The following is a 57,530-nucleotide window of genomic DNA, read 5'->3' as shown; positions in this document are numbered from 1 at the left end:
CACGTGGGTTGCGATCTCCGGCTCGGGTACGACAAAGGGAATTGTCGCAGATACAGAAATAGCGAAGAAATTAGGTCTGGATATTGTTGCATTGACTAGCGATAAGAATTCGCCATTAGCCAAGCTTGCAGATCAAGTGATCGTGGTTCCGGGTGCTACAAAAACGGGTGCTGGAATCAGCTCCGTCCAATTATTGTCGAGCCTATTTGATCAGACCGTGCACATTACGTTGGATGCCTTGACCTTAAAACTCGCGCAGCGGGACCAAACATCAAATGAAGATGCCCTTCATGAACATGTCAATGTCGAGTAGGTCGATCAAATGAAAAAGGTGGATGTATTAAACCGGATAGAAAAAGCAGGAATCGTTGCAGTGGTTAGAGAAGCATCGAAGGAACAGGCTCTTCAAGCGGCGGAAGCTGTCATTAAAGGCGGGATCAAAGGAATCGAGGCCACATTTTCTGTCCCTCATGCGGATCAAGTGATTGCAGAGCTGAAAAAGAATCATGAATCGGAAACTGCCGTTATTATCGGTGCTGGAACGGTTCTTGAGGCAGTCACTGCGCGCTTAGCGATCTTGGCTGGAGCGGAGTTTATTGTCAGCCCCTGTTTCGATCAAGAGACAGCGGAATTGTGTAATTTGTACCAAATCCCTTACATGCCAGGCTGCATGACAATTACGGAGATGCGACAGGCAATGAGAAGCGGAGCTGAGATCGTCAAATTGTTCCCAGCAACTAGCTTCACGCCACAAATGATTCAATCAGCGAAGGGCCCGTTACCACAAGTAACCATTATGCCGACTGGCGGAATCAATTTGGATAATTTGTCAGAGTGGAAGCAAGCAGGAGCACTCGTTGTGGGTGTGGGCGGCAATTTATTTAAAGGTGTAGCAGCCAATGATTTTAACTTGGTGACAAAAACTGCGGAAGAATATATGAAAAGATGGGACGAACAATAATCCTCGCTTGAAAATAGTTTTCTTAGTCCTTCTAGAGACCAGGAAAACTATTTTTTTGTTATATGAATAGGTGTCTTGACTATTTAATAAAAATTCGCTGTATTTTTATCTAGCAATGAAGAAATTTCTAAAAAATTCCTATCTATTTATTTTGTAAATAAAAATTAATAATTCTGTTTTTTTATTTTTTAGAAACCCTGTAGCGATGAGGTGAAATGTGCTATTATTTATTCAACAAATCATTTTATTCTTTAGGGGAGGAAAATATGAAGAATTTTGCAGAAAATTTGTTAAGGGCAATTGAATCAAAAAAGGAGCGCATGATTGAGATCCGACGTTATTTACATGCGCACCCGGAGTTATCTTTTAAGGAACAGAAGACGGCTGCATACATCACGGATTTTTATCAAGACTTGGAATGTACAGTGAAAAAGAATGTTGGCGGTTACGGGGTGGTCGTGGAGATCGACAGCGGCAAACCAGGGAAAAATCTTGCTTTGCGCGCGGATTTTGACGCATTGCCGATCCAAGAGGAAACGGGGCTCCCGTTTTCATCTGAAAATCCTGGAGTCATGCACGCTTGTGGTCACGATGCTCACACTGCTTATATGCTGATTTTGGCAGAAAGCTTGATTGAACTGAAGGATCAATTGACAGGAAAAGTAACGATTCTGCATCAACCTGCGGAAGAAACACCACCAGGGGGAGCGATTCAAATGATCAAAGATGGCTGCCTTGAAGGGGTAGATCATGTGATTGGGTGTCATGTGATGTCAGGCTTTGATCTTGGCACGGTCTATTATCATGCCGGTCCTACTCAAACGGGGCGTGCGACCTTCAAATTGAAAGTGCAAGGAAAAGGAAGTCACGGCTCTATGCCTAACGCCGGGATTGATGCGGTTTTAGTCGGCAGCCAAATTGTCGTAAACTTGCAAAGCATCGTAAGTCGTCGCGTGAACCCATTCGATATGACGACATTGACAGTGGGATCTTTTGATGGAAAGGGATCTGCCAATGTCTTAAAGGATGCCGTTTATTTGGAAGGGGACATTCGCATGATGAACGAAGCCAGTCGTCCTATTATCAAAGAGGCCTTCGAGAGTGTCGTCAAAGGGGTTTGCGAAGCTTATGGCGCGACTTTTGATTTGGATTATGCAGATGATTATCCTGTTTTAACGAATGATCAAAAACTGACTGAATTTGTTGCGAATAGTTTACAAGAGCACTCATTTTCTGAATTAAAAGCAGTTGTTGACAGCGGCCCGATCGCTCCATCAGAGGATTTTGCCTATTATTGCCAAGAACGGCCAAGCTGCTTCTTTTATATTGGTGCGACTGGAGAGGGACAAGTTTCTTATCCCCATCACCATCCGAAATTTGATATTGATGAAGACTCTATGCTGATTGCTGCGAAGTCGATGGGAACGATCGTGTCAGATTATTTTGGTCAGGAGAGCTAATATGAAAGAAAAGAAGCTGTTTTATGGATGGAAGGTCGTTTTTGGGTGTGTTTGTATTACCGCGACGATTGTTCCGATGGTTATGTCTTTAGCCAATGTCTACTTATTATCAGTGACCGACGATTTAGGGATTTCCCGTAGTGCATTTACCCTGGTCAACACGATCACGCAATCAATGGGGATCATTTTTTCACCTTTTGTAGCGAAAAAATTAGCGACGGGAAATTTGAAGAAAATACAAACGATCGCCTTGCTGTTTTTCATTGCGGCGTATTTCAGTTTTTCTTTTGCTACTGCGGCATGGCAATTGTACTTGCTGGCGATTGTATTAGGAATTGCGTATACGAGCAGTACTTTGATCCCAGTCAGTATGATCATCACCAACTGGTTTGAAGAAAAGCGCGGCTTAGCGATGAGTATCGCTATGGCGGGGATTGGTCTGGGCGGATTTATTTTCAGCCCGGTACTAAGCTATTTATTAGCAAACTTCGGCTGGCGGGCATCTTACCGGATGATCGCGTTCCTTTTGCTGATCATCACGCTTCCAATTTCATTATTTGTTTTGAAGAAGAGTCCTGCCGAGATGGGCTTAAAGGCTTATGGTGCAAGCAACCTAGCTAGTCCGACAGAAAAAACGGAACAAAAGACGTCATTGAACATCCAACAGTTAATCAAACAACCGATCTTTTTGATGTTGGTTATTGGAATTTTTTGTAACGGGCTGTTGAATTCCGGTTCATTAGGACAATTTCCTCCTGCTTTAGAAGAAATGCACGGAGTCGTGGTGAAATCTTCCATCATTTCCTTGTATTCGTTGGTAGGGATTTTTGGTAAATTGATTTTAGGCTGGATCGATGATCGCTTTGGTACGGTGAAAAGTACCATTTTCGGTTGTGGGTTCATGACGCTGGCATTTATTTTATTGTTAAATGGTCATCAACTGGTGATGATTTATTTAATGGCTTTCTGTTTTGGATTGGGGACTCCGATCGGGACAGTCTCGCCTCCATTGATCACTGCGCGTATTTATGGAAGAGAGCACTACGCAGAAGTCTATGGGATCATTAGCAGTATTACCCAAGTCGGATTGACACTCGGCTCATTGATGATCGCCACTATTTATGATCAGACTGGTTCTTATCAACTAGGATGGCAGCTCTTGATTGCGTTGACAGTCATCACTATGGTGACGTGGATTTTCTCTATGAAAATGGCGAGAGGAAAGAGCGGCGTTTTAGAAACAAAATAATTCTTATAGAATGAAGCAACCCTCGAACACAGTCCTTACGTGTTCGAGGGTTTTTTGTTAATCAATTTGAATGACCTTTACGCCCGCATTCCTAATTTCATTTACTATATTTTGCGAAGAAAATTTGTCCGTAATCAAGTAATCAAAAACTGAGATATCAGCGATTTTAAATTTTGAGGTCAATCCAATTTTTCGATGATCCGCAACTAAAATTTTACATTTGATGGTTTTATTGATCATCATTTCATTGATGGTAGATTCGTTTAGGATCTTTGTAGTTACGCCATTTTCTAAACTGACGCCGCTGCAGCCGATCACACAGACATCCGCATTCATCGAAGAAATGGTGTGCAGAGCAATATCTCCAACGAGTGCTTCTTTTGGAAAACGCATTTCCCCACCTGTCAATATGTAGTTGCAGTTGTCTTTATGGGGAGAGTAATTAACTTTTACATTATTTGTCACGACGGTTAAATGATTCGAATGGATAAAATCGAGTGTTTTTAGTGCAGTCGAGCTTGAGTTGATAAACAGAGTGTCGTAATCACTCACGTATTTACTAGCTTCTCTGGCGATCGCCTGCTTGATACGCTCTGGGCCAGACTGATCAAAGTCCGTTTTGTTCTCATAATTGTAAGAACAGTAACCATAGTTTCGAATAATCTCATTTTTTTCTTCCAATAAATTTAAATCTCTTCGAACTGTACTGATGGATACGTCTAAGGCTTTTGCCAATTCATCAGTCGTCATTTGTTCGGTCAATTGCAGTAGTTCCAAAATATTCTTTTGACGTTTATTGATATTGATGAGCGAGTTCTTCATTATTTGACCTCCTAAAGGAATGTTCCGTTGAATAAATGATTGTGTTTAGCGAAAAGTTCATTTAAAATTCTTTAACCGCTTACATTATACTAAGAAAATCATTAAAAATGGATAGAAAATCATATAAACTGTAGAAAGTCATATAAAAGGGTTTTCATAACGTCGAATACGCTTTAAGATTTAATTGTAAGTCATATCAAATTTATGTGAGGAGCAATTATAATGGGCAAAACAGTCAATGACGTAACGAAAGAAAGCTGGGTATTAGATACTTTTCCTGAGTGGGGTACCTATTTAAATGAAGAGATTGAAGCAGAAAAAGTGAAGGAAGGCACCTTCGCAATGTGGTGGTTAGGCTGTACAGGCATCTGGCTAAAGAGTCATGAAGGAACCAATATTCTATGTGATCTGTGGTGTGGTACTGGAAAAAGAAGTCACGGAAACGGCATGATGAAAAAGGGGCATCAGATGATGCGCATGAGCGGTGTTCAGAAGATGCAACCAAATTTACGGACACAGCCCTTTGTGATTGATCCATTTGAAGTGAAAAATGTGGACGCACTGGTAGTGACCCATATTCACTCGGATCACCTTGACATCAATACCGCTGCTGCGGTGCATCAAAATTGTCCAGAGGCTAAATTTGTAGGGCCTAAGGAAGTTGTCAATACGTGGCTAAAATGGGGAATTCCAAAAGAGAAAACGGTGATCGTTAAGCCAGGGGATGAAATCAAGATCAAAGATATCAACGTGGTTGCCTTAGAAGCTTTTGACCGGACCGCTTTGGTTACTTGTGAAGATCCAGAGGTCACTTTAAAAGGAAAGATGCCTCAAGACATGGATGAAATTGCGGTGAACTACTTGTTTGAAACCTCTGGAGGCAGTCTTTATCATGCAGGAGATTCTCACTATTCAAATATGTTCGCGAAGCATGGGAACGAGTATAAAATTGATGTTTGTTTGGGAGCCTACGGGGAAAATCCAAGAGGTATCACAGATAAGGTAACGTCGGTCGATATGCTGCGGATGGCGGAATCTTTAAATGCGAAGGTAGTTATTCCTGTTCACTATGACATCTGGGCGAACTTCATGGCCGATCCAAAGGAAATCACAGAAATTTGGAAATTTAAAAAGGATCGATTGAAGTACGCGTTTAAACCGTACATTTGGCAAGTAGGGGGAAAGTTTACGTATCCGACAAATAAAGATGATCTTGAATTTAATTTCTATCGCGGCTTTGAAGATGCCTTTTCCGTAGAAAATGACACCCCATTCCCATCATTATTATAAAAAGAAAGGAGACTCTCATGCTTAACTATTTTTATGACAACGGATTGATCAACTATTCCGACAAAGAGATCACGGATTGGCGAGAAGCGATTGCGGAAAGCTGCCAATTATTATTGGATAAAAAAATCATCGATCAAACGTACGTAGACGAAATCATTCGATGTGTCGAAGAACATGGGCCGTACATTGTTATTGTGCCAGAGGTCGCTATGCCGCATTCCTCAGAAGAAAGCGAAGGCGTCTTCGGAACAGCGATCTCATTTACGAAAATGAAGCATTCGGTGTCCTTTGAAAGTGCCGACGAAGAAAAATCTGCGGTCTTATTTTTCACTTTAGCAGCCAAAAATCCAGAAGAGCATATGGAAAACATTCAAAATTTGTCTGAATTATTGATGACGGAAGGGCTGATCGAACGGTTAGCAGAAACACAATCAATCGAGGAGTACAAAGCTGTGATGAAAGAGTTTAACGTATAGGAGGAAAAAGGAATGGGTGACTTTTTGTTAAGTATTTGGACATATTTTGCGACAAACATTTTGACACAGCCGGCGTACCTGATTGGATTTATTGTGTTGCTGGGGTACATTTTGTTAAAACGACCATTATATGAATGTGTCGCGGGTTTTCTGAAGGCGACCGTTGGGTACTTTATTTTGACGGTTGGTTCAGGCGGCTTAGTCAACAACTTCCGACCAATCTTAGTTGGATTAAAAGAACGGTTTAACTTGAATGCGATGGTAACCGATCCTTATTTCGGACAAAATGCGGTGGATGCCGGATTGATGGAAACCTTTGGTCGAACCTTTGGCGATGTCATGATTCTGCTCTTGATCGCCTTTGTCATGAATATTTTGCTGGTTCGTTTCCAAAAATACACGAAGCTGCGTTCTGTTTTTACGACAGGAAATGTGCAGATTCAACAGTCGGCGACAGCCTTTTGGATTCTCCTGTTTTGCTTTCCTGATTTAGGCAGAGTGCAGGTATTGATTTTCATGGGATTGATCCTAGGCTGTTATTGGGCAGTCGCTTCCAATTTAACTGTAGGAATTACGCAGGAGCTGACCGAGGGCGCTGGTTTTGCCGTGGCCCATCAGCAAATGTTTGGAATTTTCATCTTCGCAAAATTAGCGGAGTGGATGAAGAAACGCGATGAAAAGAAACACAAGTCTGAAAAAATGGACAAAAAACTTGAGGATATCGAACTGCCAGGGTTCTTATCGATATTCAATGAGAACATGGTGGCGACTTCGTTACTGATGCTGTTCTTCTTTGGAATCATTCTATTAGTATTAGGGCAGGATTACCTTGTACAGGCGAAGTTTATGGAGGAAGGACAAAGTTTCTTATTTTACATTATGACGACCTCGCTGAATTTCGCCGTGTATCTAGCGATTTTACAATTAGGCGTGCGGACCTTCGTGGACGAATTGACACAGTCTTTCCAAGGGATATCCAACACGATCTTACCTGGTGCGGTGCCAGGGATCGACGTGGCAGCGACCTTTGGGTTTGGTTCGCCAAACGCTGTAACGATCGGCTTCCTGTTTGGTGCTTTAGGACAATTCTTAATGATCGGGTTATTGATCTTATTAAAATCACCAACGATCGTCATTGCCGGATTTATTCCATTGTTCTTTGACAATGCGGTCATTGCCGTCTTTGCGAATAACCGCGGCGGATTTAAAGCGGCTTGTCTATTTCCCTTCTTATCAGGGATCATCCAAGTGGGTGGTTCGGCATTATTTGCCACATGGATCGGTATGTCAAAATACGGCGGCTACATTGGAATGTTCGACTGGGCAACTGCTTGGCCGGTGTTCGCCGTGATCATGAAGGTTCTCGGATATGTCGGAATCGCAGTGGTAGTAATTGGGCTCCTGATCATTCCGCAATTGCAATACCGCAAGAATCCGGATGGCTACTTCATGATTGTAGAGGATTACGAACAGTATGCAGAAAAATATCAAGAACAACAGTAATCAGTTAAGACAAATAAGGAGGAAATTATAATGAGAATATTAGTATCTTGCGCGAATGGCTCTGGAACAAGCTTGATGATGATGAGAAGTGTGGAAAAGGCGATGAAGGAATTAAGTGTCCCTATTACAAAAATCCACCATTGTGCGATCTCAGAAGGAAAAAGCTCTGCAACGCAATACGATGTGGTTTTTACACCTGTAAACTTTCTTAATATGTTCACTCAAGCGGAGAAAAAGGGCGTGACGGTTATCGGCATCAAAAATGTCATGTCAGCGAAGGAAATTGGTGAAAAATTTTCGGAATCAGCATTGTATCAAAAAACTAAGTAAAAGAGGAATTCAAGATGAGCAGACCGAACTTACAGATTGCATTGGATCATAACGATTTGGAACATGCGTTGGCAGACGTTTTTAATGTTGGCGCGATCGTTGATATTATTGAAGTGGGAACGATTTTGTGTTTACAGGAAGGGCAAAAAGCCATTCGCTGCATTCGCGGGATGTACCCTGAAAAGAAATTAGTCGCGGATACGAAATGTGCGGATGCTGGCGGAACCGTGGCGAAAAATGTCGCGGATGCAGGTGCAGATTTCATGACAGTGATTTGCTGCGCGACGATCCCGACAATGGAAGCCGCAAAAAAAGAAGTAGAAGAATTGCAAGTTGAATTGTATGGTGATTGGACCTATGAACAAGCAGCGGCGTGGCGTGAGATCGGCATCAAACAAGCGATCTACCATCAAAGTCGGGATGCCTTGCTCTTTGGTGAAACATGGGGAGAGAAGGATTTATCCAAAGTGAAAAAACTGATCGACATGGGATTTAACGTTTCCGTTACTGGCGGATTGGATGTGGATACCTTGAAGCTGTTTGAGGGGATCGATGTTTATACCTTTATTACAGGGCGTGGCATTACCGCAGCGAATGATCCAGTGCAGGCCGCTCAAGACTTCAAAGATGAGATCATTCGTATTTGGGGGCAATAATATGGCTCAAATCGGTATTTATGAGAAAGCTTTGCCTAAGGATCTTTCATGGAAAGAACGGTTTGCCTTGGTGAAGGACATGGGATTTGATTTTATTGAGCTGTCGATCGATGAGACTGACGAACGGCTAGCGCGTTTAAATTGGACTGAAAAGGAAATCCAAACGCTGAGAAATGAGATGTTCGAAGCGGATGTTCGAATCAACTCTATTTGTTTAAGCGCCCATCGCCGCTTTCCCTTTGGTTCCCATGATTTGGAAAAACAGCGAATGGCTCACGAGATCATGCAAAAAGCGATTCACCTGGCGCATCAGTTGAGTATCAAAGTGATCCAAGTTGCTGGTTATGATGTCTATTATGAAGAAAAGTCAATGAATTCGAGGGAAGATTTCATTGAAGGAATGAAGGAAAGTGTGAAGGAAGCTTCTAAATACGGCATTATTCTCTCCATCGAGATCATGGATGATCCTTTTATGAATTCTATTTCAAAATTTCTAGAAATCAAAAAGCAGATCCACTCGCCTTATCTGCAAGTCTATCCCGATCTGGGGAACCTGTCGGCTTGGCCGGAAAATGATCCAGCGTACGAGTTGGAAAAGGGGATCGACTGCATCACGTCGATCCATTTAAAGGATACGTACCCTGTAACGGAGGAATCCACTGGGCAATTTCGGGATGTTCCCTTTGGCAAAGGCTGTGTTGATTTTCTCGGATTGTTAAAAAATCTAAAACGATTGGATTATGACGGGACCTTTTTGATCGAAATGTGGAGTGAAAAAAGCCAAGATTTTCGAGCTGAGATCCAACAGGCAAAAACCTATCTATATTCAAAACTAAAGGAGGCAGGGTATGATGTCGCGTGAAGAAATAATCAACGCAATGAAGCAACGCGTTTTTGAAGCGAATGTGGAACTGCCTCAATACGGGCTAGTGAAGCTGACGTGGGGCAATGTCAGTGAAATCAATCGTGAGTTGGGCGTTATTGTTATCAAGCCCAGCGGTGTAAAGTACGAAAACATGCAGGCAGATCAAATGGTCGTGACAGATTTAACAGGAAAGGTGCTTGATGCCCAGAGCTTAAATCCGTCATCCGACTTGCCGACCCACGTCGTCTTGTATCAGGCTTTCGAGGAAGTGAAGGCGATCGTTCACACACATTCGACCCATTCGGTGATGTGGGCGCAAGCGGGACGTGACTTGCCTGCATATGGCACGACACATGCAGATGCTTTTTATGGAACCATCCCCTGTACACGCCAGTTAACGGAGACTGAAGTCAAAGAGGCTTATGAAATCAATACGGGACATGTGATCGTTGAAACCTTTAACGAGAGAAAGCTGAAGGCAAGCGAAGTGCCGGGTGTCTTGGTGTATGGGCATGGACCATTTACGTGGGGTGACTCGCCAATGAAAGCAGTCGAAAATAGCTTGATCTTAGATGAGATTTGCTTGATGGCAAAAGAAAATGAGAAGATCAATCCCGATATTTGTGAGATTCCTCAATATTTATTAGACAAACATTATTACCGTAAACACGGTGCCCACGCCTATTATGGACAAGGGTGATCCTTGAAAAAATGCACAAATTAGGATAATGAAAAAGAAAGTCAAAAGGTGAAATACTTTCCATTTGAAAAGTATTTCTTGATTTGACTTTCTTTTTGCATTGTTTTCTTGCTAAATACTTTCCAAATGAAACGTCATCTGTTTTTGAAAAGTTTTTTGAACAGGCGTTGCTCTCTCTTTTCGCTCAAGCGATAAAAGACATTAAAAACACTGATCGCTAAGACAAACACAACCGCGATGACCAGTCCCCATACAGAGAGATGTGGGAAAAATTGTTCTATCAGCGCATGAGTCGCTGCGATTCCTCCCAATAATCCTGCCAAGGAGACAAAAAACCAGGCGGTTGCTCGATCGAAAAAGAGCAGCATTTGCCTCATTTGCTGTTGACTGAGTGCGGCATGACGCATGATGGTCAGTGCACGTTTTTTTTCTAAGGATAGTTTCCAAAGCGGCAGCAGCCAATACCAGGGTGAGACTTTTTTATATTCTGAATTTTGTTCCGTAAGAATGTCGATAGTATTGGCTTGTTCCTTCATTTCAAGACATCCCTGAAAAAGTGGAAACGTAAAAAGCAGCCAGTTGCCAAAAAAAGAAAAGAATAGCATTAAATTGTCCATTTGAAGCACCTCCTAGCAGGGGCAACTATTATTCATAAAGAATGCTGTCCTTATAAATACCGTCACCCCAGATCTCGGCTTCCGAAAGAGTCGTTTCAATCAGCTCGATGGGTTGCTGGCTCACTAAAATCATGGCGCATCGATAATCAGCGAAGGGCTGGTACAAAGGCATTAAGATTGTTTGTCCGACCAATGCTTTATCAATATCGCTGACTTTGAATGCGACATGGGGTTCCTTTTGGATCAAGGGATCAAGAGTAGAGTTTGGTCCGAAAGCATGTAGCTCAATCGGCAAAGAGAGGTCATTCTTTTTATCCAATGAGTACATATCAAAGAGCGGACTGTATTTTACATCCGGGTGGTTCTTAAGTTGTTCTAGAGGGACAGGTTTTCCAATATGGTGAAAAGATAAGTGAGCATCGTTCATTGTCATTCCTCATTTCTTGAAAAATAGTGTACCAGAAGACGGAGAAATAGAAAAAGGATAACCAATCGCATCTCAGGAATCACCATTGACAAGCAGCCGCTTCTTTGCTATTTTTATAACAATCGATGAAACGCAGTGAGAAAGAAAGTAGAGTAATTACATTTGCCAAAGAGAGTTCCCGTCTGGTGAAAGGGAATGCAGATTGATTAGTTGAAAATGGCTTTTGAGCGGATTTCCCGAACGTTTAAGGGAATACGGATGCCCCCGTTAGCAAGGCACAGTCTCCAAAATATCCATTTTGGGTACTGATTGAGGTAAAGTCTGCGAGGATTTTACGTATAAAGGTGGTAACGCATGTTAAATGCCCTTAGCAATTTTTTGCTGAGGGTATTTTTTTGTGTCTGCACTCAAGCGATTGCGTGGATTCGAGGAACAATGTTTAAAAAATCAAGTTGGAAGGTGGAAAAGTTATGGCAGGTTTTTTAGTAGTTCAAACGGATTTTGGTTTGCAGGATGGTGCGGTGAACGCAATGTACGGGGTGGCGTATCAAGTGGAGGCCTCATTGACGATCAACAATTTAACCCATGAGATCGAGCCCTACAATATCCACGATGCAAGCTATCGGTTGTTACAGGCAGTGACCTACTGGCCGGCGGGAACGGTTTTTGTGTCAGTGGTTGATCCTGGTGTGGGCTCAACGCGACGCAGTGTGGTTGCAGAATTGCAGGGTGGACAATATGTGATTACCCCTGACAATGGCACATTGACCTATCTGGCACAATATGTGGGAATCAAAGAAGTCCGTCAAATTGATGAGGAAACGCAGCGTTTGCCGGGGTCATCAGAAAGCCACACGTTCCATGGGCGTGATGTCTATGTTTACAATGGCGCACGACTTGCCAGCGGAAAAGTACGCTTCACAGAATTGGGTTCGGTTATTCCAACGAATGAGCTCTTAACGTTCCCATTGATCGCACCGATGCAGAATGAAAATAAGATCGCTGGGACGATCGATATCACAGATATTCGTTTTGGTTCGCTATGGACGAACATTCCCGTGGACTTTTTCAAAAAATGGCATGTTGAATATGGACAAAGCCTGCTAGTAAAAATATACTATCAAGGTGTGGTACGTTATCAAGATGACGTCGTCTTCGGACGGTCCTTCGCACAAGTGGCGCCAAAAGAAGCGGTATTGTATATCAATTCATTATTAAATGTAGGGTTAGGGATCAATTTGGATTCATTTTCTACAGTGTACAAGATCGGAACGGGAAATGATTGGACGATCGAGTTCACGAAGATTTAGCAATCATAAATGCAGTATGTTTTAGTTTAATAGAAGAAAAAAATGAGAGTAACAAAAAGGAGTAGGACAAATGAATAATAAATTTACAGTAAAACACATTGTCGCGATTGGTATTGGTGCAGCAGTCTTCTTTATTTTGAAGCGTTTCGTGACGATTCCAACAGGTATTCCAAATACAGACATTGCAACAGCATACCCATTTTTGGCTTTGTTGGGTGTCGTATATGGTCCGGTCGTAGCTGGTCTGGCTGGCTTTATCGGACACGCATTGGGTGATTTGACCACTTACGGTGCTTGGTGGTCTTGGATCGTAGCCTCAGGAGTCCTTGGCGTTTTCTTCGGTCTGCTTGCGAAGCGTATCCCGATCGAACAAGGAATATTTGGCAAGAAGCAAGTCACGACATTTTTAATCGGAGAAACGATCGCTAATTTGATCACCTGGATCATCATTGCACCGATCGGAGATATTCTGATCTACGCGGAAGCACCGAGCAAGGTCTTTACTCAAGGCGTCGTAGCGGGAATCACGAACTCCGTAGTTACAGGGATCATCGGATTTATTTTATTGAAGGCTTACGCACAGACGAAAACGAAAAAAGGCAGTCTGAATAAAGAAGCCTAGAACGTGAGGGCATAGAATGATCGAGTTTCGTGAGTTTACATTTCAATATGATAGCCAAGCAGAGCCGACATTGAAAACTATCAATCTGACCATCGAACAAGGGGAAAAAGTGTTGATCATGGGGCCAAGCGGTTCTGGGAAATCAACGTTAGGAAAATGCTTGAATGGGATCATTCCGCAGAATGAGAAGGGGAGCTTCACTGGAAGTTTGACGATCAACGGTAAGACCTTCAGTGAGGCGTCGATCTATGACCTTTCGTTAGATGTGGGAACAGTATTGCAAGATACCGATAGTCAGTTTGTCGGTCTGACCGTCGCAGAAGACATCGCGTTTTCTTTGGAGAATGAGATGGTAGAACAAGTAGATATGCGAAAGGCCGTTAATTATTGGGCTGAAAAAACCGATCTGGCGACACAGTTGGAAAAACGACCGCAGGATCTTTCTGGTGGACAGAAGCAGCGCGTAACGATGGCGGGGGTTCTGATTGATGAAACGCCGATCCTGCTGTTTGATGAACCTTTAGCCAATCTCGATCCTCAGACTGGGTATGAGGCGATCCAAATGATCGATCAATTGTACCAATCGCAAAAGTTTACTACGATCATTATTGAGCATCGGCTAGAAGAAGTATTGGCCGCGCCCATTGATCGAGTGATTTTGATGGATGAGGGGACGATCATTGCGGATATGACACCGACCGATTTGTTGAAGAGCGATCTTCTGGCAGCCTATGGCATCCGCGAACCTTTGTATATCACAGCGTTAAAACGAGCGGGGATCTCGCTTGCGGATATTCCAGATTTAACACAAGTGGATCAATTGGTCTCACCGGAAATCTCCGCGGCTTTAGCACGATCACGGGGAACATTCAAGGAAGCTTCGCAAAAAGAGCAGCCGCTGCTGTCATTAAAGCAGGTTTCTTTTGGTTTCGGGCAGGAGCCGGTCATCAAAATGATCGATGTTACACTTTACGAGGGAGAGATGGTCAGCTTAGTCGGACACAACGGGGCTGGAAAATCCACATTGTCTAATTTGATCACAGGATTCTACCCATTGCAGACGGGGGAATTGCTTTGGAAGGGCGAGTCGATCGCGAAGGAGAGTATCAAAGAGCGGGCGGATAAAATCGGCTACGTTCTGCAAAACAGCAATCAAATGCTGTCTAAGAACATGATTTTTGAAGAAGTCGCTTTGGGGCTGGAAAATCGTGGGGTTGACCCCGAGCGTATCCAAGAAAAAGTCTTTGATACATTAAAGGTCTGCGGACTTTATGAATTTCGCAATTGGCCGGTCTCAGCCTTGAGCCACGGACAAAAACGACGTGTGGCAATCGCCGCAATTTTAGTGCTGGAGCCTGAATTGCTGATTCTCGATGAACCTACAGCGGGGCAAGATTATTACCATTACAATGAAATGATGCTGTTTTTGCGCAAATTAAATCAACGAGGGATCACTATTCTGATGATCACTCACGATATGCATTTGATGCTGGAGCACACTGAAAGAACCCTTGTTTTGAAAGAAGGGCAGATTCTCGCAGACGAAACACCTGCAAAGGTATTGTCTTCGGCGGATTTAGTGGCTTCTGCCAGTTTGCGCGAGACGAGCCTGTATCGTTTGGCTGAAAATAATCAGTTGCCGGATGCCACAGGGTTCGTGTCGGCATTTATCCAACATGAGGAGGGACCTTATGGCGGACAGTAATCTAATCGGCTATTTGCCGAAACATACACCGATCCACCAACTGAGCGGCTTTACGAAATTGCTGTGCTTCTTGATGATCTCAGTGGTAGGAATGATTTCCTATGACACGCGATTTTTAATTGTATTGGCGGTCTTTTCCGTCATTCTATTCAGAACAGCAAAAATCAGTTATCGAGAGATCTCATTCGTCGTGAAATTCATCGCGTTCTTCTCCATCTTGAATTTGTTGACCGTTTATCTGTTCGCGCCGGAATATGGGGTAACGATCTACGGAACGCGCCACGTGATTTTTGATGGCATTGGCAGGTACACGCTCACGCAAGAACAATTGTTTTATGAATTCAATTTGCTGATAAAATATTTTGTAACGATTCCGCCGGGTCTGATATTCATTTTGACCACAAACCCTAGTGAGTTGGCTTCCAGCATTCATCGGGTGGGCGGTTCTTACAAGATCGCATATGCTTTTTCCTTGGCGTTACGCTACATTCCAGACATCCAAGAAGATTTCCGAACGATCTCAAAAGCGCAACAGGCTCGAGGAAACGAACTTTCCAAGAAAGCGTCATTGATGAAACGTGTCCGAGGGAATTTGACGATCGCGATTCCATTGATTTTTTCAAGTCTGGAACGAATCGAGACGATTTCTTCTGCGATGGAGCTTCGACGCTTCGGAAAGAAAAAGGGACGAACCTGGCTATTGGCTAAGCCATTGAAGCGCAAGGACTACATCGCCTTGTTCCTCGTGCTTCTGCTCTGTTCAGCGGGTATTTTATTATTAGTAGTCAATGGAGGACGGTTTTATAATCCGTTTCGCTAAAAGAAGAAGTACTCGAAGCTTTATTGAAAGGCTACAAAAAGTACAAGCAGATAGTTTCCTATAAGCTGATTTCACTGATTATTGAGTAATTTTTTAGCACACAAAAAAAGCTCTTGGCCTGCAAGCCGAGAGCTTCTTTTGTTATCTATTGTTCATGATCTTAGTTGTTCAACAAAAGACCAACGGATTTATTCAGTGCGATTCGCAATTCCAGGGATAAATTTTAAACAGTAAAGCGCACATAGTCCGACCACGATGTAAATAATTTTAGCAAGGATCGCTGTGCTTCCACCAGATATTGCTGCAACTAAATCATATTCAAAAAGACCTACTAATAACCAATTAATGCCACCGACAATCAACAATATAAGCGCGATAATATCTAGATATTTCATCTGTAAACCCTCCCTTCTGATTGGTTCAACAGTACCACAGTTACTAGAAGCGCCATATTCATATGCTCATAATAGAAATTTTTTTATTTTATAAGACAAAAAACCGCAGAAAAGTTATGAGAGACTGCTGTTGTCCCTTAGCATAAAAGGTTTTTTTCTCATTCATAGCAAAAAAAGGGTGGAGGCGCTGCTGTTTTTTATGAGGTCACGAGAAAGAAAAAATCTTTTATTTAATAAAACGTACTTTTTTTAAGAAATGAAATGTTCGGCTGTCTTCGCGGGTATAATGGGGGTAAGAAAAGATACGAATGAAAGGGAGCGACGAAAATGCTGAATCCATTTATCAATGCTGGTTTGGAGGTTGCTTTAAAGGAGCTATTTCGCGGGAACCCTGAAACGGAGCAAGTCTATCCAGCAACCGCAACAGATGTCTCCAAAGAACGATTGATTGTGTATGTTTCTCCCCATCAGCTGCAATTTTTCTTCGTAGAACTAGAACAAGAGGTGCTGCAGGAAGTTGAAGAATAACGTATTAGAAAGAGCAACGAAGGCGTGTTTAAAGTAAAGAGACCTCATACAAGAGCCGAACGACCTAGCCGTTGTTTGGCTCTTGTTTCGTAAATAATCCAAAATAAAAAACGATCTGATCCCGAGTAGCAAAGGATCTGAATCGTTTTGAAATGGATCGAACTCTTTAATGGAGACGGCGGGAGTCGAACCCGCGTCCAAACACATCGACACCTAAAAATCTACGCTCATAGTCATACTATTTAAATTTCACTTTGCCCTCTGCCGCATGACAGGCCGCGGACATTGCTAGTCTGATAGGCTCTTTATCAACTTACAGACGGAAAGTTGATACGTATCCCACTTAGAATAGGACCCTTACTCGAGCACATGGGCGATACCGAGAGGATCTACGCTAACTGTTTTTAGGCAGCTAAAGCGTAAGAGTTATTGTTGTTTTTAGCAGTTATATTTAACTGTAACGTTTTTACGTAGACGTAACCTACGAAGCGCAATTCAGGCTCAAACTATGCCTGTCGAATCCGTAACGTCCCCTTTATGAATAATTTTACTGCAAGAGAAAGTATACCATCCCGTTATAAAAAATGCAAAGATGTAAATGATTCAAAAGGAATTTTTCAGATTCCTGTGAAAAAATTGAAGAAAAAACAAATTGTTAATGAAGATACGGGTAAGGTAATGGTTGAAAAAAATGAAATAGAGTATACTTATAATGAGAATCAGACGATATCAGGGGGTTAATGTATGAATATTTTAATGATCGAAGACAACGAGTCCGTTTCTGAGATGATGCAGATGTTTTTTTTGAACGAAGGTTGGGAAGCAGAATTTAAATACGACGGAAAAGAAGGGCTAGATACCTTTAAAGCGGACCCTGAAAAATGGGATATGATCACGCTTGATCTGAATTTACCAGGGATGGACGGCATGGAAGTCGGTCGTGAGATCCGTAAAGTTTCTAAAACAGTGCCGATCATCATGCTGACAGCAAGAGATTCTGAAAGTGATCAAGTCATTGGATTGGAAATGGGCGCGGACGACTATGTCACGAAGCCGTTCTCACCGCTGACATTGATTGCACGAATCAAGGCGTTGCACCGTCGCAGTGAATTGACGTCAGAGCCGCAAAAAGAGTCCGCGACATCAAGCGACAGCTTTGATATCCAGACGGATCATTTCAAAATGAATTTAAAAACTCGGGAAGCGTATTTAGATGATCAGCCGATTGAAGGGCTGACACCGAAAGAATTCGACTTACTGTATACGATGGCGAAAAAGCCGCGGCAAGTATTTACCCGTGAACAATTGCTTGAGCTGGTTTGGGATTATCAGTACTTTGGTGACGAGCGTACAGTGGATGCGCATATCAAGAAATTGCGTCAAAAAATTGAGAAGGTCGGTGCACAAGTCATCCAAACTGTTTGGGGCGTAGGCTACAAATTTGATGACACCGAGGTTGGTCGATGAAATACCTTTACCAACAATTGCTGGCTTTTGGCGGGTTGATCCTATTGATTTTGCTGACGCTGGGGCTGTCGTTTACGCAGTTCACTCGCAAGACGCTGGAGGACAATAACTACAAGGAATTGCTGGGCTATGCGGAATCGATGGAGAAGAATAACAATTCTTTGAGTCGAGACATTCGTTTTGAAGGCATGTCCAGCAATGAAATCTTCCAATTTGCGATCGGCGTGACTGAATCAAGTCTTAATCAACAGGATGTTTCCTTTGTTTTTATCGATAAGGATCGGAACGTGCAATACCCTGAGAAATCGGGGAAAGTCAATCAGCATCTGGTAAGTGACGAACAATGGAAGGCATTGAAGGTCGGGCAGCAGCAGAAAGAGACGAGTTCAAAAAATGTCATGGGGCAGAATCAAACAACGTCCTATGCCATGGTGCCGTTTTTTACAAACGGTGAATTTTTCGGTGTTCTACTGGTGAGTCAGCCGGCGATGAATGTCGAGTCGAGTGTCAACTCGATCGTGACCGATTTGTTCAAGGCGTTTATCATCGCCTCGATCATTGCCATCATAGTTAGTTATTTCTTTGCCACGCAGCAGGTGAAGCGGATCAATCGGATGCGCTCGGCAACAAAAGAAGTGGCATCAGGAAACTTTGACGTGATCGTTCCGAACCGAAATCGCGATGAGTTTGATGACTTGGCGGATGATTTCAATCAAATGACGGTCTCTTTAAAGGCGTCACAGGAGGAAATCGAACGTCAGGAAGAACGTCGGAAGCAATTCATGGCGGATGCGTCTCATGAGATGCGCACCCCGTTGACGACGATCAATGGGTTATTGGAAGGATTGCAATACAATGCGATTCCTGAGAACCAGAAAGAGAAGGCCATCAAACTGATGCAAAACGAAACGTCTCGACTGATCCGATTGGTCAATGAAAATCTGGACTATGAAAAAATACGCACCAACCAGATCAGTGTTGTGTTGCAGAAATTCAACGCGACGGAGGCCGTCTCTACACTGGTTTCTCAATTGCATGGGAAAGCGGAGGCTTCGGGAGATGAATTGATCTTACAGGCGGATACGCCGATCGATGTGTATGCAGATTATGATCGGTTTGTTCAGGTGCTGGTAAATCTGATCCAAAATGCGATCCAGTTTACCACGAATGGAACGATCACTGTGGCCATCAAGAAGCTGGAAAAGGCGACAGAGATCAGTATTGCAGATACCGGGATCGGAATGACGGAGGACCAGGTGAAAAATATTTGGGATCGTTATTACAAAGCCGATCCGTCACGGAAAAATACAAAATACGGGGAATCGGGGTTAGGATTATCCATCGTACAAGAGCTTGTTCGCCTCCACAATGGAACGATCGAAGTGGTGAGTGCTTTGGACAAGGGGACGACGTTTACGGTGGTCTTTCCAGATAAACCTGAGGACACGGATCAAAATGAAGAGAAAAAAGAATCGTCACCCGCTTAATGGGAGACGATTCTTTTTTTGTTTGTAGGGATGTTTCTCTACAGAATAGCTAAGATGATAAAGTTCATGATGAATAAAATATCTACGACCCAAAGAATAGGCGAAATTTCTTTTGTTTTTCCTTTGATCACTTTAACGATGGTGTAGAAAATGAAGCCGGCAGCGATCCCGTAAGAGATGCTGTAGCATAAACCCATAAAGACACTGGCAAAGAAAGCAGGAACCGCTTCTTCTAAGTCTAACCAGTTGATATCAGCGAAAGAAGCCAGCATCATGACACCGACCAAGATCAATGCAGGAGCAGTTGCTTGCGCCGGAACTACGGCGATCAGTGGTGAGAACAAGCTGCTTAGGGCAAAGAGAAGTGCAACGACGATCGACGTCAGACCCGTCCGTCCGCCAGCACCGATCCCGGCAGCCGATTCAACATACGTTGTCGTGTTTGATGTTCCAAAAATCGCACCGATAGATGTTGCGATCGCATCTGCGAATAAGGCTTTGTCCATTTTTGTTTTAAAGCCGCGAGAGTCATTTTCAAGTGCGTTTTCGTCTTCTTTTGAGAAGATTCCTGTCCGACGGCCCGTACCGATGAAGGTCCCGATCGTATCGAAAGTATCAGAAAGACTGAAGGCCAAGATCGTCATTAACACTTGCGGTAATTTTGCAGAATTTGAAAACAGAGAACCCATACCTTCAGAACCAAAAGCGGCACCAAAGGTCGTCCCTAATTCTTGGATCGAGCTGCCTAATGAATTGGCGTGCCAATCAATTGCGCCTAATTGAACCACACCCATAGGAATTCCTAATAAGGTCGTGACCACGATCCCAATCAAGATCGCGCCACGAACGTTTTTTACGACTAAAATAGTTGTCAGCACCAAGCCGATCACGGCTAACAAGATCGGTGCATTGTTGAAGTTTGCTAACGCAGGAACGATTCCGCTGTTGATAGCAACATTGGTCGCTTTGCCGCCTTCAACAACACTGCTGGTAATAGCAGAAGAATCAGCACTAAAGGAAAGAAGTCCCGCATTTTTAATCCCCACATAAGCGACAAAGATCCCGATCCCACCGCCGATTGCGTGCTGCATACTTTCTGGAATCGCATGGATGATCAGTTTACGAATCTTTGTAACAGTGATCAAAATATTAATGATCCCGCAGATAAACACCATTGCTAACGCTTGTTGCCACGAATAACCTAGTCCGAAAACGACGGTATAGGTGAAGAACGCATTCAATCCCATACCGGGTGCTTGTGCGTAAGGAACATTGGCAAATAGTCCCATGACTAACGTGCCGATGACCGAAGCGATGATCGTTGCCAAAAATACTGCTTGGAAAGGCATCCCTGAAGCAGACAAGATGGTCGGATTCACGAATAAAATATAACTCATGGCAAAGAATGTAGTGATTCCTGCCATTACTTCAGTGGAAATGTTGGTACCGTGCTCTTTCAATTTAAAGAATTTCTCCATTATAATTAAACGCTCCTTAAGAATAAGTTCATTATATCGGCAAAAACCGAATACTTTTTTAGTATAATGAAGGAACGATCGACTTTCAATCATAACTTTTAGTAAAGAACAAATTTAAAGGCGAATGTTCGTGTTTAACGGACATTCGCCTTTTTGAAGGAAGTATTTATCAGATAGAAGGAGAGGATCAATACGCAAAGAGAGAGAAAGATATAAGAAACAGCTTTGAAAAGCGAGACGAAGAATAAATCCAGCAATGTCGTAGAAGACAATTCAAACGAAAGAGAGGAACGGATCGAATAGGCAATGCCGCTCGTCCCATTGCTTAACACAAAGTTGGGCAATTCTTTCATCTGGTTTAACGCCTGATGGTAGAACGATTGCAGAATCATTTGGTAAAGTGGTTCAAAAAGAGTAAACAGCAAAACGAGACAAATCGTAGCGATCATCAAACCGATGAAGAATTCCAAGCCAATCGCATAGAATATCTTCTTTTTCGGAAGGGGCTCTTTTTTTTGTTGGTGTACTCTGTAGCCAAAGAAGGCCAGCAAGAGTACAAAAAGAATAAGCCCACTGATCAGCAGGCGGTCAGAAAAATACCGCTGCAATTGATCAATTTCTTTTGTTGTAAATAATTGAATTTGATTGGAGGAATCTAATTGATACAAGACCAATTTCAACATACTGAAGCTCGTCAGCACAAAGAGAGCGACCAGACAGATCACCCAAGAAAGTGAAAATTGCAGACGATGCCGTTTAATTGTTGAAAGTGTCGTTGAAATAAGTTCCATAGAATGCCACCTCTTAAGAATAAGTATAAAATCCTAATTTGAAAGAAGTATGAATTCTATCGGAAGAAATACGTGCAGATAAAAGAACCCCCTTCACATCTAGGTGAAGGGGGTCCGAATTCAACTTATTGTTGTGGAGTTTGTTCTTGGTATTGCTTGTATGTCTCGGTTTTGTAAAGATCCTGTGTGGATTTCTTTCCGTGCTGATCAAAGATGCTGGTTGATTTGTCACCTAGTTTATTTTCGATTTTTTCCATCTTATTCAATCCGTCTTTGTAATCAAATTGAGAGGCATCGATTGGTTTCAAACCACTAGCTGAATAGAAGCGGAGCAGGTCGCCATTGTTGATATTGTCTGACGTATGCAATTGCTTGGAGACAGCTTCTTTCCAACCGTCAGCTTGTCTTTGAAGGATCTCGCTAGGTTCAGAGATCGGCATGCCGTTTTTATTGTCATACAAGTTTCCGCTGTAGTACGTGTAGTTCGGTGTCACATAATCCCCATCACGGAAGGCAACGATTTGGCTGTTGTCTTTAGACAACAAATCTTGTCCTAGCTGGATGTATTTGCTCGTGTCTGTTCCTAACAGATGAAGCAACGTTGGCAAGGCATCGACTTCACCACCATAGGTATGGTTGATGCCGCCTTTTTCTTGACCAGGAATGTGAACCATATAAGGCACACGCTGCATTTGTGCGTTGTCAAAGTTTGACCACGTTTCTTTAGACTTGCCTAGTAACGGTGCCAGATCAGGATTTCTTGAATTCGAGATCCCGTAGTGGTCGCCGTACATAACAATGATCGAATTATCATACAAACCAGAAGCTTTTAGATAATTGAAGAATTCTTCGACAGCTTTATCTAAATAGTTCGCTGTGGCAAAGTAGCCGTTGATTGTTTCATCGCTCGTGTTTGCCATAGGGAATCCAGCTTCGTCATTCTTGAATTCACTGTATGGATAGTGGTTCGATACGGCGATAAATTTTGAGTAAAATGGCTGTTGCAGACGTTCCAAGTACTTCACAGATTGTTGGAAGAAGGGTTTGTCATGCAAGCCATATTGGAATGAATTTTCGTCATTCACATCATAGTAAGAAGAATCAAAGAAATAGTCGTAGCCGAGATTTTTATACGTTTCTGAACGGTTCCAGAAGCTTCCTGAGTTCCCATGGAATGCCGCACTCGTATAGCCTTCTGTCTGCTTCAAGATATCTGGAGCTGCTTGGAAGGTGTTTTTACCGCCTAATTGCGAGAACAGCGAGCCTTGGTTCAGCCCAAACAATGAATTTTCCATCAAGGTCTCAGCATCGGAGGTTTTTCCGGCTTTTACTTGGTGGAAGAAATTGTCAAAGGCAAACGTGCTGTTGCTATGGAAAATACTGTTCAAGAACGGTGTGACTTCATGTTCTTGTCCGTTTTCATCCTTCAATTTGTAGTCGATCACAAATTGCTGCAGGCTTTCTAAGTGGATCGTGATCACGTTGCGTCCTTTAGCAAGTCCAAAATACTCGCTATTCGGTGCCGCATGATGTTCTTTCACATAATTCTCAACTTCTTTTAAGTCATTCGGACTTGCTTCGGCGCGGACTTGGTTGGTCTTATACGTTTGGATACCGTCATAAACAGTGAAGGCATTAACACCAAGATATTTGATCAAATAGTCGCGAGAGAAGGTACGAGTCAGTAATTCTGGACGATCTGCTTCGGCTAAGAAAAGATTTCCTGAGAAGATCATGATCGAAAGAGCCGTCATTGCGAAGGCCATTCGTGCACGAACAGGACGTTCTTCTTCTTTGATCTTTTTACGCCACAATAGAATCGGTAAAATCACGATATCGATCAGGTATAAAAGATCAAACGGACGAAAGAGTCGAACCGCGCTTTCACCTAGACCGCTGGCAACTTTCCCAGCGCCTAAAAAGGTGTTGACGGTGATGAAGTCGGTAAATTCACGATAATATACGACGTTAGCAAACAACAAAATACTTGCCAGTGCGTAAATGATCATCATCGTTAAATAGGATGCTTTCGAACGTCGAACATATAAAGCGATCGACAGTAGAAACATTGTCGATGCGATCGGATTAATAAAAAGGATGAAATACTGTGTCAGACTTTCGATCCCTAAATTGAATTCAAATAAGTATGCAAAAATACTTTTCGCCCATAATAAGAATGTCAGTAACGCATAAAAGCCGAGACGTTTATTCAAAAATGCAGGAGCTTTTAGTTTTTTCAATAGTAACTTCCTTTCTGCCGCAAAAAAAGCGGAATGTTCACTTGTTAACAGTTTACTCGCTTCCATCAACCCAGTCAATTCATATTAAAAAGAGAGCAATGATGCTTAAAGAAAACTTTATAAGCGAAAAATACAAATTTTTTTTGCTATACTAGATAAGAAAGCAGGGATGAGAGTGAAAATTGAAGTAACAAACTATGGAATCAAACGAATTCGACAAGGCAATCCATTAATCAAAGAGGAAGATTTAGCAAAGAAACCAAAGGAGCTTCCTTTAGAGTGGGTCGAGTTTGTTGATCATAAGCAAGCCTACGTTGCTACCGGATACTTGGGAAAACAAAACAAAGGGATTGGCTGGGTCCTTGACCAAACGAGACGGCCCATCGATCGCTCTTTTATAAAGGAAGTCTTTCTTCAAGCCATTCAAATGCGGCAAGCTTTTTTTTCAGATGAAGGAACGAACGCATTTCGTTTATTTAATGGCGAAGGGGACGGCTTTGGCGGTGTCACCGTGGATTACTATGCGGACTATTTGGTGATCTCTTGGTACAACGAAACCATCTATCATTTTCAAAAGCTGATCGTTGACAGCTTGCTGGAGGCGTATCCTCATGCAAAGGGCGTCGTTGAAAAAATCCGCTTCAAGAGCGAATTGAAGGAGAGTCGCTGGCTGGCGGGAGAAAAACCGGAGGAACCGTTATTAGTAGTGGAAAATGGCGTTTCATATGCCGTATACTTAGATGAAGGCTATATGACTGGAATCTTCTTGGATCAAAAAGACGTGCGCGGGCGTTTGACGGAGGGTCTAGCAGCAGGACAAAGGGTCTTGAATATGTTCAGCTATACGGGGGCCTTTTCTGTAGCGGCAGCGTATGGCGGCGCGCTTGAAACGACCAGTGTTGACTTGGCGCAGCGGAGTTTGCCAAAAACGCAGGAACAATTCGAAGTAAACGGACTGCCGTTAGAACAACAGAAAATTAGAGTAATGGACACTTTTGATTATTTCCGCTATGCATTAAGAAACAACTTACGTTATAATTTGATTATCTTGGATCCGCCAAGCTTTGCTCGGAATAAGAAAAAAACATTTTCTGTTGCGAAGGATTACGGACGGTTGATCGAAGACAGCGTGGACATTCTCTCAGATGAAGGAATGATCATCGCTTCCACCAATGCGGCGAATTTACCGATCAAAAAGTTTAAGCAGTCGATCGAAACGGCTCTGAAGAACAAAAAGGTCGCGTATCAATTAGTAGAAACGCACCGGCTGCCGGCTGATTTTCCTAGCGGCAACTTCGAAGAGAGCGATTATTTAAAGGTATTGTTTTATCAAATAAGCAAGGCGTAGCGAACGCGCCCGATGGTTGTTCGTGAAGCTGAGATCAGAAAAAAATGTCATAAAGAAGAAACTGACAAAGGGACTTTACGAATAAAAAAATTGGAAAGCGGGATGGGATGCTTATGATGGATATTCAAGTAAGAGAGGTGCGCTTTGATGCAGGAAAACCTAAAATCTGCGTGCCGATTGTTGGAAAGACTTTCGAGGAAATCATCGAACAAGCGAATGAAGCGAAGAAGATCGCTGAAGTGATCGAATGGCGCGCTGATTATTATGAAGACGTGTTGGACGACGACAAGCTGAACTCTACGCTGTTGGCTTTACGGGACGAGATCAGGAACATTCCCTTGATCTTCAATTTGAGAATGGCAGAATCTGGCGGAGAGATCGACATTACTCTCAATCAGTATCGCCATGTCAACGAGTTCGCGGTATCTTCACGCGCGATCGATTTAACGGATGTAGAAGTATCGATCATCGACCAATTGTCTACGACCTTCATTAAATGGATGCAGGCATTGGATGTGCGGGTCATCTTAAGTTATTACAATTTTGAAGAAACGCCAGAAGACGCAGTGATCCTGTTCCGTTTGAATTTGATGGAGCATTGGGGTGCGGACATCGCAAAAGTAGTGGTCCAACCGCAAAATGAAGCGGATGTTCTACGTCAGATGGAGATCGTCATGAAGGCCCAGACCTTCGTTTCACTGCCAGTGGTATCGGTCTCGTTGGGACGATTGGGCAAGTTTTCGCAGGTCAGCGGATCATTAGACGGGTCTTGCATGACTTACGGCTGTTTAGAAAACCATCCTTCTCCTGATGCACAGATCGAGGTAGAGAAATTGGCTTTGATGATCGACGTACTGAGATAATGTTTACTCATTGAACAAAATCAAAAAGAAAGCGGATCGCTGCGAAACTATCGATTTGGATAGTCAACGAGCGATTCGCTTTCTTTTTGTAAAGAATTTCCTGAAAAAACTTTACACTTGCTACTTCGTGGTTACTTCATGACATCAATGTCAAAAACCTCAATTTTGTCTAGACCACCGTAAATTTCATACCAAGGCTTAGCATATTTGCTTAAGATATCATTTAATTCATTGATATTTTCACGGCCTTGCGTATCCAGCCAATCGATCAAAGCATCTTTGCCGCCATCAGCATATACTTGAACACCGTCGCGCCAAGTTGCACGACCTCCGAGGATGCCGCAGTAATTTGCGCCATGCTCGCCAGCGAAAGTCAGTTCTTCACGGAAAACGTCCGCAGGCACACCCGCGCTTAAATAGATAAAAGGTCGTGTCGCTGCTTCTCCCGCTTCTTTGAAGTAGGCGGCCGCCTCTTCTTGTGTGTAAACGACAGGATCATTGTCTTTATTAAAGCCTTCGACATACTTGAAGAGAACGGGAACTTCTACTTTTAAGACATCGATATGGTATTTATCCTTCGTGAATTCTTTAATGGTGTCGATCACCTTTTGTGGTTTGATCTCTGCGAATTCAGGGGAGTGATCGTCAGTGATTTTCGTATCGTAGACGATCGGTTCAACGAATACAGGAATGTCTGCCGCAAGGGCTTCTGTCCCTAAACGTTCTAAGAAAGCGTGCTTGATGTCCAAAATTTCTTTTGGTTCGTCTGGATCATAATAGACGAGAACCTTCGCTGCATCCGCGCCTTTTTCTAATAAGCGATCCAACGATTCGTTTGGCAACAATTCTGGGAGACGACCGGGGGTATTGGCATCGTAGCCGGTTTTTTCATAAGACAGAATCAATCCGCAGCTTGGGTCTTTTGCTTGGATGCCCTTGAAGCCATATTGTTCGTCTAGCAGGATCGCGCTAACGTGTTTCGTCAATTCTTGCGAGACGAGCTCTTTGAATTCGTAAACTTGATCCATTGAGAACTTGTCTTCACCGACAGCCGTTTGCATCATCTTTTTCATAGAGCCTCGTTGATCGATCGCTAAGGCCGCAATGACACCTTGATCATTTGACAATTGTTGCATCTTCTCAAACTTTCCTCTTGAAATTCTTTTCATGATGACTACATCCTTTCTCGTACAAATTCAGTGTAGAACTTTTAAGAAAAAAGACCAAACAAAACGACCGATTTGTCTCATTTTCGCTTTTTTGCTAGACTTTAGAAAACAAATGAAGTGAGGGATTGATTTGGCTAAGAAGAAAATTCAAAAGACCAATGCGATTCGTTTAGTGGAGCAAAAGAAAATTGCTTATAAGGAACATGAATACGCATGGAGCGAGGATGACTTAGGGGCAGGGCATGTCTCTGAACAGGTCGCGATCGCTCCTGCGCGCATCTTTAAAACACTGGTGGCTGTTGGAAACAAAACAGGTCCTGTCGTGGCGGTCATTCCCAGCGATCATGAATTGGACTTGAAAAAAATTGCGAAGGCCAGCGGCAACAAAAAAGTAGAGATGCTTCATCTGAGGGATCTGGAGGCAACGACAGGGTACATTCGCGGCGGCTGTTCACCGATCGGGATGAAGAAGCTGTTTCCAACTTTTGTGGACGCTTCAGCGGAAAATTTTGAGGCGATCGCCATCTCTGCGGGGCGCAGAGGGCTGCAAATGGAAATTGCCCCCGACGCCATCGTGGAGCTGACGCGAGGACAATTTACTGAACTGACACATTAACCAAATGCGTGATAGGCAGCATTTGTACCTGCCACATAGCCGGTACAAAAAGCCGTCGTAATGTTATACCCGCCTGTATACCCATTGACATCTAGCACTTCCCCGGCAAAATACAGACCGGGGATTTTTTTGCTGGCTAATTCCTTTGGATTGACCTCTTTTAGCTCAACGCCACCGCCGGTCACGAAGGATTTTTCCAAGCCGAACGTCTTGTTGGCGGTCATCGTCCAGTTCTTACAATAAGAAACAAAGGTCTCTATATCCTCTTTTGATGTTTGCGCATACGTTTGTTCGCTGATCCCGACCTGTTCTAAGAAGAAGAGCAGCAAGCGCTCTGGTAAAAAGCCGGATAAGGCATTTTTTAAGTGTTTCGTAGAGGATACGGCGCGTTCGCGAATGTCCGCCATTAAGTCAGAGGCAGAGGTTTCAGGGAAACAATCAAGTGTTAAGGCTGCTGTTTCTTGTGTGCGCAATAATTGGTTCACAAAGCTGGAGCAGCGTAGAGCGGCGGGGCCTGAGACACCGAAATGCGTAAAGAGCAGATCCATCTCATGGCTGGTCACGCGCTTGTTTTTAGCGTCGAGCACAGAGAGCCGAACGTCTTGCAGTGAAAGACCTTGCAGCGTTTTTTCTTCGACGAAAGTATCCGTCAGAAAGATCGGAGACTCAGTCGGGTATAGCGGCGTGACATGATGCCCGACACTCTTAGCAAAGCGATAGCCGTCGCCTTGTGAGCCGGTGGAAGGATATGTGATGCCTCCCGTCGTAATGATCACGCTTTTAGCGGAGTAATCGCCTTCTGAAGTACGGACACCCTGAATGGCAGCACCGTCACTGATGATTTTTTCAACGGGTTCTTTAAAGTGCAGGGAGACGTTTAATGTTTCCAGCTCTTCTTTTAATGTATTGACGATGGTGGCAGATTTGTCCGAGACAGGGAAGATACGCCCGTGATCCTCTTCTTTCAAAGCGACCCCGCGTTCACTGAAGAAACGCATGACGTCTTGGTTGTCGAATTGCGAAAACGTACTATATAAAAAGCGCCCGTTACCGGGAATATGGACGATCAAATCATCCACGGATCGATTATTGGTCACGTTGCAGCGTCCGCCGCCCGTCATCAATAATTTTTTTCCAAGTCGTTTATTCTTCTCAAAAAGAGCCACCTGAGCCCCATTCATTGCGGCAGTGATTGCGGCCATCATCCCAGAAGGGCCGCCGCCGATCACGATGACATCGAATTTTTTACTCATTTAGTTATCCTCATTTATCTGTAAATTTATAGTTTCTATCTTACTTTAAATCCGAACGATTGACATTCAACTTGCAGTGTATCATGAATTTCTTTCCACTTTTATTAAAAAATGATGTAAACTATGAGTATTAACTGTGAGGAGGAATTTGATGGAAGTAAAAGAATATGTTGAACAGGTTCAGAAAAACTTAGAGGCAAAAGATCCGAATCAGGAAGAATTTTTACAAGCGGTGGAAGAATTTTTACCAACGGTGATCCCGTTTCTTGAAGAGCATCCAGAATATGTAGAGAAAAATATTTTAGGCATGATACTGGAGCCGGAACGTATGGTCCAATTTCGTGTGCCTTGGCAAGACGATGAAGGAAATTGGCAAGTCAATCGCGGCTACCGTGTCCAATTTAACTCAGCGATCGGCCCATATAAGGGTGGTCTGCGTTTCCACCCAAGCGTAAACTTAAGTATTTTAAAATTCTTAGGTTTTGAACAAATCTTTAAAAATAGTTTGACTGGCTTGCCGATCGGCGGCGGTAAAGGCGGATCGGATTTTGATCCAAAAGGAAAATCTGATTCAGAAGTGATGCGCTATTGTCAAAGCTTCATGACGGAATTGTCGAAGCATATCGGACCAAATCTGGACGTACCAGCAGGGGACATCGGTGTCGGCGGACGCGAGATCGGTTATTTGTTCGGTCAATACAAGCGTCTGCGTGAATACGACATGGGCGTGCTGACGGGTAAACCTTTAGGCTTTAATGGCAGCCTTGGACGGACGGAAGCGACAGGCTACGGGGCCGTTTACTTTGTGAAGCATCTATTGGAAGACCGCAACGATTCTTTCGAGGGCAAAAAGGTCCTTGTTTCAGGAAGCGGGAACGTGGCGATCTATGCGATTGAAAAGGCACAGGAATTAGGTGCAACGGCGATCACGTGTTCAGACTCGAATGGCTATATCTATGATAAAGACGGCATTGACGTGGCCTTATTGAAAGACATCAAGGAAGTGCGTCGTGAGCGTTTGACTGAATATGCAAAAGAGCGTCCAAATGCGGAATACCATGAAGGTTCTGTTTGGGCATTTGAAACAGAAGCAGACATCGCGCTGCCATGTGCGACACAAAATGAGATCGATGATGAAAAAGCGGAGATCTTAGTGAAAAATGGTGTGAAAGTGGTCGCTGAAGGCGCGAATATGCCTAGTACGAACGGTGCAGTGAAATTGTATCATGAAAATGGCGTGCTTTACGGACCAGGAAAAGCAGCGAATGCTGGGGGCGTAGCAGTATCTGCTCTAGAAATGAGCCAAAACTCGCAACGTTTGGCTTGGACCAAAGATGAGGTCGACGGAAAATTAGACGACATCATGAAAAATATTTATGAAACGTGCCGCGATACCGCAGCAAAATATGCTGATAAAGATAATTTTGCAGCGGGGGCAAATATAGCTGGTTTTGAGAAAGTCGCTGCTGCGATGTTGGCGCAAGGAACTGTCTAATATTTAATGGTTTACGCTTGAAAAATAGTCAAAAGAAACGTAAAGTATAGATTGTTATGAACTGACTTTCAAGGAGGAAAAACAATGGCACACATACATTTCGATTATTCGAAAGTAGCACCATTCGTGAGCGAACATGAAATGGACTACATCAAATCTGAAGTAGCTCTAGCTCACAAAGAATTACGCGAAGGAACTGGCGCAGGAAATGATTTCCTAGGCTGGATCGACCTTCCAGTAAACTATGACAAAGATGAATTTGCTCGTATCAAAAAAGCAGCTGAAAAAATTCAATCTGATTCTGAAGTATTAGTCGTAATCGGAATCGGTGGTTCATACCTTGGAGCTCGTGCAGCAATCGAATTCTTACACCAAACGTTCTTCAACGTGTTAGACAAAGAAGATCGCAAAGCACCACAAGTATTCTTTGCAGGAAACTCAATCAGCTCAACATATATCGCTGACTTGATCGAAGTGATCGGCGACCGTGATTTCTCAGTTAATGTGATTTCTAAATCAGGAACGACGACTGAGCCAGCAATCGCATTCCGTGTCTTCAAAGAATTATTGATCAAAAAATACGGTGAAGAAGAAGCAAACAAACGTATTTATGCGACAACAGATAAAGCCCGCGGCGCAGTTAAAGTTGAAGCAGACGCAGCAGGTTGGGAAAGCTTTGTCATTCCTGATGATGTTGGCGGACGTTTCTCTGTATTAACAGCAGTGGGTCTATTACCAATCGCAGCCAGCGGCGCAGACATCGACGCCTTGATGAAGGGTGCAGCGGATGCTCGCGAAGCTTACTCAAGCGAAAACTTAGATGAAAACGAAGCGTATCAATATGCCGCTCTTCGTAATATTCTATACCGTAAAGGGAAAGTGACTGAAATCTTGGTCAACTACGAACCAGGTATGCAATATTTCAACGAATGGTGGAAACAATTATACGGCGAATCAGAAGGAAAAGACTTGAAGGGGATCTACCCATCAAGTGCCAACTTCTCAACAGACTTGCATTCATTTGGACAATACATCCAAGAAGGCCGCCGCAACATCTTTGAAACGATCGTGAAAGTGGAAAACCCTCGTAAATCAGTGGCGATCCCTTCACAAGAATCTGACTTAGATGGCTTAGGCTACTTAGAAGGCAAAGACGTTGACTTCGTAAACTCTAAAGCGTACCAAGGAACGTTATTAGCACATACAGATGGCGGTGTTCCGAACTTCGTATTGAACATCCCTACAATGGATGCTTACACTCTAGGCTACGCAATGTACTTCTTCGAAATCGCAGTGGGTATCTCTGGCTACTTGCTAGGTGTGAACCCATTCAACCAACCAGGCGTGGAAGCATACAAGAAAAACATGTTTGCTTTGCTTGGCAAACCAGGATTTGAAGAGTTAGCAAAAGAATTGAACGATCGTCTGTAATCCATTAAGGAAGAGACGCACGTTAAATGAAACTAAAAAGCACCGCCGCTATCGGGATACGTCCGGACAGCGGCGGTGTTTTTGCGCAGCTCAATAATAATTAGAACAGTTCCTCACAAAGAAAGGACTGCTTTTTTTCCAGAAATTAAAATTTTAGCAAAAGAAATGGTTTTATATTTGTCGCAAATCAAGAGGGATCTGGGTGGGAAAAGAGGCGCTTTTGATTGGTATACTAAAAATAATGTGCGACTAATCAAAAATAATGATTAAAAGCATAAGTATCGCACAATGAAATCGTTTTTAAACAAATAAAGATAAATAGAAAATGAACGTAAGATTAAAAATAACCACAGTTGTTTAAGTTGATGTTTTACGAATTTTCTAACTATTGTGACATCTCCCTTGATACAAAAGCAAAAAAAGTAATAAAAAACGTTTTCAATTTTTTCTCATTGTGTTATTATAAAAACGTAGAATTAAAGGGGGATTTATTATGGAAACTATTGAAATTGGTCTTACTTATCAATGCCGAGCGATCGGAATAGAGAAAGAAGTTATAGGCGCGGTCGAACAACTCTACAATAATACCGTTTTGATCAATGTCGTGACATGTGATGCAGCAGATCGCGCGACAGTCATCGAACTACAAAATCGCTTATTAGTGAAATACGAAGATATCTTAAGCTGTATCGAGATCGAATGTACAGCATAATCGTTTGCAAATATGTGAAAGAATTATTTTGACAGGAAGGAGACCCGAATCATTTTTTGATTGGGGTCTTTTTTTGAAACAAAAAAACTGTGAAGAGACTTTCAGGAAGGCTCTTCACAGTCGATTTGCTTAATTGAATTGTAGAATACTGGCAGTTTTTCCTTTTATATCGTCTCCGTAGTGGGACAAAAGGCGAAGGTCATCTGTCAGAAGCCCATTGACGTGCAGGTATGGGTAAACAGATGCTTGTTGCTTGGAATGGATCGACCAGACATATACTTGTTTCTTTTGGTGCTGCAAATTCCGAATGAGCTCACCATTCGCAGTCCGTGCTTCGATGTTCACGAAATCCAAGTTGTTCTTTGGTGCGCCTAAGAGATCAAAGGGTAAGATGTAGCCGACCTTCCAAGTAGGGAATCGTTCCTTTAGCTGGTTGGCGATGTCTAGATCCATACTTTGCAATTGATGATCCGCGAGCTGCTCTTTTAAAGGCAGCAGTTGTTGAAGGATCGTCGCCTTCGTTTTATCGGTGACCTTCAACTCGATCAGAAGTTTCTGGTTGATCTCGTTTGCCGCCGCCAGATAGTCGGAAAATAGCGGGATGTCGCTTGTATACCCGTTCTCTTCTAAAGTGAGCTCCTTTAGTTCTGCCCAAGTCGCCTCGTCGACACGAAGCTTCTTATGGGCGAGAGCCTGCAGGTCCTCATCGTGCATCACGACCAATTGGTGATCTGCGGTTTCCTGTACGTCCATTTCAACAAGATCAGGATGGTACTGGCTGCTCGTCTTTTGCAGCGCGGCGATGGAATTTTGGACACCGTTTCGTCCTGAGACGCCCCGATGAGAAATCGACATGGGCGTATTCGGGCGTTGCGTCGTGAAGGATTGCATGTATTGCAGCGTATAAAGACCGAGACAAGCAAAGACTGTCAAACTCAACCAGACGATGGAGGCCTTGTTCGGGGCTTCCTTTTCCACGACATTCTTGTCGGAGGCCGCTAAATAAAGGAAAAAGAGCGCCCAAAGGGAATTTTGGACCACGCGATAAAGCAGCAGCAGGCACATCGCACCGCTTTGACTGACTAATAGACGCGTCAGACCAATAAAACCGAGCTTAACGAGCAGGCTCGTTGCTAAGAATGCGAACGGGATCAGGAAAAAAATGAGCAACTGTTTGACTGGTCGCTTTTTCGTTTTTTCCCGACTGAGCTGAATACTTTCCTTGAGCGTCAGTCCCCGTTTCAAATATCGTGGCACCAAGATCACCCGATAAAGACCATAGAGCAGCAGCACGTATAAAAGCAGCAGCACAGGTAAAATTTTCCAGCGATACAGGAACAGAAAAGAAAGGACATCTGCTGGAAGCGGCCGCCACACTAGCAGCAACTGATAAAAACGAAAGAAAAAGAGGGGTGACAGCACGAGCCAAAACAGAAAGCTGACAAATGCCCCCTTCAGAGAAAAATTCTGAAATAGTTTTTCATTGGATTGCAGTTGACTGAAAAAGTTTCCATAAAGGAAAACCAAGGCTAAAAAAAGCACGAAATAAAATGGGTGATAAAGCGAATTCAATAGGCTTTGCCTAAAAAATAAAAAGAGACTCTCCGATAAAAAAGGGAGACCAAAGGCAAGCAGTAAAAAATTATAAATAGAGAACGTACTAAAAAAATGCGTGATCCGTCGACGTAAATAAGTCATAGTTCCTCCTGTGGTTCGATAAGCAAATATGCGATATAAAATAAAATCCTGTAAAAGTGATTGTTTGCGAATTTTTTATGGTTGGGTTTTCCCAACAGCTAAAGAAAGTATCCCTTATTATTATCGAACTTTCAAATGAAAAATGTGTGAATTTTTCTGCTGGAAAAGTCAGAATTTCCAACTATGCCTAAAGAAGGAGGGATTTTCGCAAAAAAAAAAGCCCACTAAAATTAGTGGACGAGTAGGTGAGAGAGTAACGTGCCGCCTTGCAGCAAAGCCAAGCTGTATAAAAAGATGGAGGCAGGTTTTGCTAAAAAGATGATCGCACTGTATTTTTTAAAGGACATATTCGTTAAACTAGCCATCAAACAGAGGGCATCGTCTGGTGCGACTGGCAAGAAAATCGCGAGTGCGAACCATTTGTCGAAGCGCGGATCATCCAGCCAATGCTGGTATTTCTGGTAGATCTTGTCGCTGACAAGATGCATGATCAGAGGCTTGCCGTAATGTCTGCCCATTAAGAATAAAATCAAGGAACCGATCACGATTCCGATGTAGTTGTAAGCAAATCCCCAATAAGGGCCGAAGATCAAGACGCCAGCCGCAAGACTGATGCCCCCCGGAATGATCGGGATCACCACTTGGATGATTTGGATCAATACGAAGATGAGCGGTCCGGCAATTGGTGACAGCCCGACAAGTTGTCGCAGTGAATTCATATCGTTGAATACGCCTAAGCGATAAAAATAGACAGATAAACTGATCGTTATAGCAATTCCCATTATCGAAATAAGGTTTAATAGTCTCCTGGATTGAACGACACTCATTTAATTCATCCCCTTTGTCTTTCTAAAATGAAGTATAAAGGATAAATTCACAAAATGCATACGTCTGAGGTTGTAATTTGTAAATTTCCTGTGAAACTTAAAATTTACTTAGAAATTAGCTGAGAACGCTTGCATTCTTTTATGAATAAAAAGCAGGAAATAGACTCCTGCTCCTTCGAGTTACTTTGTTCTAAAGTTCGAGCGTGTCCGTTTTAGCGCCCGTTCGATCAGGTTCGTGAACATGAAGCCGATGGCGATCGCTCCCGAAGTAACCAAAACAGTCACGACTTTCTCCATGGATTCAGTGAACTCCTGATTCATCATATGACGAACGGCCATATAGGCGGGGCCCCCCGGAACCAACGGAACCAAACTCGGAACGTTAAAAACGATCACCGGCATGTGCATCATACGAGAGAAAAAAATACTAATAAGACCGATCATCAAGGCGCCTAAAAAATTCGAGATCCCAATATTTTGATGAAAATACGTTTGCAAGATCCAAAAAGTCATCCAACCAGCTGCACCAGTCAGGCCGCAAGCTAAAAAAGCACGGCGCGGAATATTTGTGATAACGCTGAAGGCGATCGTACTGAACATGCTAAAAAGAAAATTGATAAGAAAATTCATGAGAGACCTCCAAGTATAGTTCGTTCTATTAAAAAAAATTAAACGCGACGATGATACCGCCGCCGATCGCACCAGCAATGAACAAAGCTTCTGTCCCACGGGCAACGCCGCTGATCAAATGGCCCGCCATGATATCGCGAAAGGCGTTTGTGATAGCCAGTCCGGGCACGAGGGGCATGATGGACCCAATGATCAAACTGTTGACCTCAAGTGCAGCGGAAGAAGAGACCGCCAATAGGGATAAGCTGCCGATGACCAATGCGGCAACGAAATCATTTAAAAATTTCATATGCAGCTGATTGCCGAAAAACGTATGGACGGCAAAGCCAATCATTCCGATGACAAAGGTCGGAAGAAAATCAAACCAAGTCCCATTCAAAATGATCATAAGTGTGCTGCTGACGACACCAGCCGCAATGATTTTCCACAGGTATGGAAAATCCGGTGTAACTGAATCGACTTCCTCTAAATAAAGATAGAAGTCTGGCAAAGAAAGTTCCCCATCAGCGAATTGGCGCGAGCCCTGGTTGACCGCGGTCACTTTTTCTAGATTGATGGATTGCGGTGTGATTTGAACCACTTGGCTGTTTTGCTCCGAAGGGAATCCGACGATCAAGCCCGTCGCGGTCACATACGTTTGTATATCATCAAGACCTGCATTGAGAGCGATTCGTTTCATCGTGTCTTCCACTCGATAAACTTCTGAGCCGGATTCCATCATGATCTTCCCAGCTTTCAAGCAAGTATTTAAAACAAGTTGTGCGTAGTTTTGCTGTTCCATTCAGTTCCTCCCCTTTACTATTTCTATACTATAGTAGATAAAATAAATAAATTAGACAAGAAAAAGAATAATCACTGTCTCTTATACACATCTAGATGTGTATAAAAACGAAGGATAACACTTCATATTTGAAGAAATATCCACTAAATTTAGATAACATCTTGCATAAGGGTTGCAAAACTAATCAGTTTTTGATTAAAATAAAATGACGATAAAAATAATAACATTCTGGGAGGAATCAAAATGAGAAGAAAAGTTTACACAAAAGACCAGATTCTAAAGGCTGCCTATGAAGTTGTCGAAAATGAAGGTTTTTCTGGATTTACTGCACGTAACATCGCCAAAAAAATGGGAATCAGTACGCAACCGATCTATTTAGAATTTAAAAATATGAGTGATCTTAAGAACACATTGTTAGATGAGATCTGCAATCACCTATATTATGATATTTTCCCAGAAGTTCGTACAGGTGATACCATCATCGACTTAGGCTTGAATTATGTTTATTTTGCAAAAGAGCAAGGCAATTTGTACAATGCGCTGTACGTTCAAGAATACGGCGGAGGGAAGAAAATGCACGACTTTTCTTACAACTACTTCCATCAATTGATGCTTGAGCATCCTAAGTACAGCCAATTATCTGAAAAACGCATCAACGCATTGCATGTAGGAACGTGGATCTGTGTGACGGGGATCGCGACACTGATGTCTTCTGGCATCATTGAACCGACGCAAGATGAAATCGTTCATTTGATCAATCGTACGATCAACAATATCTTAGAAGAAGAAGACACTTCTGTATTAGATTCATTATAAAATCTTGACATTTAAACGAAAAAAGGTAAGATAAATGATGCGGAAGGTTGGCAGAGTGGTAATGCACCGGACTCGAAATCCGGCGAGCCGCAGTAATGTGGTGCACGGGTTCAAATCCCGTACCTTCCTTTTATCTTACCTGTAAGCGCGGCTTTTACCGCGCTTTTTTTGTGCGCTGTTTTCAATTTTTTGTATCAGCAAGTCTCGTCTTGCTGGAGAGACTCTGTGTATTCCTGCAGCAGAGGGGCAAAATATTTTTCTTCGGCGGCTTTGCGCGCTTCAGCGGCTTCTTCGAGTGTTTTGAAGGTTCCTAGATAATATCTTTTGCCTTGGCAATCGATCCTCGCTTCATAATGATTGGATTTTTTATTGATCGTGACACCGCGAACGCCTGTTTTACTGGATCTTGAGGGCTTGTTCGTGAGTCGGGAACGATTGTCTCGCTGAGGATTGTTCTTTTTTGCTTTGCTAGTGTCTTTTTTAGTCTTTTTCTTCGGAGCGGCTTCTGAAGGCGGCAACGTGTGCCCATGGGCTCTAAGAAACGCTCCATAGGTGTCGTAGGTAGTTCTGATAGCTTTATAGTGTTTGAATTCGTTGGGCTGCGGGATGCGCTTATGTTCCGCAATGAAGGCGTCCAGTCTCTTCGCTAATTTCTCCTCTAAGGGTTGCGTTTTCCGTCCGGGAGTATTGGGCGGGAATCCTTGGCTGTGAAGAAAGGCGTTATAGGAACCGAATTTTCGGACGATGGTCGTGTTCTGACCGAATTCTGTTGACGTTGGCGTACGTCCGTGTCTAGTAACGAAGACATTCAATTTGTCGATCAACGCCTCTTTAGAAGCGGGATGGTTTCTTGAATCGAGGTAAAGAGAGGCGTAGCCACAGCCTTTGATAAAGTTGATGTACGATCCATAGTATTTATACACGTGACTGGCGAAGCCGAATTCGACGGATTTAGGCGTGCGCTTATTTTTATTTACAAATTCGTGAAGTCGTTTCTCTAGTTCACTTTTTGTCGGATGTGCAATGATTCTCGTTTTGCCAAAGCCTTGGCTTTCGAGGAACGCTGTATACGAGCCAAAAAATTTATGTATGATGCCATAATGACCGAACTCCTTTACTTTTGGGACCCGACCATTTTCTGTTACAAAGCTAGTTAGTTTCTGTATCAAATACTCTCTTGTGATTGCCACGGATGTGTCCTTCTTTCTTTTTTATTTTAAAAACGTTATTTTATCGAATGCTGATCGACTGGCTTTTTGCTATAAGAAGACGATAGCACAAATAACCAGAGAAGACGTTGCCAACTTTTTTCTGATTTTTAATAGAAAAAAATAGTTCTTTTATTAGGTCGGCTAGTTGAAAGGAGCGCTGAATTCGCGAATCGGTACTTTTACGCGTCTTCTGCTATACTGAATAAAAGGTTTCTAAAAGGAGTGAAGGAAAATGGAAGAAACAGTATTCTTTAATTTGGGGAATGCTCTTGCTGCTAAACGGGACCCTAAAGAGCTGATGAAAGAGGCTCAGATCGTCAAAGACAACCGTGATCCCCTTGGGAAATTGGTGATCGTCGAAGGCGAGGGAAAGGAAGCCCTTATTTTGTTCGACTTAGCCGATCAAGAGGCGCCTTCTGAAAAGACCGAACCATTCAAAGTGAAAAAAATTATTGATTGATTTGACCTGTCCTCGTTGAAAAACGGGGGCTTTTTTTGTCGGAAATCACCCCTTTTTACAATTTTTTTCACCTAATTATTGTTATTGATTAAGACGATTAGGGTTGATGGGACAACAAATAGGGGAAAACTATTTTTATCTATTTTTTTTATTAAAAAAGTTGATAATGAAATATTTTAGGTTTTGATTTATCGTTGGGAGGTAGATATCTCGGACAGATAAGGAAGGAGGAAAAAGAATGGGTACACAAGAGTTGACGCGGCAAAAATTGTTTGCGCTTTCTCGAAAAACATTGGAGAAACGAATCCGCAGCTATTACTTTCAAACAAACGATGGCAAGGCCACCATCGAGATGCTGATCACGCTGCAGGTTCGCGAAGAATTGACGAAGACAGATTTTCATATGGTACTGCGGTCACTGGTTCAGCGTATTTTTCTCAAGACACGTTCAACCGCCGCCATGCGCCGCTATTATCTTTATTTTTCTGATTATTTTACTAAGCAAGATTGGCACTTATTAACGGTGAAATTATTTCCCGTATTATCCTATAGCGAAGAAGACGAAGGACTTTCAGGACAAACGGTTTATGCCGCTTTAGCAGGAGCAGCCGAATCATGACAAGAAAAAAGGGAAGGAGTGTGACACTTAAAGAGAGAGGAGAAAACAGATGCACGTAACAACAACATTAGATGCGACATTCGCGCGAGGCGATGGCAAAAACCATCATTTTCGCTTAAAGGATTTTGATACAAGCAAAACCGCGGAAGACGTGAAAGCGTCTTTGACGAAATTAACGAAATTGGACTTATTTGAAAAAGACGGTGTTCGTCTGTTCAAGGAAGTTTTAGGCGCGAAGGTGATTCTCAAAAAGGTGACACCGATTTTTGATTCAGGCGCAAAAACAAAAAGAAAACCAAAGGCAAAAGATCCGTTGACACAGTTGATGGAAGCAGCCGGTGTGACGTCACAGGAAATCGCACCAGAAACAAGACCGGCTTCTGTACCGGAGAAACGTGAGAGACAAGGAAAAGCATCGGCATCCGCTCCAACAGCGATCGCCAACAGTCGAATCCCAGAAGATCTGTCCATTGTCGAAGAGCGGCCAAAACCGGGCTGGCTGATCCAGAAGATATCACTTCCAGCAGGTGCCGATCCGCGGGAGCTCACGGAACAGCAGGCGTTTATGCTGATCCTGGCGTGCTTGCCGCCGCATGCCTCCTTAGAGGACGTAGATGTGGATGATACTACGAATCCCGTCAGACTCCTCGTAACCGCCAGAGTGGAGGAGCCGCAGGAAATCAGTATTTCTGCAAATAAGGACTCGCCAATAAAGAAGCCTAAGAAAAAACGAAAGCGGTTACTCGATCGCGTACGTCGACGAGAATACGCATAAAGATGGCCCACGCTCATGAAAAGTCCAACGTTGGCAGGAGCGGGGGAGCCGCAGAAAGTATTCTTGAGAGTAAAGCTTATTTAGGCTGGTTAGAAAGGCTTGATACAGGCAAATCATTCGACGCAGACCGCTTTTTTCTCTATGCTTAAAGAAAAAAGATTTGAGGGATCGTCGATGATTCAGCTAAATGTAGAAATAGAGCAACACGTGACTACTGTTCGCTTTGGTGAACGAGGGGTAATGAACATTTATCGTGACTTGAAAGAACTGCCGAAACCTGAAGAAACCGAACTGCTGCTGTATTTTAAAGGACGTGAACCGCAGGCGATCGACTACAGTCCAACGATCGATCCTGCGTCTCTAAAAAAAGCGGATAGTCTGGTGAAGATCTCGGTGCCGTGGGAAGTAGAAGGTCGTGACTTAGCCCAGCAGATGTTGGATGTGTGGCAGGAGAACGCGCTGAAAACGGCCGGGTTATTTGAGACGCAGAAAATTGCTTCTAATCATTTTCCAACAGTGTTAGAACAGCAAAAAGAGCTCTTTGCTATTCTGGCAGCCTTTGGCTATGAAAACCAAAAAATCAAAGCCAAACCTGCGAAGGCGCAGCATCGTTGGAATAAAAAGGTCAGTGAAATTTCTTTTTATGTGGATCACAAGGATTCAAAGGCTGAGGTGATTTGGCAAAAGCGCAATGAAATGCTGGTGAAGGCTGGTGCGAAGCTGACGCGGGAGATCCCTCTAAAAAAGGATGGCTCGATCGGATTTGACGGGCGTTTTGGGGAAAAGCTGAGGGCCGATCACGCAAAGCAATTCTCAGAGTTTACGACGACGGAAGATATCATTTTTAAAAGTGTGAATGAGACAGGACTCTTTCTTTACTTTGGCGGAACCAATGGGTGGCTGGTTCTGAAGGACAAAGATGGAAAGACGATCGACGAATACACAGTAGTGAATTAGTTCGAAAGGGGCGGCTTCTTTAAGAGGCTGCTCTTTTTTTGTAGTTGAAAAGGCCGCGCATTAAGGCGTACTATCGAAGAAAAGGGTAAAGGAGCGGTTCTTATGAAACTGGCAGTAATTTACTACAGCAAGACTGGGCAGACAAAGGAGATGGCGGAGACTATCGTAGCAGGAATGGAAAAGGCAGGCTGTGAAGGACGGCTCTTTTCAGTGGAGGAGCCTGTGGATGCCGCTTATTTGAAGGAATCCGCAGGCATTGTTTTTGGGTCCCCCACCTATATGGCGACGAGCCACTGGCGCATGACGCGTTGGCTGCTGGAGGAAAGCAAGGGGATTTCCTTTGCTGGCAAGCTTGGCGGAGGATTCGCGACTGCTCATTATGCGCAAGGGGGAAGCGACACTGCGATTCTTTCAATGCTTGGGATCTTGCTGGTAAAGGGGATGCTGGTGTATTCCAGCGGTTCAGCCTTCGGACAGCCCTTTATCCATCATGGACCGGTGGCGTTGGATGCCGTGGGGGATCATTATGAGGAATCGAAGGCGGTCTTTGAGGTCTTTGGGCAGCGCTTTGCTGAAAAGGCCATCGAATTATTCGAAAAATAAAAAACTATGGAAGAGAATCAAAGGATTCTTCCCATAGTTTTTATAAATCTAGGTATTTCGTCAAATAGTCTGCCATACCGTCTTCGGTATTCGGCTTTTCGGTAATGTCATTCGCAACAGATTTCAATTGATCAGTTCCGTTTGCCATCGATACGCCCCAGCCGGCAAATTTCAACATATCGACGTCATTGTGTTCATCGCCGAAAGCAATGATGTCTTTTTGATTCATGCCGAGAGTGTCGATCACACGCTTCAATCCGTGTGCTTTGTGAATGCCCTTAGCTACGACTTCCAAAATAGGATTTGGCCCGCCCCAAGTATTCACTTCTACCTCGTGTCCATACTGCTGCTTCAATTCTTCAGAAACGCTGCCGACATTTTCAGGCTGGCTTCGTAACAAAACAGAGGTTGGATTGGTCTGCAAGGTATTGACGGTCAACAAATTCTCGTTCGTAGCAAAGTCGCTGGCGAAGAAATGCTGATCAAAGAAGTTCAAGTCGTCAATAAAGAACGTGTCGCGATTTTCCGCGGCGATAAAGTCCAATTTTAAGTTTTTCTTTTCCGACATCAGATCAAACACGATGCTCCGATTGAAGGATGTTTCTTGCTCGCCGATCCATGATTTTTCTGGCAGGTGAACGAGAGCGCCGTTAAAGTTGATCATCGGCGTAGTAAGCTGCAATTCTTGATAAAAGTTTTTACTCATGCGATAAGGGCGTCCTGTGGCGATCACAACGGAGTGACCATCCTCAATCGCGCGGCGCAGAGTTTTGGCGGTTTTATCAGTAATTTTTGAATCTTGATTCAGTGTCGTTCCATCTAAATCAATCGCGATCAATTTTTTCATAAAATCCCCTACTTCGTATTAGTGTATTTATTCTTTCGCTGAAGAATAAGAATCGTTCTAAGCGTATATTTCATTCTGTAAAATGAAACAGAAAGCTTGTTTTCAATTTGTTTCAGTCTAGCACATCCATTAGAAAACGCAACCGGGGCGCTTAAAATTGATGAAAGTATTAACATTTTGTCCCGTTTGATGAGGGAAGAGAAAAGTTTTTTCTGTCTGATTCTGCTATAGTATAGAAATGAAAGAGGTAAGAAAGGGGATACAGAAGATGAAAATCAATTGGCGAAGAAATCTCTTGATTTCATGGATCGGTTGTTTTTTTACTGGTGCGAGCTTCAGTTTAGTTATGCCTTTTTTGCCAGTCTACATTGAAGAATTAGGAACACCCAAGTCGCAAGTAGATTTGTTTGCTGGACTAGCGATTTCAGTGACCGCGTTCTCTGCTGCGATCGTGGCACCTTTGTGGGGAAATTTGGCAGACCGCAAAGGCAGGCGGTTGATGATGGTCCGTGCCGCTGCTGGAATGACGATCACCATGGGCTCGTTAGCCTTCGTCTCAAATGTTTACTGGCTGTTGATCATGCGCTTCATGACTGGCGTATTGTCGGGGTATATGCCGAACGCGACGGCCTTGATCGCTTCACAGGCACCTAAGCAAAAGAGCGGCTGGGCGCTGGGGACATTGGCTACTGGCGGGGTCGCCGGGAATCTGATCGGTCCGTTGATCGGCGGTCTACTGGCACAATGGTTTGGATTGCGAAATGTCTTTATCATTACGGGGATCATTTTGCTGATTTGTACGATTTTGACAGTCACGATGGTCAAGGAAGACTTTCAACCAATCGAAAAAGCAGATGTTATCAGCATGAACGAATTGCGCAAACGAATCAACTACATGCCGATTTTGATCGGATTATTCATTAGTTCATTGATCTTGCAGGTGGGTGTCACCAGCATCAGCCCTATCTTGACGTTGTACATTTGTGACCTGAGCGGCAGCAGCAGTAATGCCCTTGTAATCAGCGGGATGATCGTTTCAGTAGCTGGCGTATCGGCGATCGCGTCCTCACCAACATTAGGAAAAATCGGCGACCGCATCGGAAATCACAAGGTATTATTGGCGGGTCTCGTCTTGTCGCTGGTCTGCTTCATTCCGATGGCCTTTGTTAAAACACCCTTCCAGCTCGGCGTATTGCGCTTTTTCTTAGGCTTCTCAACCGGTGCGCTGATGCCGTCGATCAATACGTTGATCAGCAAAATCAGTCCGCCAGAAGGCGTGAGTCGTATCTTCAGCTATAATCAAATGTTCAATAATTTCGGACAAGTCATCGGGCCGATGCTAGGTTCGACGGTGGCGCATTCTCTCGGCTATCCCGCCGTCTTCTTAGTAACGAGCGCCTGTGTATTGGGCAACATTATCTTAAGTACCTTCAACTTCCGAAAATTGCTGTTAACAAATACTAAAATTTAGCTTTTGACTAGTAATTTTACTGAGACTGTCCAATTTAGGGCAGTCTTTTTTTTGTAAAATATGGACAAAACCTGCTAATTTTTAGAGATGCATCCTAAGAGGGTGTGCGGGTGCTATACTTTAACTTGAGGACTATAAAAATTCTGGATGTATCAAAATGGGAGTGGGAAGCGATGAATAAAAAAAAGTGGTACCATCTTTTTTAGAAATCCGGCTACCAATGGATAGGCGGTGTAATTTTTCTGCTTTTTACGGATTTTCACTATAACCAATTGGTTTCGGCTGTTTGGTTCATAGTCGCAGGGATCAATTTGTATAGAGGTTTTCAGTGGTATCGAGTAGATCGTTAGGTTCTTTGTTCACATCGTTATAGGAATGATATCAGCGTCGCTTCATTCTAAACTGAAAAGCAAGCTGATTAATGGAGCGGATAAGAGATGAAACACCGCTTATAACTTTCACTAACTCTAAATTTGAAATAAACAAAAAACCAGTTACAATAAAGTAACTGGTTTTGTTTAGGCATTGCTTTTTTTAGGAGACACAAAACGCGCAGCGATAAGCGCGATCACGCCGACAATAAGTGAAATAATCGTAGATAATTCGAAGTTATAAGAACCGCTTTGCAAGGCGCCGCCTAAATAACAAACGGCTTGTCCAATTGCGAAAGCCCAAAATAATGTCACTAAATATTTCATCCAGAGCACCTCTTTTCGCAGGGAATTCTAGGTTCAGTTTAGCATTTTTTTTGAAAATGTAAAGAAAAGACTGATGAAAGAAACTAGAAAAAAAGCGAACGATTATTTTTAAGTATAGAAAGCCATTCTAGCAGTTATTGTTCTATTGTATAGTATGATAGACTGACAGAAGAAAGAGAATACCAGTTCTCCTTTCCTTAGCACTATGGGAAAGCAATGACACAAATACGAAGTAGGAGGAACTCATGCAAATCCCACAACTTTATACGAAAACTTCCTATTCTTTATTGAAAAGTACGTTAACGATCAGCGACTATGTGGCGTCAGCGAAAGCGCGCGGGTATACTGCTGTCGCGATCACTGATGAAAATGTGTTATACGGTGCGGTGGAGTTTTTCCAAGCGTGCAAAAAAAATCAAATGATAGGGATCATCGGGCTGGAATTGGATTTTTATTATGGGGAATCCACGGAGCGCGTGGTGCTTTATGCCAAGAATGTGGCTGGGTATCAGGAATTGATGCGTTTATCCAGTACGCGTATGATGGCAGAAAAACCGTTACCTTTGCAGGAATATAACTTAAACGGGGAAAATCTAATCACCGTTCTTCCAGTAGACGCACTATCTAATCCAATGGACGCTATTTTTTCAGCCTTCGGGGAAATAGGCGAGGGTCAAAGGTATTTAGGCATTTCGCCTGCCACAAACCTGTCGTCGCTGCCGAAAAGCTTGCCGAAAATCGCGATCCATGAAGTCGCCTATTTGGACACGACGCAAGCTTTTGCGATCAAGGTCATGAATCATATTCAAAACGGGAATCAAATTCCGCGGGAAGAACTGACCAATCAGCTCGGAGACAATTATCTGCTGGAGATGCAGACACTGGCGGACAGCTTCGAGGAGGAAGAAGCGGTGAGGCATGCGCAGCAATTAGTCGAGCAGTGTCAATTTGAGTTGCCGCTGCATCAAAAATTATTGCCTCATTATCCGGTTCCTACACAGCAGACGGCAGACGCCTATCTGCAAGAGCTTTGCTGGCAAAAGCTGCCGGAACGAATCGCCGATGTTACCGATGACTATCGCCAACGTCTGACCCGTGAATTGGGCATCATCCATAATATGGGGTTCGATGACTATTTCTTGATCGTTTGGGACGTGATGGACTATGTCCATCGCAGCAAAATCGTGTCGGGTGCCGGTCGTGGATCAGCAGCAGGCTCCTTGGTCGCATACGTCTTGAGCATCACGGATGTTGATCCGATCAAGTATGACCTATTGTTTGAACGTTTTTTGAATCCCGAACGAAACAGCATGCCGGATATCGATTTGGATATTCCTGATAACCGCCGGAGTCAGGTGCTGCATTACGTCCACGAAAAATATGGGCATTTCCATGTCTCGCAAATCGCGACATTTGGAACGATGGCAGCGAAAATGGTGCTGCGGGATGTAGGTCGTGTGTTCGGCTTATCCCAAAGTGAAGCCAATCGCTGGTCCAAAGCCATTCCGAGTCAGTTGAAAATTACCTTGCGAGAGGCCTATGACAAATCCGAACCGCTAAAACGATTGGTCGCCAGCGATGAACGCAGTGACCTGCTTTTCCAAACGGCTCTGACGCTGGAGGGCTTGCCTCGACACGTATCGACGCACGCAGGGGGAGTCGTGATCAGTGATGTGAATTTGATGTCCGTCGTGCCATTGCAAAACGGGTCTGAAGATATCCTGCTGACACAATTCACCATGACAGACGTTGAAGCGATTGGGCTTTTGAAAATGGATTTCTTAGGCCTGCGAAACCTCTCGATCATTGACAATGCGCAGCAAAATATTCGACGAGTCTACCGTGAGGAATTGAATTTAAAAAATGTCCCATTAGACGACCCGGAGACCTTGGCCTTGTTCCAACGAGGAGAAACTAGCGGTGTGTTCCAATTTGAATCGGCTGGTATCCGCAAAGTGCTGCGCAATCTCCATCCGACCTCATTTGAGGATATCGTGGCGGTCAACGCATTGTATCGACCAGGACCGATGCAAATCATCGACCAATTCATTGCACGAAAAAATGGACGAGAACAAGTAACCTATCCAGATGTTTCTGTTGAAAAGATTTTGGCGCCGACCTACGGGTTTATCGTCTATCAAGAGCAGATCATGCAAGTCGCGGCTCAGATGGCGGGCTTTACTCTAGGGGAAGCCGACATCTTGCGTCGTGCCGTCAGTAAGAAGAAAAAAGACCTGTTAGATGAAGAAAGACGTCATTTTGTCAGTGGTGCCGTTTCCCGCGGACACAGTCAAAAAAGTGCGGAAGAAGTCTATGATTATATCGAGCGCTTTGCTAATTACGGCTTCAACCGTTCCCATTCTGTCGCGTATTCCTTTATCGGTTATCAAATGGCCTACATGAAGGTCCATTATCCGGGGGCTTTTTACACGGCGCTCATGCAGTCGGTGCGAAACGACCCTAAGAAGCTGCGGGAGTATATCGCAGAAGCGAATCGAGCAGGGGTCAAATTATTGCCGCCAGACATCAACCGCAGCAGCTACAGCTTTACTCTAGTAGAGAAGGACGTGATCCGATTCGGGCTGGATGCCATCAAGGGCATGCGACGGGATTTTGTCAGCGACGTCATCACCACTCGGAAAGAGGAGGGGACCTTCAAGTCACTGGACGATTTCCTGCTGCGAATCGAAACCCGCTGGCTGAAGAATGAATACGTAGCCCCGTTGATCTATGTAGGCGCCTTTGACGCACTCCATGCCAATCGAAAAGAGTTAGCAGATGGGCTGGAAGGCAAGATCCAAAACGTGCAATACAGCGGCGGGAGTATGTCCTTGCTGGATGTCATGAGTTTGAAGGAGCGTCCTTCCGACGATTTCTCATTGGCAGAACGTCTGGATTACGAGGAACAATACCTCGGGTTGTATGTTTCCGGCCACCCGACTGAAAACTACCCGAAACTATTGAAGCAAAAGGATCTGCTGCCGATCACGGAGCTCACGGTGGGAAATCACGGAAAGATTCTCTTCTATTTAAAAGATATCCGTGAGATCCGCACCAAAAAAGGGGAGCAAATGGCATTTCTAACAGGGAATGACCAAAGCGGCGAAATCTCCTTGACCATTTTTCCGCAACCTTATCGACGCCTCCGCAACGAACTAGAGCTGGAAAAGGTCTATTATGTGCAAGGCAAAGTCGAACGCAGCCGGTATGACCAGGCACTTCAACTGTTAGTAGAAGAGTTGGTATTGGCCCAGACAGCAGAAGATGCGATCAGCGACCGGACCCTCTATTTGAGAGTGCAGGCGGAGCAAGATTCGCCTGAAATCCAACAAGGAATTGCCGAAAGATTGCAATTGGTCCCCGGAAAAGTGCCCGTAGTGATCTATTATGAAAAAAGCAAACGGAAGATTGTGCTGGATAAAAAGTTTTGGGTGGGGGTTAATGACACCCTCTTAAATGCTTTAAGTGACATATTAGGGGAACAAAACGTCGTAATAAGATGATTTCTTGTAACTTTCAAAAACTTTTTTCAAAATACGCGCTTTTCCCATAGACATCCCAAGACTTTTGGGATGTTTTTTGGTAGAATGTACCATGAATTACACGATGTATGTTTTTTGAGAATACTTATGAGGTGAGAAAATGAAACGCATTGGAATTTTAACAAGTGGAGGAGACGCTCCCGGAATGAACGCTGCTGTTCGTGCAGTGGTTCGTAAAGCGATTTTTGAAGGCATGGAAGTTTATGGCATCAATTATGGTTTTGCCGGTTTAGTCGCTGGTGATATCCGTCGTTTAGACGTTGCAGATGTCGGCGATAAGATCCAACGAGGCGGAACTTTCTTATATTCAGCTCGTTACCCAGAATTTGCTACAGAAGAAGGGCAATTAAAAGGGATCGAACAATTAAAAAAATTCGGTATCGAAGGCCTAGTTGTTGTCGGTGGTGACGGTTCTTATCACGGAGCGATGGCGTTAACAAAACACGGCTATCCAGCGGTTGGTATCCCAGGAACGATCGATAATGACATTCCAGGAACAGACTTTACTGTCGGGTTCGATACAGCGATCAACACCGTGCTAGAATCTGTCGACCGTATTCGTGATACAGCGACTTCACACGTTCGTACGTTCGTTATCGAGGTTATGGGACGTAATGCAGGCGATATCGCTTTATGGTCAGGTGTTGCTGGTGGTGCTGACGAAATCGTCATTCCAGAACACGAATTCGACATGGCGAAAATCGCGAAGAAAATCCAAGCAGGCCGCGACCGCGGGAAGAAACATTGCTTGATCATCCTTGCTGAAGGTGTGATGGGCGGAAATGAATTCGCGGATAAATTAGCGGAATACGGCGACTTCCATACACGTGTCAGTGTATTAGGTCACGTTGTTCGTGGCGGCGCTCCAAGTGCACGCGACCGTGTATTGGCAAGCAAATTTGGTTCATACGCTGTTGACTTGCTCTTAGAAGGCAAAGGCGGATTGTGTATTGGTATCAAGGACAATGAAGTGGTTGCTGCTGATATCGTCGACGCATTAGAAAACAAAAAACACAAACCAGATCTTTCTTTATATGATCTAAACAACGAAATCTCATTTTAATCTCGTTAATAATAGTGAAAGCTATATATTATAAACAATCAAGAATGGAGCGTATTACGTAATGAAAAAGACGAAGATCGTTAGTACATTAGGACCAGCAAGCAACACGGTTGAAACAATCTCAGAATTAATTGAAGCTGGTGCTAACGTGTTCCGTTTCAACTTCTCACACGGAGATCACGAAGAACAATTATCACGTATGCACATGGTTCATGAAGCAATTGAAAAAACTGGTAAAGACGTTGGTATTCTTTTAGATACAAAAGGTGCTGAAATCCGTACAACTGTTCAAGATACAACAGAAGCAGACTATGGTCGTGCTGGATATATCGAATTTAACGTAGGCGACAAAACACGTATCTCAATGGATTCTGAATTGAAAGGTACAAAAGAAAAAATCGCTGTTACTTACCCTGGCCTATTCGACGATGCACATATCGGCGGACACATCTTATTCGATGATGGCTTGATCGACATGGAAATCGTTGACAAAGACGATGCAAACCGTGAATTGATCATGGTCGTTAAAAATGCAGGTATGCTAGGTTCTCGTAAAGGGGTAAACGCTCCTGGAATCTCAATCAACTTACCTGGTATCACTGAAAAAGATGCAGACGATATCCGTTTTGGTTTAGATAACGACATCAACTTCATCGCTGCAAGTTTTGTACGTAAAGCACAAGACGTTCTTGATATTCGCGAAATTTTAGAAGAAAAAAATATGACACACGTGCATATCTTCCCTAAAATCGAATCACAAGAAGGAATCGACAACATCGATGAAATCATCAAAGTTTCTGATGGTATCATGATCGCTCGTGGAGACATGGGTGTTGAAATCGCTCCTGAATTAGTACCAATGGTTCAAAAACGAATCATCAAAAAATGTAACTATGCAGGCAAACCGGTTATTACAGCCACTCAAATGTTAGAATCAATGCAAGAAAACCCACGTCCAACACGTGCGGAAGCATCTGACGTTGCCAACGCTGTATTTGACGGAACAGACGCTACAATGCTTTCTGGTGAATCTGCAAATGGTAAATACCCAGTTGAAGCTGTTGGCACAATGGCTCGTATCGACATGGAAGCAGAAGCTGCTTTGTCAGAACTAGGTTCATTCCAAATCAACGAATTCGACAAATCAAATGTGACTGAAACAATTGGTTTATCTGTTGCACGCGCTGCGAAAAACTTAGGCGTTAAAACAATCGTTGCTGCTACTGAATCAGGCCATACAGCTCGTATGATCTCTAAATACCGTCCAGATGCTGACATCTTGGCTGTCACATTCGACGAACATACAAAACGCAGCTTGATGGTTAACTGGGGTGTCTTCCCAACAGTTGCTGAAAAACCAACAACAACTGACGAAATGTTCGACTTAGCTGCTCAAAAAGCTGTTGACTTAGGTTTCGCATCAGAAGGCGACTTGATCCTGATCACTGCTGGTGTACCAGTTGGTGAACGTGGAACAACCAACGTTATGAAAGTTCAAATGATCGGTTCTAAATTATTACAAGCACAAGGAATCGGCGAATCAACAGTCGTTGCCCATGCAGTCGTAGCAAAATCTGCTGACGAAGCAATCAAAAATGCAAAAGACGGTATGGTCTTAGTTGTACCAACAACTGACAAAGACTACATGCCAGCGATTGAAAAAGCTGCTGCATTGATCGTTGAAGATGGCGGCTTGACTTCACACGCTGCAGTTGTCGGTATCGCTCAAGATATCCCTGTGATCGTGGGTGCGAAAGACGCAACTTCAACAGTTGTTGACGGCGAATTAGTCACTGTTGACCCTCGTCGCGGTATCGTTTACCGTGGACAAACTACAGCCATCTAAACCATTAGATCGTTGTTTTTAAAAGAACTGTGGGGACTGCGACATATTTATGTCACAGTCCTTTTCTATGAAGAATACAGAGGATGGCGCATTGTCGATATTTCTATGATACCTATAAGCTCAGCTAGCTCAGTAATAAGGTGAGAATTTTTCTGACGTAAAATTCTTTTTGTTTTCGTACGCATACCATTTTTCTAATCACGCTAAAGCGTGAAGAAAAACTGGCAAAGCTGACCAAGCTCATGAAGCTTTTCGAGGTGTCCAGCTTTCTGAGCTAGCTTTATCGACATTAAGCGAAAATTTATATAAATCTGAGAAACGATTTTTATAAATTTTAGTCTTAATGCTCAAAAGCTGACCAAGCTCATAAAGCTTTTAAGGGTGTCAAGAAAATTTCATTGACAAAGGTTTTTTCCACCTGTATAATATCGATTGTTGCTTAGAGGTGATGAATGATGAAATGGTCGATTGGCGAATTGCGCCGCTATAAAGAAGAAGCACTAAATTTTTCAGAAACGATCAATGTGAATGAGGCTTTGACAGCCCGGGATAACGAGGTCTTAGCAGTAGCTCCGGTTGCTGTAGAAGGAATCTTATCTGTCGGAAAAAATGAATATATTTTACATTATCGTTTGAAAACTGTTGTAACTGTTCCTTCAGCCCGCTCCTTGGAACCAGTTGATCTGCCACTTGATCTTTCAGTGGACGAAGTATTCATGACACGGGAGCAATGGTCTTCTATGGAAGAAGAACGGGATGAAGAGATCCTTGTCCTAGACACGGATACGATCGACTTGACCGATTCTATCGAAGACAACATTTTATTAGCGATTCCGATGCAAGTTTTTTCTGAAGAAGAATTACGCACGACTGATTTGCCGAAAGGAAACGATTGGGAAGTCGTCAGTGAAGAAGACTACTTACAGAAAAAAGAAGAGGTCGCTGAAACAATTGATCCTCGTCTTGCGAAATTATCTGAGCTGTTCAACGAATCAGAAGATGACAAGTAAGATTGGAATAAAACGTATCACTAATGATACTTCATTTTATAAGGAGGTGTAACACCCAATGGCAGTACCAGCTAGAAAAACATCAAAAGCTAAAAAGAACAAACGTCGTACTCACTACAAATTGACCATTAAAGGATTAAACGAATGTCCTAACTGTGGCGAAATGAAGAAGAGCCATCACGTATGTGCCAACTGCGGCTACTATGATGGAAAAGATGTTATGTCTAAAGAAGCATAAGCACTTTTTAATAGAGAAAGTCAAAACCTCAAGACTAACCATGGAGTCTTGAGGTTTTTTTCTTAGATTTTCAAGCGTCAAGCGCAGGCGATGCGAAAAGAACAGTCCACTCATTGGGCATTCTGATCAGCACCGTCTTTACTGGGTGAAAAGCCCGGACTTGTCAAATTTCGTTAAAGCCTTGGAAAAACATGGTGAAAAAAGACAAATAAAGCTTGCTTTTCTCAAAAAAACACTATTCATTTTCCATTCTCACTTTCTTAGGATATAATGAGAAACGTATTGAATAAATAAGTTGACTATACACAGTTCCAATAAAGAGATCATTGTTTATAAGAATTGTTCGAATAGTCGCGCATTTGACCTGTGGAATCATTCAGTGAGTTTTCGTGGAGAAGCCATAGGGAGGATCACTCTTATTTTTTCCAATGGGAATTACAGCATGAACTAGGAGGATAACTATGTCAAAACAACAATTCGGCGTCGTAGGTATGGCCGTGATGGGAAAAAATCTAGCCTTGAATATTGAAAGCCGCGGATATTCTGTCGCTTTGTTCAACCGGACTGGGTCTAAAACTGAAGCGGTAGTCGCAGAGCACCCTGACCGTAACTTAAAAGCAACATTCTCGATCGAGGAGTTTGTAGAAGCGATCGAGAAACCACGTCGTATCCTTTTGATGGTGCAAGCAGGTCCAGCAACCGACGCAACTATCCAATCGTTGTTGCCGCATTTAGATAAAGGCGATATTTTGATCGACGGAGGGAACACCTTCTTCCAAGACACCATTCGTCGGAATGAAGAATTGTCGACTTCAGGAATCAATTTCATCGGTACAGGCGTTTCCGGTGGGGAAAAAGGCGCACTCGAAGGCCCTTCAATGATGCCGGGCGGACAAAGAGAAGCCTACGATTTGGTTGCGCCGATCTTTGAACAAATCGCTGCGAAAGCAGAAGATGGCGAACCATGCGTTACGTATATCGGTGAAAACGGTGCGGGACATTATGTAAAAATGGTGCACAACGGTATCGAATACGGGGATATGCAATTGATCGCTGAATCCTATGATTTGATGAAACATTTGCTAGGTCTTTCTGTTGACGAGATGGCAGAAGTTTTCTCAGAATGGAACAAAGGCGAACTAGACAGCTATCTGATCGAGATCACTGCGGACATTTTGACGCGCAAAGACGATGAAGGATCAGACGAGCCGATCGTTGATATGATCAAAGATGCTGCAGGAAATAAAGGTACCGGTAAATGGACATCACAAAGCGCCTTAGATTTAGGTGTGCCGCTGCCATTGATCACAGAATCTGTTTTTGCTCGTTTCATTTCTGCCTATAAAGAAGAACGTGTCGAAGCCAGCAAAGTTCTTTCTGGACCAGCTCCTTATAAATACGAAGGCGATAAGAAAGAATTAATCGAAAAAATCCGTGAAGCCTTGTATTTCAGTAAAATCATGAGCTATGCGCAAGGGTTCTCTCAATTACGTGTTGCATCAAAAGAATACGACTGGGATTTGCCATTCGGCGATATCGCGAAAATCTGGCGTGCCGGCTGTATCATTCGTGCGCGTTTCTTGCAAAAGATTACAGATGCTTACGACAAAGATGCCGATCTTGCGAACTTGATGCTAGATGACTACTTTAAAGAAATCACTGAAAAATACCAACAAGCCGTTCGTGAAGTTGTGGCGATCGCTGTTCAAGCAGGGGTCCCTGTACCAACATTCTCATCTGCTATTACGTATTATGATTCTTACCGTGCGGAACGTTTGCCAGCAAACTTAATCCAAGCACAACGGGATTACTTCGGTGCCCACACCTATGAACGGATGGATAAAGAAGGAATTTATCACTATAGTTGGTACCACGAAGAATAGCAAAAGTTATTTATAACATTTAGTGATAACTAGCTATAGCTTTTTGACAGGTTTAGCCCTATAATAATAGAGGTTTAATGAAATTCAACTTGGAAAGGAACTAAAAAAATGAGTAATATTCTGATCATTGAAGATGAGAAAAATCTAGCTCGTTTTGTCGAACTAGAATTGAAACACGAAGGCTATGATACAGAAGTTCATTATAATGGTAGAACAGGACTCGAAGCCGCTTTAGAAAGTGACTGGGATGCAATCTTACTTGACTTGATGCTTCCTGAATTGAATGGTCTGGAAGTTTGCCGCCGTGTTCGTCAGGTGAAAAACACACCGATCATCATGATGACAGCCCGTGACTCTGTGATCGACCGCGTTTCTGGATTAGATCACGGTGCCGACGACTATATCGTCAAACCTTTTGCGATCGAAGAATTATTGGCGCGTTTACGTGCGTTGCTTCGTCGAATTGATATCGAAGGCGATAAGAATGTTGCTAAACAAACGACGATCACTTATCGTGACTTAACGATCGAAAAAGAAAATCGTGTCGTACGTCGCGGAAATGAAATCATTGAATTGACCAAACGTGAATACGAATTGCTATTGACGCTTATGGAAAATGTCAACGTTGTTCTTGCCCGGGATGTTTTACTTAACAAAGTTTGGGGTTACGAAACAGAAGTAGAAACCAATGTAGTGGATGTATACATTCGTTACTTGCGGAATAAAATTGACGTACCAGGCGAAGACAGCTATATTCAAACCGTCCGTGGTACTGGTTACGTTATGCGCTCATGAGAAAATTTATCAAGAAACAAAGAGAACTGAAGGGGCCCTCACTCACCATCAAGTGGGCCTTTACAAGTTCTTTCTTTATATTCGTCGTTTTTACGATCTTCGCTGTGATCACGTATAAATCCTCCGTGAATTTGATCGTCACTAAAGAAAGAACAAACGTCGAGCGAACGATCTCTGAAGTGACTTCTCGTCTGGCAAATGCGGATGAAGAGCTGACACTTGTCAATACGTATCGGACATTGACGGAAACAGACGCGCAAGACAATGCGATGTACGATCAAAACATGACATTAGAAGGCAACATGATGCGCATTGATGATTTTATTTCTGAACTCGGTCAGCGTCAATTGTCTCTGGATATCTACAATCTAGATAAGAAACTGATCTTTAAAACTCAAAAGGATTACCAGCCCTTAGTTCAAACAAAGCACAAGGCGCCTACGATCGTCACCGTGGATGAAAAGAACGGCTTTTTATCCGTAGAGCCGATTTATTCTAAAAAGACTCGGGAAAAGATTGGTTATGCTCAAGTCTTTTATGAGCTGTCTGATTTTTACGAGATGCGCAGCAAACTGCTGCTGACGCTGATCGTCCTGGAGATCGTTTCGCTATTGTTGAGCAGCTTTTTAGGGTTCCTGTTATCTTCCTATTTCTTAAAACCTGTGAAGATTTTACGAGACACCATGGAAATCATTCGACAAGACCCTCAAGCCGAGGTGCATGTGCCTGAAATTACAACCAATGATGAGTTATCTGATCTGGCGGTGATTTTCAACGATGTGATTGATCGCATCCGCATGTACATCGAGCAGCAGGAACAATTTGTTGAGGACGTCTCTCATGAATTGAGGACACCTGTGGCAGTCATCGAAGGCCATTTGAATATGCTGAATCGCTGGGGCAAAGACGATCCGGAAATTTTGGATGAATCGATCCAAGCCAGCTTACAAGAACTGGTTCGTATGAAGAGTCTTGTGCAGGAGATGCTTGACCTGTCTCGGGCAGAACAAGTCGATGTCTATTATGGGAACGAAACGTCGAAAGCAAAAGAAGTGACGAACCAAGTATTCAATAACTTCAAATTACTGTATCCTGAATTTACATTTACCTTGGACGACGATCTAGATGGTGAGAAGATCCTCAAGATTTACCGCAATCATTTGGAGCAAATCATGATTATCATTCTAGACAACGCTGTAAAATACTCCACAGATCGAAAAGAAGTTCATCTTTCTGTTTCATCTACTCTAAACAAGTTTGAAATCGCGATACAAGATTTCGGTGAAGGAATTCCTGACGAGGACATTGACAAAGTCTTTAACCGTTTTTATCGCGTCGATAAAGCACGCGCGCGGACCAAAGGTGGGAATGGGCTGGGACTGTCGATCGCCCATAAACTTTTAGAGAGCTACAAAGGAAGTATCAGTGTCGAAAGTTCAGTTGGTAAGGGAACTATTTTTAGAATTTTTATCCCAATGATGGAAGAAAAAACAGCCGAGTAATACTTGGCTGTTTTTTTATGCGAAAGTTGTAAAGAAATTCAAGATAAGATAGCGTTATTTTTGTTTTAAAATCGAACGTTATTTTGGAGTTTCAAATGAACGTTCGAAAAATAAAAAAGATTGAAAAAAATCACAAAAAATAGTTGCATTAATGGTTGAAGATTGCTATATC

The 57,530-nt window shown here is 43.2% G+C and carries 56 protein-coding genes, 1 tRNA gene, 1 other RNA gene and 1 other annotated feature (1 of these 59 running past the window's edge); of the genes, 41 read left to right on the top strand and 17 right to left on the bottom strand.

From position 1 onward, the window contains the following. The 4 genes from hxlB to A5868_RS09560 form a co-directional block, all read left to right on the top strand. Positions 1-313 carry the 3' portion of a 6-phospho-3-hexuloisomerase gene (hxlB, locus tag A5868_RS09575; protein WP_010780508.1) on the top strand. Its footprint begins 230 nt before the window's first position, so only the last 313 of its 543 coding nucleotides appear in the window; its start codon lies beyond the left edge, outside the window; the stop codon is at positions 311-313. Positions 314-322: 9 nt separating this feature from the next. Then, complete coding sequence (locus tag A5868_RS09570) at positions 323-961, top strand: bifunctional 2-keto-4-hydroxyglutarate aldolase/2-keto-3-deoxy-6-phosphogluconate aldolase (protein ID WP_086303645.1); 639 nt, start codon at positions 323-325, stop codon at positions 959-961. 266 nt (positions 962-1,227) lie between these two features. Next, a complete protein-coding gene (locus A5868_RS09565; protein WP_086304417.1) occupies positions 1,228-2,421 on the top strand; it encodes an amidohydrolase in 1,194 nt (397 codons plus the stop codon). A gap of 1 nt (position 2,422) precedes the next feature. Further along, positions 2,423-3,670 carry an MFS transporter gene (locus A5868_RS09560; RefSeq protein WP_010780511.1) on the top strand — a complete coding sequence of 416 codons (1,248 nt, stop codon included), beginning with the start codon at positions 2,423-2,425 and terminating at the stop codon, positions 3,668-3,670. Positions 3,671-3,727: 57 nt separating this feature from the next. Here A5868_RS09560 and A5868_RS09555 read toward each other — a convergent pair whose 3' ends face one another. Next, positions 3,728-4,492 carry a DeoR/GlpR family DNA-binding transcription regulator gene (locus tag A5868_RS09555; protein WP_010780512.1) on the bottom strand — a complete coding sequence of 255 codons (765 nt, stop codon included), beginning with the start codon at positions 4,490-4,492 and terminating at the stop codon, positions 3,728-3,730. Between the two features lie 222 nt (positions 4,493-4,714). On the opposite strand from A5868_RS09555, the gene ulaG reads away from it, so the two are divergent. From ulaG to araD, 7 genes are read left to right on the top strand one after another with little or no spacing between them, the layout of a single operon-like run. Continuing rightward, the gene (gene ulaG / locus A5868_RS09550; protein WP_086303646.1) at positions 4,715-5,782 is read left to right on the top strand and encodes an L-ascorbate 6-phosphate lactonase; all 1,068 of its coding nucleotides are present in this window, start codon (positions 4,715-4,717) and stop codon (positions 5,780-5,782) included. Positions 5,783-5,799: 17 nt separating this feature from the next. Further along, on the top strand, positions 5,800-6,258 hold the full coding sequence (locus tag A5868_RS09545) for a PTS sugar transporter subunit IIA (protein WP_010780514.1): 459 nt from the start codon (positions 5,800-5,802) through the stop codon (positions 6,256-6,258). A 12-nt stretch (positions 6,259-6,270) separates the two neighbouring features. Then, on the top strand, positions 6,271-7,761 hold the full coding sequence (locus A5868_RS09540; protein WP_010780515.1) for a PTS ascorbate transporter subunit IIC: 1,491 nt from the start codon (positions 6,271-6,273) through the stop codon (positions 7,759-7,761). Between the two features lie 30 nt (positions 7,762-7,791). Then, positions 7,792-8,091, top strand: coding sequence for a PTS sugar transporter subunit IIB (locus A5868_RS09535; RefSeq protein WP_010780516.1), 300 nt, complete (start codon positions 7,792-7,794; stop codon positions 8,089-8,091). Positions 8,092-8,105: 14 nt separating this feature from the next. Further along, positions 8,106-8,747, top strand: coding sequence for a 3-keto-L-gulonate-6-phosphate decarboxylase UlaD (locus tag A5868_RS09530; RefSeq protein ID WP_086303647.1), 642 nt, complete (start codon positions 8,106-8,108; stop codon positions 8,745-8,747). Position 8,748: 1 nt separating this feature from the next. Then, positions 8,749-9,609 (top strand): L-ribulose-5-phosphate 3-epimerase, encoded by an 861-nt coding sequence (locus tag A5868_RS09525; RefSeq protein ID WP_086303648.1) that lies wholly within the window; start codon positions 8,749-8,751, stop codon positions 9,607-9,609. Then, complete coding sequence (gene araD / locus A5868_RS09520; RefSeq protein ID WP_086304419.1) at positions 9,599-10,312, top strand: L-ribulose-5-phosphate 4-epimerase AraD; 714 nt, start codon at positions 9,599-9,601, stop codon at positions 10,310-10,312. Before A5868_RS09525 ends, araD begins: the two co-directional genes overlap by 11 nt. 134 nt (positions 10,313-10,446) lie before the next feature. Here araD and A5868_RS09515 read toward each other — a convergent pair whose 3' ends face one another. After that, positions 10,447-10,929: a hypothetical protein gene (locus A5868_RS09515; RefSeq protein ID WP_086303649.1), complete on the bottom strand. Its 483-nt coding sequence runs from the start codon at positions 10,927-10,929 to the stop codon at positions 10,447-10,449. 28 nt (positions 10,930-10,957) lie between these two features. After that, positions 10,958-11,356, bottom strand: coding sequence for a hypothetical protein (locus A5868_RS09510; protein WP_086303650.1), 399 nt, complete (start codon positions 11,354-11,356; stop codon positions 10,958-10,960). A gap of 126 nt (positions 11,357-11,482) precedes the next feature. Continuing rightward, positions 11,483-11,728 (top strand) — a binding site (T-box leader). A 98-nt stretch (positions 11,729-11,826) separates the two neighbouring features. On the opposite strand from A5868_RS09510, the gene A5868_RS09505 reads away from it, so the two are divergent. From A5868_RS09505 to A5868_RS09490, 4 genes are all read left to right on the top strand, one after another. Then, a complete protein-coding gene (locus tag A5868_RS09505; protein WP_086303651.1) occupies positions 11,827-12,666 on the top strand; it encodes an SAM hydrolase/SAM-dependent halogenase family protein in 840 nt (279 codons plus the stop codon). A gap of 70 nt (positions 12,667-12,736) precedes the next feature. Continuing rightward, positions 12,737-13,288 (top strand): ECF-type riboflavin transporter substrate-binding protein, encoded by a 552-nt coding sequence (locus tag A5868_RS09500; protein WP_010780523.1) that lies wholly within the window; start codon positions 12,737-12,739, stop codon positions 13,286-13,288. A gap of 16 nt (positions 13,289-13,304) precedes the next feature. Beyond that, a complete protein-coding gene (locus A5868_RS09495) occupies positions 13,305-14,993 on the top strand; it encodes an ABC transporter ATP-binding protein (protein WP_086303652.1) in 1,689 nt (562 codons plus the stop codon). Continuing rightward, complete coding sequence (locus A5868_RS09490) at positions 14,980-15,813, top strand: energy-coupling factor transporter transmembrane component T family protein (protein WP_086303653.1); 834 nt, start codon at positions 14,980-14,982, stop codon at positions 15,811-15,813. Before A5868_RS09495 ends, A5868_RS09490 begins: the two co-directional genes overlap by 14 nt. Before the next feature lie 188 nt (positions 15,814-16,001). On the opposite strand, the gene A5868_RS09485 is transcribed toward A5868_RS09490, so the two are convergent. Then, positions 16,002-16,208, bottom strand: coding sequence for a DUF378 domain-containing protein (locus tag A5868_RS09485; protein ID WP_010780526.1), 207 nt, complete (start codon positions 16,206-16,208; stop codon positions 16,002-16,004). A 327-nt stretch (positions 16,209-16,535) separates the two neighbouring features. Between A5868_RS09485 and A5868_RS09480 the strand changes: the two genes are divergently transcribed. Beyond that, positions 16,536-16,736: a hypothetical protein gene (locus A5868_RS09480; RefSeq protein WP_086303654.1), complete on the top strand. Its 201-nt coding sequence runs from the start codon at positions 16,536-16,538 to the stop codon at positions 16,734-16,736. A gap of 167 nt (positions 16,737-16,903) precedes the next feature. On the opposite strand, the gene ssrA is transcribed toward A5868_RS09480, so the two are convergent. Continuing rightward, positions 16,904-17,270: a transfer-messenger RNA gene (gene ssrA, locus A5868_RS09475) on the bottom strand. A 3-nt stretch (positions 17,271-17,273) separates the two neighbouring features. Between ssrA and A5868_RS19010 the strand changes: the two genes are divergently transcribed. The 3 genes from A5868_RS19010 to A5868_RS09460 are packed head-to-tail and all read left to right on the top strand — an operon-like array spanning position 17,274 to position 19,690. Next, entirely contained in the window at positions 17,274-17,477 is a 204-nt protein-coding gene (locus tag A5868_RS19010; RefSeq protein ID WP_086303655.1) for a hypothetical protein, read from the top strand. Positions 17,478-17,480: 3 nt separating this feature from the next. Next, the gene (locus A5868_RS09465; protein WP_010780528.1) at positions 17,481-18,203 is read left to right on the top strand and encodes a response regulator transcription factor; all 723 of its coding nucleotides are present in this window, start codon (positions 17,481-17,483) and stop codon (positions 18,201-18,203) included. Next, positions 18,200-19,690, top strand: a complete 1,491-nt coding sequence (locus tag A5868_RS09460) for a sensor histidine kinase (protein ID WP_086303656.1) — start codon at positions 18,200-18,202, stop codon at positions 19,688-19,690. The genes A5868_RS09465 and A5868_RS09460 overlap by 4 nt, the downstream gene beginning before the upstream one ends. Positions 19,691-19,728: 38 nt before the next feature. Here A5868_RS09460 and A5868_RS09455 read toward each other — a convergent pair whose 3' ends face one another. The 3 genes from A5868_RS09455 to A5868_RS09445 form a co-directional block, all read right to left on the bottom strand. Further along, positions 19,729-21,168: an NCS2 family permease gene (locus A5868_RS09455; protein WP_086303657.1), complete on the bottom strand. Its 1,440-nt coding sequence runs from the start codon at positions 21,166-21,168 to the stop codon at positions 19,729-19,731. A gap of 134 nt (positions 21,169-21,302) precedes the next feature. Then, positions 21,303-21,959 carry a hypothetical protein gene (locus A5868_RS09450; protein ID WP_086303658.1) on the bottom strand — a complete coding sequence of 219 codons (657 nt, stop codon included), beginning with the start codon at positions 21,957-21,959 and terminating at the stop codon, positions 21,303-21,305. 125 nt (positions 21,960-22,084) lie between these two features. Next, on the bottom strand, positions 22,085-24,199 hold the full coding sequence (locus A5868_RS09445) for an LTA synthase family protein (RefSeq protein WP_086303659.1): 2,115 nt from the start codon (positions 24,197-24,199) through the stop codon (positions 22,085-22,087). Between the two features lie 175 nt (positions 24,200-24,374). On the opposite strand from A5868_RS09445, the gene A5868_RS09440 reads away from it, so the two are divergent. After that, a complete protein-coding gene (locus tag A5868_RS09440; RefSeq protein WP_390888196.1) occupies positions 24,375-25,547 on the top strand; it encodes a class I SAM-dependent rRNA methyltransferase in 1,173 nt (390 codons plus the stop codon). Positions 25,548-25,660: 113 nt separating this feature from the next. Beyond that, complete coding sequence (aroD, locus tag A5868_RS09435) at positions 25,661-26,410, top strand: type I 3-dehydroquinate dehydratase (protein ID WP_086303661.1); 750 nt, start codon at positions 25,661-25,663, stop codon at positions 26,408-26,410. Positions 26,411-26,541: 131 nt separating this feature from the next. On the opposite strand, the gene A5868_RS09430 is transcribed toward aroD, so the two are convergent. Further along, positions 26,542-27,579, bottom strand: a complete 1,038-nt coding sequence (locus A5868_RS09430; RefSeq protein ID WP_086303662.1) for a tagatose 1,6-diphosphate aldolase — start codon at positions 27,577-27,579, stop codon at positions 26,542-26,544. A 130-nt stretch (positions 27,580-27,709) separates the two neighbouring features. Between A5868_RS09430 and ybaK the strand changes: the two genes are divergently transcribed. Beyond that, entirely contained in the window at positions 27,710-28,195 is a 486-nt protein-coding gene (ybaK, locus tag A5868_RS09425) for a Cys-tRNA(Pro) deacylase (protein ID WP_086303663.1), read from the top strand. Here ybaK and A5868_RS09420 read toward each other — a convergent pair. After that, entirely contained in the window at positions 28,192-29,448 is a 1,257-nt protein-coding gene (locus A5868_RS09420) for an NAD(P)/FAD-dependent oxidoreductase (RefSeq protein WP_086303664.1), read from the bottom strand. The genes ybaK and A5868_RS09420 overlap by 4 nt on opposite strands. Positions 29,449-29,599: 151 nt before the next feature. Between A5868_RS09420 and gdhA the strand changes: the two genes are divergently transcribed. The 3 genes from gdhA (at position 29,600) to A5868_RS09405 (ending at position 33,086) form a co-directional block, all read left to right on the top strand. Further along, entirely contained in the window at positions 29,600-30,943 is a 1,344-nt protein-coding gene (gene gdhA, locus A5868_RS09415; protein WP_086303665.1) for an NADP-specific glutamate dehydrogenase, read from the top strand. Positions 30,944-31,027: 84 nt separating this feature from the next. Then, entirely contained in the window at positions 31,028-32,374 is a 1,347-nt protein-coding gene (locus tag A5868_RS09410; protein ID WP_010780539.1) for a glucose-6-phosphate isomerase, read from the top strand. Between the two features lie 493 nt (positions 32,375-32,867). Next, positions 32,868-33,086 (top strand): hypothetical protein, encoded by a 219-nt coding sequence (locus A5868_RS09405; RefSeq protein ID WP_086303666.1) that lies wholly within the window; start codon positions 32,868-32,870, stop codon positions 33,084-33,086. 129 nt (positions 33,087-33,215) lie between these two features. Here the strand turns inward: A5868_RS09405 and A5868_RS09400 are convergent, their stop codons facing one another. The 4 genes from A5868_RS09400 to A5868_RS09385 all read right to left on the bottom strand — a co-directional run bounded on the left by A5868_RS09400 (position 33,216) and on the right by A5868_RS09385 (position 37,022). After that, positions 33,216-34,784, bottom strand: a complete 1,569-nt coding sequence (locus A5868_RS09400; protein WP_086303667.1) for a glycerophosphodiester phosphodiesterase family protein — start codon at positions 34,782-34,784, stop codon at positions 33,216-33,218. A 230-nt stretch (positions 34,785-35,014) separates the two neighbouring features. Then, a complete protein-coding gene (locus tag A5868_RS09395) occupies positions 35,015-35,611 on the bottom strand; it encodes a TVP38/TMEM64 family protein (protein WP_010780542.1) in 597 nt (198 codons plus the stop codon). 180 nt (positions 35,612-35,791) lie between these two features. Continuing rightward, positions 35,792-36,241 carry a threonine/serine exporter family protein gene (locus A5868_RS09390; protein ID WP_010780543.1) on the bottom strand — a complete coding sequence of 150 codons (450 nt, stop codon included), beginning with the start codon at positions 36,239-36,241 and terminating at the stop codon, positions 35,792-35,794. Between the two features lie 28 nt (positions 36,242-36,269). Continuing rightward, positions 36,270-37,022, bottom strand: coding sequence for a threonine/serine exporter family protein (locus A5868_RS09385; protein ID WP_010780544.1), 753 nt, complete (start codon positions 37,020-37,022; stop codon positions 36,270-36,272). A 243-nt stretch (positions 37,023-37,265) separates the two neighbouring features. Between A5868_RS09385 and A5868_RS09380 the strand changes: the two genes are divergently transcribed. Together A5868_RS09380 and A5868_RS09375 are read left to right on the top strand one after the other, a co-directional pair. Continuing rightward, on the top strand, positions 37,266-37,838 hold the full coding sequence (locus tag A5868_RS09380) for a TetR/AcrR family transcriptional regulator (RefSeq protein ID WP_010780545.1): 573 nt from the start codon (positions 37,266-37,268) through the stop codon (positions 37,836-37,838). Positions 37,839-37,879: 41 nt separating this feature from the next. Further along, positions 37,880-37,967, top strand: a tRNA-Ser gene (locus A5868_RS09375). A 65-nt stretch (positions 37,968-38,032) separates the two neighbouring features. On the opposite strand, the gene A5868_RS09370 is transcribed toward A5868_RS09375, so the two are convergent. Beyond that, positions 38,033-39,028, bottom strand: a complete 996-nt coding sequence (locus A5868_RS09370) for a homing endonuclease associated repeat-containing protein (RefSeq protein ID WP_086303668.1) — start codon at positions 39,026-39,028, stop codon at positions 38,033-38,035. Positions 39,029-39,281: 253 nt separating this feature from the next. Between A5868_RS09370 and A5868_RS09365 the strand changes: the two genes are divergently transcribed. From A5868_RS09365 to A5868_RS09345, 5 genes are all read left to right on the top strand, one after another. After that, a complete protein-coding gene (locus tag A5868_RS09365) occupies positions 39,282-39,509 on the top strand; it encodes a hypothetical protein (RefSeq protein ID WP_010780568.1) in 228 nt (75 codons plus the stop codon). A gap of 238 nt (positions 39,510-39,747) precedes the next feature. Next, a complete protein-coding gene (locus tag A5868_RS09360) occupies positions 39,748-40,128 on the top strand; it encodes a hypothetical protein (protein ID WP_086303669.1) in 381 nt (126 codons plus the stop codon). Between the two features lie 49 nt (positions 40,129-40,177). After that, positions 40,178-40,903, top strand: a complete 726-nt coding sequence (locus A5868_RS09355) for a DUF2922 family protein (RefSeq protein WP_086303670.1) — start codon at positions 40,178-40,180, stop codon at positions 40,901-40,903. A 174-nt stretch (positions 40,904-41,077) separates the two neighbouring features. Continuing rightward, a complete protein-coding gene (locus tag A5868_RS09350; protein WP_086303671.1) occupies positions 41,078-41,860 on the top strand; it encodes a DUF4357 domain-containing protein in 783 nt (260 codons plus the stop codon). A 102-nt stretch (positions 41,861-41,962) separates the two neighbouring features. Further along, the gene (locus tag A5868_RS09345; protein WP_086303672.1) at positions 41,963-42,463 is read left to right on the top strand and encodes a flavodoxin family protein; all 501 of its coding nucleotides are present in this window, start codon (positions 41,963-41,965) and stop codon (positions 42,461-42,463) included. A gap of 40 nt (positions 42,464-42,503) precedes the next feature. On the opposite strand, the gene A5868_RS09340 is transcribed toward A5868_RS09345, so the two are convergent. Then, positions 42,504-43,310 (bottom strand): Cof-type HAD-IIB family hydrolase, encoded by an 807-nt coding sequence (locus A5868_RS09340; RefSeq protein ID WP_086303673.1) that lies wholly within the window; start codon positions 43,308-43,310, stop codon positions 42,504-42,506. Between the two features lie 268 nt (positions 43,311-43,578). Here A5868_RS09340 and A5868_RS09335 point away from each other — a divergent pair, with 268 nt between their 5' ends. Next, positions 43,579-44,781: a multidrug efflux MFS transporter gene (locus A5868_RS09335; RefSeq protein ID WP_086303674.1), complete on the top strand. Its 1,203-nt coding sequence runs from the start codon at positions 43,579-43,581 to the stop codon at positions 44,779-44,781. Between the two features lie 518 nt (positions 44,782-45,299). Here A5868_RS09335 and A5868_RS09330 read toward each other — a convergent pair. Next, the gene (locus A5868_RS09330) at positions 45,300-45,479 is read right to left on the bottom strand and encodes a YjzD family protein (RefSeq protein WP_010780576.1); all 180 of its coding nucleotides are present in this window, start codon (positions 45,477-45,479) and stop codon (positions 45,300-45,302) included. Between the two features lie 245 nt (positions 45,480-45,724). On the opposite strand from A5868_RS09330, the gene A5868_RS09325 reads away from it, so the two are divergent. The 8 genes from A5868_RS09325 (at position 45,725) to A5868_RS09290 (ending at position 57,358) form a co-directional block, all read left to right on the top strand. Then, positions 45,725-48,982, top strand: coding sequence for a DNA polymerase III subunit alpha (locus A5868_RS09325; RefSeq protein WP_086303675.1), 3,258 nt, complete (start codon positions 45,725-45,727; stop codon positions 48,980-48,982). Between the two features lie 139 nt (positions 48,983-49,121). Continuing rightward, the gene (gene pfkA / locus A5868_RS09320; RefSeq protein WP_010780578.1) at positions 49,122-50,084 is read left to right on the top strand and encodes a 6-phosphofructokinase; all 963 of its coding nucleotides are present in this window, start codon (positions 49,122-49,124) and stop codon (positions 50,082-50,084) included. Positions 50,085-50,145: 61 nt separating this feature from the next. Then, entirely contained in the window at positions 50,146-51,930 is a 1,785-nt protein-coding gene (gene pyk, locus A5868_RS09315) for a pyruvate kinase (protein ID WP_010780579.1), read from the top strand. Between the two features lie 455 nt (positions 51,931-52,385). Further along, a complete protein-coding gene (locus A5868_RS09310; RefSeq protein WP_086304421.1) occupies positions 52,386-52,940 on the top strand; it encodes a YceD family protein in 555 nt (184 codons plus the stop codon). Between the two features lie 58 nt (positions 52,941-52,998). Continuing rightward, positions 52,999-53,178 (top strand): 50S ribosomal protein L32, encoded by a 180-nt coding sequence (rpmF, locus tag A5868_RS09305; RefSeq protein ID WP_010740070.1) that lies wholly within the window; start codon positions 52,999-53,001, stop codon positions 53,176-53,178. A 461-nt stretch (positions 53,179-53,639) separates the two neighbouring features. Continuing rightward, a complete protein-coding gene (gndA, locus tag A5868_RS09300) occupies positions 53,640-55,061 on the top strand; it encodes an NADP-dependent phosphogluconate dehydrogenase (protein ID WP_010780581.1) in 1,422 nt (473 codons plus the stop codon). A gap of 108 nt (positions 55,062-55,169) precedes the next feature. Then, complete coding sequence (locus A5868_RS09295) at positions 55,170-55,856, top strand: response regulator transcription factor (RefSeq protein ID WP_010740068.1); 687 nt, start codon at positions 55,170-55,172, stop codon at positions 55,854-55,856. Beyond that, a complete protein-coding gene (locus A5868_RS09290) occupies positions 55,853-57,358 on the top strand; it encodes a HAMP domain-containing sensor histidine kinase (RefSeq protein ID WP_010780582.1) in 1,506 nt (501 codons plus the stop codon). The genes A5868_RS09295 and A5868_RS09290 overlap by 4 nt, the downstream gene beginning before the upstream one ends. Positions 57,359-57,530: the final 172 nt, after the last annotated feature.

Origin of the sequence: Enterococcus sp. 12F9_DIV0723 (genome assembly GCF_002174375.1) — a bacterium.
GTDB classification, from domain to species: domain Bacteria; phylum Bacillota; class Bacilli; order Lactobacillales; family Enterococcaceae; genus Enterococcus_A; species Enterococcus_A gilvus.
The sequence above is the reverse complement of the archived record's forward strand: the minus strand, read 5'-3'. Positions and strand labels throughout refer to the sequence as shown.

What these genes read in the sequence shown, in the direction of transcription:
- aroD (WP_086303661.1), top strand. Translation starts at nt 25,661, where the DNA reads ATGATGGATATTCAAGTAAGAGAGGTGCGCTTTGATGCAGGAAAACCT.
- gndA (WP_010780581.1), top strand. Translation starts at nt 53,640, where the DNA reads ATGTCAAAACAACAATTCGGCGTCGTAGGTATGGCCGTGATGGGAAAA.
- A5868_RS09340 (WP_086303673.1), bottom strand. Translation starts at nt 43,310, where the DNA reads ATGAAAAAATTGATCGCGATTGATTTAGATGGAACGACACTGAATCAA.
- A5868_RS09455 (WP_086303657.1), bottom strand. Translation starts at nt 21,168, where the DNA reads ATGGAGAAATTCTTTAAATTGAAAGAGCACGGTACCAACATTTCCACT.
- A5868_RS09525 (WP_086303648.1), top strand. Translation starts at nt 8,749, where the DNA reads ATGGCTCAAATCGGTATTTATGAGAAAGCTTTGCCTAAGGATCTTTCA.
- gdhA (WP_086303665.1), top strand. Translation starts at nt 29,600, where the DNA reads ATGGAAGTAAAAGAATATGTTGAACAGGTTCAGAAAAACTTAGAGGCA.
- ulaG (WP_086303646.1), top strand. Translation starts at nt 4,715, where the DNA reads ATGGGCAAAACAGTCAATGACGTAACGAAAGAAAGCTGGGTATTAGAT.
- A5868_RS09420 (WP_086303664.1), bottom strand. Translation starts at nt 29,448, where the DNA reads ATGAGTAAAAAATTCGATGTCATCGTGATCGGCGGCGGCCCTTCTGGG.
- A5868_RS09360 (WP_086303669.1), top strand. Translation starts at nt 39,748, where the DNA reads ATGGGTACACAAGAGTTGACGCGGCAAAAATTGTTTGCGCTTTCTCGA.
- A5868_RS09530 (WP_086303647.1), top strand. Translation starts at nt 8,106, where the DNA reads ATGAGCAGACCGAACTTACAGATTGCATTGGATCATAACGATTTGGAA.
- A5868_RS09540 (WP_010780515.1), top strand. Translation starts at nt 6,271, where the DNA reads ATGGGTGACTTTTTGTTAAGTATTTGGACATATTTTGCGACAAACATT.
- A5868_RS09400 (WP_086303667.1), bottom strand. Translation starts at nt 34,784, where the DNA reads ATGACTTATTTACGTCGACGGATCACGCATTTTTTTAGTACGTTCTCT.
- A5868_RS09500 (WP_010780523.1), top strand. Translation starts at nt 12,737, where the DNA reads ATGAATAATAAATTTACAGTAAAACACATTGTCGCGATTGGTATTGGT.
- A5868_RS09390 (WP_010780543.1), bottom strand. Translation starts at nt 36,241, where the DNA reads ATGAATTTTCTTATCAATTTTCTTTTTAGCATGTTCAGTACGATCGCC.
- A5868_RS09365 (WP_010780568.1), top strand. Translation starts at nt 39,282, where the DNA reads ATGGAAGAAACAGTATTCTTTAATTTGGGGAATGCTCTTGCTGCTAAA.
- A5868_RS09335 (WP_086303674.1), top strand. Translation starts at nt 43,579, where the DNA reads ATGAAAATCAATTGGCGAAGAAATCTCTTGATTTCATGGATCGGTTGT.
- A5868_RS09380 (WP_010780545.1), top strand. Translation starts at nt 37,266, where the DNA reads ATGAGAAGAAAAGTTTACACAAAAGACCAGATTCTAAAGGCTGCCTAT.
- A5868_RS09295 (WP_010740068.1), top strand. Translation starts at nt 55,170, where the DNA reads ATGAGTAATATTCTGATCATTGAAGATGAGAAAAATCTAGCTCGTTTT.
- A5868_RS09460 (WP_086303656.1), top strand. Translation starts at nt 18,200, where the DNA reads ATGAAATACCTTTACCAACAATTGCTGGCTTTTGGCGGGTTGATCCTA.
- A5868_RS09505 (WP_086303651.1), top strand. Translation starts at nt 11,827, where the DNA reads ATGGCAGGTTTTTTAGTAGTTCAAACGGATTTTGGTTTGCAGGATGGT.
- pfkA (WP_010780578.1), top strand. Translation starts at nt 49,122, where the DNA reads ATGAAACGCATTGGAATTTTAACAAGTGGAGGAGACGCTCCCGGAATG.
- A5868_RS09480 (WP_086303654.1), top strand. Translation starts at nt 16,536, where the DNA reads ATGCTGAATCCATTTATCAATGCTGGTTTGGAGGTTGCTTTAAAGGAG.
- A5868_RS09405 (WP_086303666.1), top strand. Translation starts at nt 32,868, where the DNA reads ATGGAAACTATTGAAATTGGTCTTACTTATCAATGCCGAGCGATCGGA.
- A5868_RS09450 (WP_086303658.1), bottom strand. Translation starts at nt 21,959, where the DNA reads ATGGAACTTATTTCAACGACACTTTCAACAATTAAACGGCATCGTCTG.
- pyk (WP_010780579.1), top strand. Translation starts at nt 50,146, where the DNA reads ATGAAAAAGACGAAGATCGTTAGTACATTAGGACCAGCAAGCAACACG.
- araD (WP_086304419.1), top strand. Translation starts at nt 9,599, where the DNA reads ATGTCGCGTGAAGAAATAATCAACGCAATGAAGCAACGCGTTTTTGAA.
- A5868_RS09290 (WP_010780582.1), top strand. Translation starts at nt 55,853, where the DNA reads ATGAGAAAATTTATCAAGAAACAAAGAGAACTGAAGGGGCCCTCACTC.
- A5868_RS09545 (WP_010780514.1), top strand. Translation starts at nt 5,800, where the DNA reads ATGCTTAACTATTTTTATGACAACGGATTGATCAACTATTCCGACAAA.
- A5868_RS09535 (WP_010780516.1), top strand. Translation starts at nt 7,792, where the DNA reads ATGAGAATATTAGTATCTTGCGCGAATGGCTCTGGAACAAGCTTGATG.
- A5868_RS09570 (WP_086303645.1), top strand. Translation starts at nt 323, where the DNA reads ATGAAAAAGGTGGATGTATTAAACCGGATAGAAAAAGCAGGAATCGTT.
- A5868_RS09410 (WP_010780539.1), top strand. Translation starts at nt 31,028, where the DNA reads ATGGCACACATACATTTCGATTATTCGAAAGTAGCACCATTCGTGAGC.
- A5868_RS09490 (WP_086303653.1), top strand. Translation starts at nt 14,980, where the DNA reads ATGGCGGACAGTAATCTAATCGGCTATTTGCCGAAACATACACCGATC.
- A5868_RS09350 (WP_086303671.1), top strand. Translation starts at nt 41,078, where the DNA reads ATGATTCAGCTAAATGTAGAAATAGAGCAACACGTGACTACTGTTCGC.
- A5868_RS09310 (WP_086304421.1), top strand. Translation starts at nt 52,386, where the DNA reads ATGAAATGGTCGATTGGCGAATTGCGCCGCTATAAAGAAGAAGCACTA.
- A5868_RS09485 (WP_010780526.1), bottom strand. Translation starts at nt 16,208, where the DNA reads ATGAAATATCTAGATATTATCGCGCTTATATTGTTGATTGTCGGTGGC.
- A5868_RS09555 (WP_010780512.1), bottom strand. Translation starts at nt 4,492, where the DNA reads ATGAAGAACTCGCTCATCAATATCAATAAACGTCAAAAGAATATTTTG.
- A5868_RS09510 (WP_086303650.1), bottom strand. Translation starts at nt 11,356, where the DNA reads ATGAACGATGCTCACTTATCTTTTCACCATATTGGAAAACCTGTCCCT.
- A5868_RS09430 (WP_086303662.1), bottom strand. Translation starts at nt 27,579, where the DNA reads ATGAAAAGAATTTCAAGAGGAAAGTTTGAGAAGATGCAACAATTGTCA.
- rpmF (WP_010740070.1), top strand. Translation starts at nt 52,999, where the DNA reads ATGGCAGTACCAGCTAGAAAAACATCAAAAGCTAAAAAGAACAAACGT.
- A5868_RS09385 (WP_010780544.1), bottom strand. Translation starts at nt 37,022, where the DNA reads ATGGAACAGCAAAACTACGCACAACTTGTTTTAAATACTTGCTTGAAA.
- A5868_RS09515 (WP_086303649.1), bottom strand. Translation starts at nt 10,929, where the DNA reads ATGGACAATTTAATGCTATTCTTTTCTTTTTTTGGCAACTGGCTGCTT.
- A5868_RS09495 (WP_086303652.1), top strand. Translation starts at nt 13,305, where the DNA reads ATGATCGAGTTTCGTGAGTTTACATTTCAATATGATAGCCAAGCAGAG.
- A5868_RS19010 (WP_086303655.1), top strand. Translation starts at nt 17,274, where the DNA reads ATGAATAATTTTACTGCAAGAGAAAGTATACCATCCCGTTATAAAAAA.
- A5868_RS09565 (WP_086304417.1), top strand. Translation starts at nt 1,228, where the DNA reads ATGAAGAATTTTGCAGAAAATTTGTTAAGGGCAATTGAATCAAAAAAG.
- A5868_RS09345 (WP_086303672.1), top strand. Translation starts at nt 41,963, where the DNA reads ATGAAACTGGCAGTAATTTACTACAGCAAGACTGGGCAGACAAAGGAG.
- A5868_RS09560 (WP_010780511.1), top strand. Translation starts at nt 2,423, where the DNA reads ATGAAAGAAAAGAAGCTGTTTTATGGATGGAAGGTCGTTTTTGGGTGT.
- A5868_RS09355 (WP_086303670.1), top strand. Translation starts at nt 40,178, where the DNA reads ATGCACGTAACAACAACATTAGATGCGACATTCGCGCGAGGCGATGGC.
- A5868_RS09395 (WP_010780542.1), bottom strand. Translation starts at nt 35,611, where the DNA reads ATGAGTGTCGTTCAATCCAGGAGACTATTAAACCTTATTTCGATAATG.
- A5868_RS09330 (WP_010780576.1), bottom strand. Translation starts at nt 45,479, where the DNA reads ATGAAATATTTAGTGACATTATTTTGGGCTTTCGCAATTGGACAAGCC.
- A5868_RS09325 (WP_086303675.1), top strand. Translation starts at nt 45,725, where the DNA reads ATGCAAATCCCACAACTTTATACGAAAACTTCCTATTCTTTATTGAAA.
- A5868_RS09465 (WP_010780528.1), top strand. Translation starts at nt 17,481, where the DNA reads ATGAATATTTTAATGATCGAAGACAACGAGTCCGTTTCTGAGATGATG.